The organism is Streptomyces sp. NPDC050658 (assembly GCF_044457025.1).
In the GTDB taxonomy this organism is placed as follows: Bacteria; Actinomycetota; Actinomycetes; order Streptomycetales; family Streptomycetaceae; genus Streptomyces.
Genome location: NZ_JBITGM010000002.1, coordinates 458,836 through 515,633, shown reverse-complemented (window position 1 = coordinate 515,633; position 56,798 = coordinate 458,836). Strand labels below are relative to the sequence as shown.

At 70.3% G+C, this 56,798-nt stretch carries 49 protein-coding genes, 1 tRNA gene and 1 pseudogene (2 of these 51 only partly in view); 24 read left to right on the top strand and 27 right to left on the bottom strand.

Going from position 1 to position 56,798, the window contains the following annotated elements; genetic code table 11:
• The 5 genes from ACIBKX_RS09215 to ACIBKX_RS09195 all read left to right on the top strand — a co-directional run.
• Positions 1-1,010, top strand: the 3' portion of a protein-coding gene (locus ACIBKX_RS09215) for a right-handed parallel beta-helix repeat-containing protein (RefSeq protein WP_399375714.1). It extends 1,249 nt beyond the left edge of the window; only the last 1,010 of its 2,259 coding nucleotides appear in the window; the start codon falls outside the window, past its left edge; its stop codon occupies positions 1,008-1,010.
• Between the two features lie 44 nt (positions 1,011-1,054).
• A complete protein-coding gene (locus ACIBKX_RS09210) occupies positions 1,055-2,239 on the top strand; it encodes a Gfo/Idh/MocA family oxidoreductase (RefSeq protein ID WP_363271235.1) in 1,185 nt (394 codons plus the stop codon).
• A gap of 193 nt (positions 2,240-2,432) precedes the next feature.
• Positions 2,433-3,461 (top strand): L-threonine 3-dehydrogenase, encoded by a 1,029-nt coding sequence (tdh, locus tag ACIBKX_RS09205; RefSeq protein ID WP_363271453.1) that lies wholly within the window; start codon positions 2,433-2,435, stop codon positions 3,459-3,461.
• Between the two features lie 53 nt (positions 3,462-3,514).
• On the top strand, positions 3,515-4,723 hold the full coding sequence (locus tag ACIBKX_RS09200) for a glycine C-acetyltransferase (protein WP_363271234.1): 1,209 nt from the start codon (positions 3,515-3,517) through the stop codon (positions 4,721-4,723).
• A 57-nt stretch (positions 4,724-4,780) separates the two neighbouring features.
• Entirely contained in the window at positions 4,781-5,680 is a 900-nt protein-coding gene (locus ACIBKX_RS09195) for a LysR family transcriptional regulator (RefSeq protein WP_363271233.1), read from the top strand.
• Positions 5,681-5,725: 45 nt separating this feature from the next.
• Here the strand turns inward: ACIBKX_RS09195 and ACIBKX_RS09190 are convergent, their stop codons facing one another.
• A complete protein-coding gene (locus tag ACIBKX_RS09190; RefSeq protein WP_363271232.1) occupies positions 5,726-6,064 on the bottom strand; it encodes a hypothetical protein in 339 nt (112 codons plus the stop codon).
• 87 nt (positions 6,065-6,151) lie between these two features.
• On the opposite strand from ACIBKX_RS09190, the gene ACIBKX_RS09185 reads away from it, so the two are divergent.
• Together ACIBKX_RS09185 and ACIBKX_RS09180 are read left to right on the top strand one after the other, a co-directional pair.
• Positions 6,152-6,784 carry an RNA polymerase sigma factor gene (locus tag ACIBKX_RS09185; protein ID WP_363271231.1) on the top strand — a complete coding sequence of 211 codons (633 nt, stop codon included), beginning with the start codon at positions 6,152-6,154 and terminating at the stop codon, positions 6,782-6,784.
• Positions 6,777-7,760, top strand: a complete 984-nt coding sequence (locus ACIBKX_RS09180) for a CU044_5270 family protein (protein WP_363271230.1) — start codon at positions 6,777-6,779, stop codon at positions 7,758-7,760. Before ACIBKX_RS09185 ends, ACIBKX_RS09180 begins: the two co-directional genes overlap by 8 nt.
• Before the next feature lie 10 nt (positions 7,761-7,770).
• Here ACIBKX_RS09180 and ACIBKX_RS09175 read toward each other — a convergent pair.
• The 3 genes and pseudogenes from ACIBKX_RS09175 to ACIBKX_RS09165 form a co-directional block, all read right to left on the bottom strand.
• Positions 7,771-7,872 (bottom strand): annotated as a pseudogene (locus ACIBKX_RS09175) (endonuclease); the annotation flags it as partial.
• A gap of 24 nt (positions 7,873-7,896) precedes the next feature.
• Complete coding sequence (locus ACIBKX_RS09170) at positions 7,897-8,415, bottom strand: hypothetical protein (RefSeq protein ID WP_363271229.1); 519 nt, start codon at positions 8,413-8,415, stop codon at positions 7,897-7,899.
• Between the two features lie 13 nt (positions 8,416-8,428).
• Entirely contained in the window at positions 8,429-9,190 is a 762-nt protein-coding gene (locus ACIBKX_RS09165; protein ID WP_363271228.1) for a sulfite exporter TauE/SafE family protein, read from the bottom strand.
• Positions 9,191-9,291: 101 nt separating this feature from the next.
• On the opposite strand from ACIBKX_RS09165, the gene ACIBKX_RS09160 reads away from it, so the two are divergent.
• The gene (locus tag ACIBKX_RS09160) at positions 9,292-10,188 is read left to right on the top strand and encodes a LysR family transcriptional regulator (RefSeq protein WP_363271227.1); all 897 of its coding nucleotides are present in this window, start codon (positions 9,292-9,294) and stop codon (positions 10,186-10,188) included.
• Between the two features lie 11 nt (positions 10,189-10,199).
• Here ACIBKX_RS09160 and ACIBKX_RS09155 read toward each other — a convergent pair whose 3' ends face one another.
• Positions 10,200-11,306: a LacI family DNA-binding transcriptional regulator gene (locus ACIBKX_RS09155; RefSeq protein WP_363271226.1), complete on the bottom strand. Its 1,107-nt coding sequence runs from the start codon at positions 11,304-11,306 to the stop codon at positions 10,200-10,202.
• A gap of 179 nt (positions 11,307-11,485) precedes the next feature.
• On the opposite strand from ACIBKX_RS09155, the gene ACIBKX_RS09150 reads away from it, so the two are divergent.
• From ACIBKX_RS09150 to ACIBKX_RS09130, 5 genes are read left to right on the top strand one after another with little or no spacing between them, the layout of a single operon-like run.
• Positions 11,486-12,364, top strand: coding sequence for an ABC transporter permease (locus ACIBKX_RS09150; RefSeq protein ID WP_399375713.1), 879 nt, complete (start codon positions 11,486-11,488; stop codon positions 12,362-12,364).
• Positions 12,365-12,417: 53 nt separating this feature from the next.
• Complete coding sequence (locus tag ACIBKX_RS09145) at positions 12,418-13,446, top strand: ABC transporter substrate-binding protein (protein ID WP_363271224.1); 1,029 nt, start codon at positions 12,418-12,420, stop codon at positions 13,444-13,446.
• A gap of 38 nt (positions 13,447-13,484) precedes the next feature.
• Complete coding sequence (locus ACIBKX_RS09140) at positions 13,485-14,348, top strand: ABC transporter ATP-binding protein (RefSeq protein WP_363271223.1); 864 nt, start codon at positions 13,485-13,487, stop codon at positions 14,346-14,348.
• Positions 14,349-14,399: 51 nt separating this feature from the next.
• A complete protein-coding gene (locus tag ACIBKX_RS09135) occupies positions 14,400-14,963 on the top strand; it encodes an XRE family transcriptional regulator (RefSeq protein WP_363271222.1) in 564 nt (187 codons plus the stop codon).
• Positions 14,960-15,493, top strand: coding sequence for a GNAT family N-acetyltransferase (locus ACIBKX_RS09130; protein ID WP_363271221.1), 534 nt, complete (start codon positions 14,960-14,962; stop codon positions 15,491-15,493). The genes ACIBKX_RS09135 and ACIBKX_RS09130 overlap by 4 nt, the downstream gene beginning before the upstream one ends.
• A 103-nt stretch (positions 15,494-15,596) precedes the next feature.
• Here the strand turns inward: ACIBKX_RS09130 and ACIBKX_RS09125 are convergent, their stop codons facing one another.
• Both ACIBKX_RS09125 and ACIBKX_RS09120 read right to left on the bottom strand, forming a co-directional pair.
• Complete coding sequence (locus ACIBKX_RS09125) at positions 15,597-16,541, bottom strand: sugar phosphate isomerase/epimerase (RefSeq protein ID WP_363271220.1); 945 nt, start codon at positions 16,539-16,541, stop codon at positions 15,597-15,599.
• Between the two features lie 10 nt (positions 16,542-16,551).
• Complete coding sequence (locus ACIBKX_RS09120) at positions 16,552-20,136, bottom strand: ThuA domain-containing protein (RefSeq protein WP_363271219.1); 3,585 nt, start codon at positions 20,134-20,136, stop codon at positions 16,552-16,554.
• 433 nt (positions 20,137-20,569) lie between these two features.
• Between ACIBKX_RS09120 and ACIBKX_RS09115 the strand changes: the two genes are divergently transcribed.
• The gene (locus ACIBKX_RS09115; RefSeq protein WP_363271452.1) at positions 20,570-21,481 is read left to right on the top strand and encodes an alpha/beta hydrolase; all 912 of its coding nucleotides are present in this window, start codon (positions 20,570-20,572) and stop codon (positions 21,479-21,481) included.
• Positions 21,482-21,553: 72 nt separating this feature from the next.
• Positions 21,554-21,934 (top strand): MmcQ/YjbR family DNA-binding protein, encoded by a 381-nt coding sequence (locus ACIBKX_RS09110; protein ID WP_363271218.1) that lies wholly within the window; start codon positions 21,554-21,556, stop codon positions 21,932-21,934.
• A gap of 33 nt (positions 21,935-21,967) precedes the next feature.
• Here ACIBKX_RS09110 and ACIBKX_RS09105 read toward each other — a convergent pair whose 3' ends face one another.
• Positions 21,968-22,888 (bottom strand): transketolase C-terminal domain-containing protein, encoded by a 921-nt coding sequence (locus ACIBKX_RS09105; RefSeq protein WP_363271217.1) that lies wholly within the window; start codon positions 22,886-22,888, stop codon positions 21,968-21,970.
• A gap of 58 nt (positions 22,889-22,946) precedes the next feature.
• Positions 22,947-23,675, bottom strand: coding sequence for a transketolase (locus ACIBKX_RS09100; protein WP_363271216.1), 729 nt, complete (start codon positions 23,673-23,675; stop codon positions 22,947-22,949).
• Positions 23,676-23,805: 130 nt separating this feature from the next.
• Between ACIBKX_RS09100 and ACIBKX_RS09095 the strand changes: the two genes are divergently transcribed.
• The 3 genes from ACIBKX_RS09095 to ACIBKX_RS09085 all read left to right on the top strand — a co-directional run bounded on the left by ACIBKX_RS09095 (position 23,806) and on the right by ACIBKX_RS09085 (position 28,389).
• A tRNA-Pro gene (locus tag ACIBKX_RS09095) sits at positions 23,806-23,879 on the top strand.
• A gap of 1,603 nt (positions 23,880-25,482) precedes the next feature.
• Entirely contained in the window at positions 25,483-26,280 is a 798-nt protein-coding gene (locus tag ACIBKX_RS09090; RefSeq protein ID WP_363271215.1) for a VOC family protein, read from the top strand.
• A gap of 549 nt (positions 26,281-26,829) precedes the next feature.
• Entirely contained in the window at positions 26,830-28,389 is a 1,560-nt protein-coding gene (locus tag ACIBKX_RS09085; RefSeq protein WP_363271214.1) for an amidase, read from the top strand.
• A gap of 1,797 nt (positions 28,390-30,186) precedes the next feature.
• Here ACIBKX_RS09085 and ACIBKX_RS09080 read toward each other — a convergent pair.
• Complete coding sequence (locus ACIBKX_RS09080) at positions 30,187-31,170, bottom strand: ArsR/SmtB family transcription factor (protein ID WP_399375710.1); 984 nt, start codon at positions 31,168-31,170, stop codon at positions 30,187-30,189.
• Positions 31,171-31,371: 201 nt separating this feature from the next.
• Here ACIBKX_RS09080 and ACIBKX_RS09075 point away from each other — a divergent pair, with 201 nt between their 5' ends.
• Positions 31,372-31,824: a hypothetical protein gene (locus tag ACIBKX_RS09075; RefSeq protein ID WP_363271212.1), complete on the top strand. Its 453-nt coding sequence runs from the start codon at positions 31,372-31,374 to the stop codon at positions 31,822-31,824.
• 1,373 nt (positions 31,825-33,197) lie between these two features.
• On the opposite strand, the gene ACIBKX_RS09070 is transcribed toward ACIBKX_RS09075, so the two are convergent.
• Complete coding sequence (locus ACIBKX_RS09070; protein WP_363271211.1) at positions 33,198-34,796, bottom strand: hypothetical protein; 1,599 nt, start codon at positions 34,794-34,796, stop codon at positions 33,198-33,200.
• Positions 34,797-35,594: 798 nt separating this feature from the next.
• Here ACIBKX_RS09070 and ACIBKX_RS09065 point away from each other — a divergent pair.
• On the top strand, positions 35,595-35,906 hold the full coding sequence (locus tag ACIBKX_RS09065; RefSeq protein WP_363271210.1) for a hypothetical protein: 312 nt from the start codon (positions 35,595-35,597) through the stop codon (positions 35,904-35,906).
• Positions 35,907-35,944: 38 nt separating this feature from the next.
• Here ACIBKX_RS09065 and ACIBKX_RS09060 read toward each other — a convergent pair whose 3' ends face one another.
• From ACIBKX_RS09060 to ACIBKX_RS09035, 6 genes are all read right to left on the bottom strand, one after another.
• Positions 35,945-36,751: a DUF1295 domain-containing protein gene (locus ACIBKX_RS09060; protein ID WP_363271209.1), complete on the bottom strand. Its 807-nt coding sequence runs from the start codon at positions 36,749-36,751 to the stop codon at positions 35,945-35,947.
• On the bottom strand, positions 36,748-38,037 hold the full coding sequence (locus ACIBKX_RS09055) for a cyclopropane-fatty-acyl-phospholipid synthase family protein (protein WP_363271208.1): 1,290 nt from the start codon (positions 38,035-38,037) through the stop codon (positions 36,748-36,750). Before ACIBKX_RS09055 ends, ACIBKX_RS09060 begins: the two co-directional genes overlap by 4 nt.
• Positions 38,034-39,335: a class I SAM-dependent methyltransferase gene (locus ACIBKX_RS09050; RefSeq protein WP_399375707.1), complete on the bottom strand. Its 1,302-nt coding sequence runs from the start codon at positions 39,333-39,335 to the stop codon at positions 38,034-38,036. The genes ACIBKX_RS09055 and ACIBKX_RS09050 overlap by 4 nt, the downstream gene beginning before the upstream one ends.
• Entirely contained in the window at positions 39,332-40,081 is a 750-nt protein-coding gene (locus ACIBKX_RS09045; protein ID WP_363271207.1) for a DUF1365 domain-containing protein, read from the bottom strand. Before ACIBKX_RS09045 ends, ACIBKX_RS09050 begins: the two co-directional genes overlap by 4 nt.
• Positions 40,078-41,376, bottom strand: coding sequence for an FAD-dependent oxidoreductase (locus ACIBKX_RS09040; RefSeq protein ID WP_363271206.1), 1,299 nt, complete (start codon positions 41,374-41,376; stop codon positions 40,078-40,080). The genes ACIBKX_RS09045 and ACIBKX_RS09040 overlap by 4 nt, the downstream gene beginning before the upstream one ends.
• Before the next feature lie 108 nt (positions 41,377-41,484).
• Positions 41,485-42,525, bottom strand: coding sequence for a MerR family transcriptional regulator (locus tag ACIBKX_RS09035; RefSeq protein ID WP_399375705.1), 1,041 nt, complete (start codon positions 42,523-42,525; stop codon positions 41,485-41,487).
• A 339-nt stretch (positions 42,526-42,864) separates the two neighbouring features.
• On the opposite strand from ACIBKX_RS09035, the gene ACIBKX_RS09030 reads away from it, so the two are divergent.
• Entirely contained in the window at positions 42,865-43,503 is a 639-nt protein-coding gene (locus tag ACIBKX_RS09030; RefSeq protein ID WP_363271205.1) for a sigma-70 family RNA polymerase sigma factor, read from the top strand.
• A gap of 248 nt (positions 43,504-43,751) precedes the next feature.
• The gene (locus ACIBKX_RS09025; RefSeq protein WP_363271204.1) at positions 43,752-44,330 is read left to right on the top strand and encodes a fasciclin domain-containing protein; all 579 of its coding nucleotides are present in this window, start codon (positions 43,752-43,754) and stop codon (positions 44,328-44,330) included.
• Positions 44,331-44,399: 69 nt separating this feature from the next.
• Here the strand turns inward: ACIBKX_RS09025 and ACIBKX_RS09020 are convergent, their stop codons facing one another.
• From ACIBKX_RS09020 to ACIBKX_RS08980, 9 genes are all read right to left on the bottom strand, one after another.
• Positions 44,400-45,782 carry a deoxyribodipyrimidine photo-lyase gene (locus ACIBKX_RS09020; protein ID WP_363271203.1) on the bottom strand — a complete coding sequence of 461 codons (1,383 nt, stop codon included), beginning with the start codon at positions 45,780-45,782 and terminating at the stop codon, positions 44,400-44,402.
• Positions 45,783-45,821: 39 nt separating this feature from the next.
• Positions 45,822-47,408: an SDR family oxidoreductase gene (locus ACIBKX_RS09015; protein ID WP_363271202.1), complete on the bottom strand. Its 1,587-nt coding sequence runs from the start codon at positions 47,406-47,408 to the stop codon at positions 45,822-45,824.
• Positions 47,409-47,454: 46 nt separating this feature from the next.
• Complete coding sequence (locus ACIBKX_RS09010; protein ID WP_363271201.1) at positions 47,455-47,604, bottom strand: hypothetical protein; 150 nt, start codon at positions 47,602-47,604, stop codon at positions 47,455-47,457.
• A gap of 645 nt (positions 47,605-48,249) precedes the next feature.
• Entirely contained in the window at positions 48,250-48,750 is a 501-nt protein-coding gene (locus ACIBKX_RS09005) for a DUF3093 domain-containing protein (protein ID WP_399375702.1), read from the bottom strand.
• Between the two features lie 108 nt (positions 48,751-48,858).
• Positions 48,859-49,527 carry a thioredoxin domain-containing protein gene (locus tag ACIBKX_RS09000; protein ID WP_363271199.1) on the bottom strand — a complete coding sequence of 223 codons (669 nt, stop codon included), beginning with the start codon at positions 49,525-49,527 and terminating at the stop codon, positions 48,859-48,861.
• Positions 49,524-51,602, bottom strand: a complete 2,079-nt coding sequence (locus ACIBKX_RS08995) for a cytochrome c oxidase assembly protein (RefSeq protein WP_363271198.1) — start codon at positions 51,600-51,602, stop codon at positions 49,524-49,526. Before ACIBKX_RS08995 ends, ACIBKX_RS09000 begins: the two co-directional genes overlap by 4 nt.
• Positions 51,592-52,185 (bottom strand): copper resistance CopC family protein, encoded by a 594-nt coding sequence (locus ACIBKX_RS08990; RefSeq protein ID WP_363271197.1) that lies wholly within the window; start codon positions 52,183-52,185, stop codon positions 51,592-51,594. The genes ACIBKX_RS08995 and ACIBKX_RS08990 overlap by 11 nt, the downstream gene beginning before the upstream one ends.
• An 86-nt stretch (positions 52,186-52,271) precedes the next feature.
• Positions 52,272-52,946: a hypothetical protein gene (locus ACIBKX_RS08985; protein ID WP_363271196.1), complete on the bottom strand. Its 675-nt coding sequence runs from the start codon at positions 52,944-52,946 to the stop codon at positions 52,272-52,274.
• A gap of 61 nt (positions 52,947-53,007) precedes the next feature.
• The gene (locus ACIBKX_RS08980; RefSeq protein ID WP_399375701.1) at positions 53,008-53,310 is read right to left on the bottom strand and encodes a DUF3105 domain-containing protein; all 303 of its coding nucleotides are present in this window, start codon (positions 53,308-53,310) and stop codon (positions 53,008-53,010) included.
• 302 nt (positions 53,311-53,612) lie between these two features.
• Here ACIBKX_RS08980 and ACIBKX_RS08975 point away from each other — a divergent pair, with 302 nt between their 5' ends.
• Both ACIBKX_RS08975 and ACIBKX_RS08970 read left to right on the top strand, forming a co-directional pair.
• On the top strand, positions 53,613-54,422 hold the full coding sequence (locus ACIBKX_RS08975; protein ID WP_363271449.1) for a MerR family transcriptional regulator: 810 nt from the start codon (positions 53,613-53,615) through the stop codon (positions 54,420-54,422).
• Between the two features lie 86 nt (positions 54,423-54,508).
• Positions 54,509-55,456 (top strand): bile acid:sodium symporter, encoded by a 948-nt coding sequence (locus ACIBKX_RS08970; RefSeq protein WP_363271448.1) that lies wholly within the window; start codon positions 54,509-54,511, stop codon positions 55,454-55,456.
• A 461-nt stretch (positions 55,457-55,917) separates the two neighbouring features.
• Here ACIBKX_RS08970 and ACIBKX_RS08965 read toward each other — a convergent pair whose 3' ends face one another.
• Positions 55,918-56,798, bottom strand: partial view of a bile acid:sodium symporter family protein gene (locus ACIBKX_RS08965; RefSeq protein WP_363271195.1) — the 3' portion only. It continues 142 nt past the right edge of the window; the window shows 881 of its 1,023 coding nt (coding positions 143-1,023); the start codon falls outside the window, past its right edge — the gene reads right to left on this strand; the stop codon is at positions 55,918-55,920.

The window sequence follows — 56,798 nt, the reverse complement described above, 5'->3', positions numbered from 1 at the left end:
TCGCGGGCGAGCGGAACACCGTCGCGTACAACACGATCCGCCGCGTCGGCGTCGAGTACACGGACGCCGTGGGCATCTGGGCCGGCTACGAGGCCGGTCTTACCGTCGACCACAACACCCTCCAGGACCTGCCCTACTCCGGAATCTCCGTCGGCTGGGGCTGGAACCAGCCCGAGGCCCAGAAGTCCGTCCTGCGCGACAACCGGATCACGGACAACCGGATCACCGACGTGATGCGCGTCGAGCACGCCCAGCATGACGGCGGCGCCATCTACACCCAGGGCGCCCAGCCCGGCACGGTCGTCTCCGGCAACTACATCAACCGCTCCGCCTACGGGAACACCGAGCGCGACGGCAACGGCATCTACCTCGACGAGCAGTCCTCGCACATCAGGGTCGAGGGCAACGTCATCACGCGCATCGGCTACAAGTGGGTCTCCAACTGGGCCGATTACGGCATCCAGAACCTCGCCACCGGCAACTGGACCGACACCGACGCCCCGGCCCTCACCGGCACAGGTTCGACGATGAAGGACAACCACACGAAGCTCGACCGGCTGCCCGCCGAAGCACTCGCAGTGGCCGCCCGCGCGGGCGCGAACGGGGCCCCCGCCGAACAGCTCCGCCCCGACCTCGCGCGCACCGGCACCGCCTCCCAGTCCTCCACGGACGGCACGGCCCAGGCGGCGTACGCGACCGACGGCGACACCTCCACCGACACCCGCACGCTCGCCGAGGCGGGCGCCTGGTGGCAGGTCGACCTCGGTGACGTACGGCGCGTCGGGCAGGTCGAGGTCTGGAACAACACCTCCATGACCACGGCCGACTTCGACGTCCAGCTCTCCAGGACGGCCGACTTCGCCGACGCCAGGACCCTCCACGTCGACGGTCGGGCCTTGCGGCCCACACTCCTCGACACGGAAGCGGAAGCCAGATACATAAGGATCAAGCTCACCGGCACGGGACGCGTGGCGCTCGCGCACGTACTCGTGCACCCTGCACGTACATAGGCAACACCCGCACCCGCACAGGTATTTGTACGGAAAGGCACACCATGACCGACCTCCGTCTCGGCGTCCTCGGATACGGCTTGCGCGGTTCGCTCGCCCGCACCGCCCACCGGCCAGGAGCGGGCTCCCGCGTCACCGCGCTCGCGGACCACGACGACACCGCACGGACGGAGGCGGCCGTGGCCTTCCCGGACGCCCGGATATCCACCGACCACCGCAAGGTCGTCGAGGACCCCGACGTCGACGCGGTCGTCGTCCTCACCCCCGACCACACCCACGCGCAACTCGCCTGCGAAGCCCTGCGCCAGAAGAAGCCCGTCTTCGTGGAGAAGCCCCTGGAGATCGGCATCGAGGCCTGCGACGAGATCCTGCGCACCGCCCACGAGACCGGAACACGCCTCTACGTAGGCCACAACATGCGCCACATGCCGGTCGTCAGGCTGATGCGCGACATCATCGAGCGCGGCGAGATCGGCGAGGTCAAGACGGTCTGGGTACGCCATTTCGTCGCCTACGGAGGCGACTGGTACTTCAAGGACTGGCACGCCGAACGGAGGCACACCACCGGCCTGTTGCTCCAGAAGGCCGCCCACGACATCGACGTACTGCACTGGCTCGCCAGCGGCTACGCCCGCCGGGTGCAGGCGCTCGGCGACCTCATGGTCTACGGAGACAACCCGCACCGCCGCGCGCCGGGCGAGCCGAAGAGCGACGACTGGTACACCAAGGACGGCCACTGGCCGCCGCACACCCAGCGCGACCTCAACCCCGTCATCGACGTCGAGGACGTCTCCCTGGTCAACATGCGCCTGGACAACGGGGTGTTGGCCTCCTACCAGCAGTGCCACTTCACCCCCGACTACTGGCGCAACTACACCGTCATCGGCGACGCGGGCCGCCTGGAGAACTTCGGCGACGGACCCGGCGGCGTGGTGAAGGTCTGGAACTCCCGCCGGTCCGGCTACCGCGGTGAGGCCGACGCCGAGTACCCGGTGCCGGACGCCCAGGACGAGGGCGGCCACGGCGGCTCCGACCCGCTGCTCATCGACGAGTTCGTCCGCTTCGTACGCGAAGGAGGCCGCACCGACACCTCGCCGGTGGCCGCCCGGATGGCCGTCGCGGCGGGTGTGCGCGCCACGCAGTCGCTGCGGGACGGCGGCACACCGCGCGAGGTGCCGCCGCTCGACCCCGAGCTGATCGCCTACTTCGAGCGCGGCCAGGAGCGGTGAGGGGACGGGCCTGCGAGAACGGGACTGAGTGCACGGGCCTGAGTGAACGGGCCTGCGACCTCGGGCCTGGGACCTCGGGCCTGAAGGAAAGCTGCGGCGGCGCTTAAGAAATCCTCGATGGACCAGGGCGCCGCCGTACGGAAGATTCCTGTGTCGTCGGGGGAAGTAGCGACGTACGACAGGAGCCGTGGCGTTGAAGGCGCTGGTCAAGGAGAAGGCGGAGCCGGGACTCCGGCTGATGGACGTACCGGAGCCGGTCATCGGTCACGGCGACGTCCTGATCAAGGTGCTGCGCACCGGGATCTGCGGGACGGATCTGCACATCCGTGACTGGGACGGCTGGGCGCAGGGCGCCGTCACGGCGCCGCTGGTCGTCGGGCACGAGTTCGTCGGCGAGGTCGTCGAGACCGGCCGTGACGTCGTCGACATCAAGGCCGGCGACCTGGTCAGCGGCGAGGGCCACCTGGTCTGCGGAAAGTGCCGCAACTGCCAGGCGGGCCGGCGTCACCTGTGCCGGGCGACGGTCGGACTCGGCGTCGGCAGGGACGGGGCGTTCGCGGAGTACGTCGCGCTGCCCGCGAGCAATGTGTGGGTGCACCGCGTCCCCGTCGACCTCGACGTCGCGGCGATCTTCGACCCGTTCGGCAACGCGGTGCACACCGCGCTGTCCTTCCCGCTGGTCGGCGAGGACGTGCTGATCACCGGCGCGGGCCCGATCGGCCTGATGGCCGCGGCCGTGGCCCGGCACGCGGGCGCCCGCAACGTCGTCATCACCGACGTCAGCGAGGAGCGCCTCGACCTGGCCCGCAAGGTCGGCGCGAGCCTGGCCCTGAACGTCTCCGAGGCCACCATCGCCGACGGCCAGCGCGAACTCGGCCTGCGCGAGGGCTTCGACGTCGGCCTGGAGATGTCCGGCAACCCCGTCGCGATGCGCGACATGCTCGCCAACATGACGCACGGCGGGAAGATCGCCATGCTCGGTCTGCCGTCCGACGAGTTCGCCGTCGACTGGTCCCGGATCGTCACCTCGATGATCACGATCAAGGGCATCTACGGCCGGGAGATGTTCGAGACCTGGTACTCCATGTCGGTGCTGCTCGAAGGCGGCCTCGACCTGGCCCCCGTGATCACGGGACGCTACGGACACCGCGACTTCGAGGCGGCCTTCGACGACGCGGCGAGCGGCCGCGGCGGCAAGGTCATCCTCGACTGGACCTCCTGAACCGACGTCCTGCCCCGACCTCCTGACCGACCTCTTCTTTAAAGGAAGTCACCATGTTCGACTCCGTACGCGACGATCTCCAGGCCACCCTCGACGAGATCGCCGCCGCGGGACTGCACAAGCCCGAGCGCGTCATCGGCACCCCGCAGTCCGCCACCGTCGCCGTCACGGCGGGGGGCCGCCCCGGTGACGTACTGAACTTCTGCGCGAACAACTACCTCGGTCTCGCCGACCACCCCGAGGTCGTCGCCGCCGCCCACCAGGCGCTCGACCGCTGGGGCTACGGCATGGCCTCGGTCCGCTTCATCTGCGGCACGCAGGAGGTGCACAAGGAGCTGGAGGGGCGCCTCTCCGCGTTCCTCGGCCAGGAGGACACGATCCTCTACTCCTCCTGCTTCGACGCGAACGGCGGCGTCTTCGAGACGCTGCTCGGCGCGGAGGACGCGGTCATCTCCGACGCGCTCAACCACGCGTCGATCATCGACGGCATCCGGCTGTCGAAGGCCCGCCGCTTCCGGTACGCCAACCGTGACATGGCCGACCTGGAGCAGCAGCTGAAGGAGGCCGCCGGAGGCGGCGCCCGCCGCAAGCTCATCGTCACCGACGGCGTCTTCTCCATGGACGGGTACGTCGCCCCGCTCCGGGAGATCTGCGACCTCGCCGAGCGCTACGACGCGATGGTGATGGTCGACGACTCGCACGCCGTCGGCTTCGTCGGCCCCGGCGGCCGCGGCACCCCCGAACTGCACGGCGTCATGGACCGCGTCGACATCATCACGGGTACGTTGGGCAAGGCGCTCGGCGGTGCCTCGGGCGGCTACGTCGCGGCCCGCGCGGAGATCGTCGCGCTGCTGCGCCAGCGCTCGCGCCCGTACCTCTTCTCGAACACGCTCGCCCCGGTGATCGCCGCGGCCTCCCTGAAGGTCCTCGACCTCCTGGAGTCCGCGGGCGACCTGCGCGAGCGGCTCGCCGAGAACACCGCGCTGTTCCGCTCCCGGATGACCGAGGAGGGCTTCGACATCCTCCCGGGCGACCACGCGATCGCCCCGGTCATGATCGGCGACGCCTCGGTGGCGGGCCGGATGGCCGAGCTGCTCCTGGAGCGCGGCGTGTACGTGATCGGCTTCTCCTACCCGGTGGTGCCGCAGGGCGCGGCCCGTATCCGCGTGCAGCTGTCGGCCGCGCACTCCACACAGGACGTGAACCGCGCGGTGGACGCGTTCGTGGCGGCCCGCGCGGAGCTGGACGCCGCGGGTGCCTAGGGCCGCCAGCGGGGCCCTTGGTGTCACAGGGGCGGCCGGTTTGGGAGAATTGGCCGCATGATCGAAGCGCGGCGGCTGCACATCCTCCGTGCGGTGGCCGACCACCGCACCGTGACGGCCGCTGCCGCCGCGCTCTACCTCACCCCGTCCGCGGTCTCCCAGCAGCTGACCGCCCTGGAGCAGGAGACGGGTCACCGCCTCGTCGAGCGGGGCGCGCGCGGGGTGAGCCTCACGCCCGCCGGCGAGATCCTGCTCGCCCACACGAACGCGGTCCTCGCCCAGCTGGAGCGGGCCGAGGCGGAGCTCGCCGCGTACAGCTCGGGAGCGGCGGGCACGGTGACCGTGGCGTCCTTCGCCACCGGCATCGGCCTGGTCGTCGGCCCCGCCCTCGCCCGCCTCGCCACGTCGGCGCCCGGCATAAGGGTGCGGGTCCAGGACGCCGAGGGCGACGCGAGCCTGCCGATGGTGCTCGACCGGCAGGTGGATGTCGCGGTGGCCGTCGAGTACCGCGGCGCACCCGGCGCCGACGACCCCCGGCTCACCCGCGTCCCCCTCTACGCCGAGCCCTTCGACGCGGTGCTCCCGGTGACGCACCGCCTCGCGGACGCCGAGCGGGTGCCGCTCGCGGAGCTGGCCAAGGACGCGTGGATCGGCCCCTTCGCCGGGAACCCCTGCCATGACGTGGTGATCCTCGCCTGCGAGGCGGCGGGCTTCCAGCCGCTCCTCGAACACTGGTCGGACGACTTCCGCGCGGTCGTCGCCCTCGCCTCGGCGGGCGTGGGCGTCGCCCTCGTGCCGCGCTCCGCGCTGCGGGGCATGGACCTCTCCGGCGTCGTGATCCGCCCGGTGGACGGCGTGGCCCCCACCCGCCGGGTCTTCGCGGCGGTGCGGTGCGGGGCGGAGGAGCATCCGCTGATCCGTCCGGTCCTTGACGCCTTGGGGGAGGCGGCGGGGTAGGACCTGGTCGGTGCCTGCCCTCTTGGAGTATCGGCAAGCGCTCTGTCACCGATCCCGCCGGCTTGTGCCGTGCGGGTCCGTGACGAACCGGGCGACTCGTTCGCGCACGCCGAGTTCGCCGAGGCCTGGAGCCTCGAGGCCTGGAGCCGGATAATCCCGTGTTCGATGCCCTGGAGCTGTCCGGGTTCCGCACGCGCCTGGTCGGTCGAGCGCCTCGATGACTGATGGAACGGCCACCCGCTCGACCGCACCCGTGTCAGCCACCTTGCCCGACTCGACGGCTTCGACGGCCTCGACGGCTTCGACGGCTTCGACGGCTTCGACGGCCTCAACGGCTTCGACGGCGAAGCGCGTGGTGTGGAGTTCGACGCCGGGGCCCGGCAAGGAGAGGGAACCGCTTCGGCGCGATCGGCGAAGGACAGGTGAAAGCCCAAGTATTCGAGCATCGTCCCCTGGACGAGAGGAGCCCCGATGACCGTCGGACCAGGCGTCGGCATCGACACCGCGCGTGCCGATGCGGAGAGCGACGCCTCAGTGATCGCGCGGTCCCGGGATGAGCCAGAGGCGTTCGCCGCGCTCTTCGACCGGCACGCCGACGCCGTGCACCGCTATGTGGCCCGCCGCCTCGGCGGCGAGGTCGCCGATGACCTCGTGGCGGAGACCTTCACCGCCGCATTCCAGCAGCGGCATCGCTACGACCCGGCCCGCGGCGCGGGCACCGACGCCCGGCCCTGGCTGTTCGGCATAGCGACCAACTTGGTCGGCCGGCACCGGCGGGCCGAGGCCCGCCGGTTCAAGGCCATGGCCCGGGTCCCGGCCCCCGCCGACCACGACGAGCCGCTGGCCGACCGGGCCGCGGACCGGGTGGTGGCGGGGGCCGTACGCCGCGAGCTGGCGGCGGCGCTGGCCGCGCTGCCCGCTCGGCACCGGGACGTGCTGCTGCTGGTGGCCTGGGGGGATCTCGGCTACGGGGAGGCGGCCCAGGCCCTCGGTATCCCCGTGGGCACGGTCAGATCACGGCTGCACCGAGCTCGCAGCAAGCTGCGCGAAGCACTGGGCGGATCCAATCCGACGGCACTGCGAGAGGTATCCGACCATGAGTGACGAACTCGAACTCTTGAGGGAGTGGGACGCGGACGCGGCCCCGCTCACCGGTCCGGCCCGGGACCGGGCCCGGCACCGGCTGCTCAACGCGATGGCCCACGAGGACCAGCGCACCGGTACCGGCACCGGCCCCAGCCGCCGCCATGCACTGCGCCTCGCGGCGGCCGCAGCGGTCGCCACGGCGGTCACGGGGACGGCGGTGCTGATCGGCACGGACGGCTCCGGCGAGGGCGGCACACCGGGCACGAGCACCCCGCGGGTGGAGAACGCCGCCGCGACGGTGCTGAACGGGGCGGCGGAGTGGGAGCGCGAGCAGGAGAAGGAGCCGGTGGCGCCGCGCGACGACCAGTTCATCTACTCGAAGCGGATCATCAAGGAGACGGAGCAGAAGACCGGCAAGGTCAAGAGCTACACCGACGAGATGTGGGACTCGGTGGACGTCTCCAAGCGCTCCTTGTCCATGGAACTGGGCCGCGAGATGTGGGAGGAGCCCGCGGGGAAGGGCGGCGGGGTGTGGCCGCCCCGGAAGTGGAGCGAGCTGAAGAAGCTGCCCCAGGACCCGGAGAAGCTCATCTTGGCCATCCTCTCCTCAGGCTCCCGCAGCGGGTCCGACGACCGGTCGATCAGCGATCTCGACAAGCCCGATCGGTACGAGGCCTACTGGCTGCTCGGCGAGCTCCTGAAGAACCCGGTGCTGCCCCAGGGACTGCGCCCCGCGGCGTACGAGGCGCTGGCCGTCGTGCCCGGCGTCAAGACCATCCCGGGAGTGAAGGACTCCGCCGGGCGGACCGGGGTGGGGATCGCCCATACCGGGCGTGGGTCCTACAAGAGCAAGTACCTGATCTTCGACCCGGAGTCGTATGAATTCCTGGGCTTCCGTGACGAGCGGATCTCGGCTGACGGGAAGAAGAAGTACGTCCAGCTGTCGCACGTAGTGGACTGGGGGATCGTCGACCGGGTGAGGCAGCGCCCGTAGGCCGCCGTCCCGCGGCCGGGACCCGCAGGGCCGCCGACACCGGCAGATGGTCGTCGGCGGCCCTGAGGTCTGCCTCCGGGAGGTCAGTTGGGGTGCCACAGCCGAAGAGCTGGCCACGCGAAGGCCCCGCCGCACGTCAAGACCCCCTCTTCGGGGATCTGCGCGCAAGGCCGCCGGACACCGGCTCGGCGCCGAGGCCGTCTCCGTCGCCGTCCATGTGCCGCAGCACCCAGTCGTCGAGGTCGCGGGCGGCTTCTTGCGGGGCTTCGGCCAGGTACGCCGACCACCAGCTCGCCGCGCCGCGGGCGCAGTCGGAATCCTGCCGGAAGAGATCCTCGGCCGGCGCGAATCGCACACGGGCGCTCTGCGCCGACACGCCCAGGACATCCCCGACGAGCTGCCAGCTCGCGCCGCCGACCCGCTCGAAGACCGCGGCGTCTTCCAGCAACTGCCGGGCGGACCTGAGCAGTTGGGCCGCTTCGGCCAGTACGGCACCGGGGGAGTGGACGGTCCCGTCCGGACACAGCTCGTGCGCGCCGACCGGGACGGCGGTGCGCGCGAGGTCGGCCAACTCGTAGGCCGCGTACGCCGCAACGAGCCGGGCCCGAGCCGTGCGGGCGTACGAAGCGGCGGATCCGGATGCGTCTTCCCTCATGTTCGCTCCGCCCTCAGCCGCGCAGGAAATACAGGACCGTCATCGTCACGGCGACGGTCAGGATGATGCCCCGCAGCAGCCGCGCGGAGAGCCGGCGTGCGAGGTGGGCGCCGGTGAAGCCGCCGGCCACCGCGCCCACCAGCATGGCCGTGAGCACCAGCGGGGCGTTCAGCGCGTCCGAGGCGACCAGGAACAGCGCCGTCGCGCTGAGATTGATCGCCGCGATCTGCGCGACCCGCATCGGATTGCCGGTCGCCGTGTCGAGTCCGAGGCCGATGCTCCACACGGCCAGCATCACGATGCCTACGGCTCCGCCGAAGTATCCGCCGTACAGCGCGAGCAGGAACTGGCCGATCAGGACGGCGCGGGAGCCCATGCCCACCGGGCGGCCGAGCGCGCTGGTCAGCGCCCGCGACAAGGGCCGCCCGAAGGCGAGGACCAGCGTGGCGAAGGCCAGCAGCCAGGGCACCGCCGCGTCGAACGAGGCCGCGGGCAGGGTCAGCAGCAGGACGGCGCCGAGCGCGCCGCCCACCGCGCTGACAGTGGTCAGGGCACGCGTCGACGCCGGGCCCACCGGGGCCATTTCGCGCCGGTAGACCCATCCGCTGACCACGGCGCCGGGGACCAGGGCGATGGTCGACGACGCGTTCGCCGTGACCGGGGGCAGGCCGACGGCGACCAGGGCGGGCAGCGCCACGAAAGTGCCGCCGCCACCGACGGAGTTCAGCGCTCCGGCGGCGACACCGGCTGCGAGGACGAGCAGTATCTCGGACATCCGGACGAGCATCGCCCGGTGACGGCCCGCTCCACAATGCGTAATCGGTGTACCCAGCCTAAGGCTGGAACAGAGGCTGACCGGCGCCTATGCTGCGCCAGATGCGCTACGACCTCGACGATCTTCGGCTGTTCCTCGCCATCGTGGCCGAGGGTTCGATCACTGCGGGCGCCCGCCGGACGCATCTGAGCCTGCCGTCGGCCAGCGCCCGCGTCCGCTCGCTGGAGCACCAGGCAGGCGTGGAGCTGCTGATCCGGGGCCGCCGCGGCGTGCGGCCCACCCCGGCGGGCACGACGCTGGCCCGCCATGCGCGCGAGGTCATCGCCCAGACCGTGCGTCTGGAGAGCGCCGTCGCGGGTTACACCACGCCGCCGACGGCTCCGCTGACTTTGCTGGCCGGCGGTTCCGCGATGCACCGGCTTGTGCCGCGGGCGCTGATCTCGTTCCTCAGGGCGCACCCGGACGTCGACGTCGAGGTCTCCGAGCGGCGCACCCCGCAGACGGTGCGTAAGCTCGCGAACGGCGAGGCGGAGCTGGGGGTCGTGGTCGACGACGAGGCGCGCGACCGGGGCCTGGAGATGGAACCGCTCGGCGACGACTCCCTCGTCGTCATCGGCCAGGCAGGCGGGGTCCTCGCCGGGCGGACCGCGCTCACCTACAGCGAGGCCGCCGAGCACCCGCTGGTCGGCGTCGACGCCGACTCCTCGCTGGGGCGCTGGATCGAGAAGCACCTTCCGGCGCACGCACCGGTCGCCCGGCACCGCACCAGCGTCGCCCACCTCAACGTGGTCGTCTCCCTCGCGGCGGCCGGAGTCGGCCTCGCGGTCGTACCCCGCCGCGCGATCGACCCCAGCCAGCCCCTGGACGTATGCGAACTCCAGGACCCCTGGGCCCGCCGCCAACTCCTGCTGGCCTGGGGCGTGAAGGACGGTCCGGCGTCGGCGGCGGCGCAGGCGATGGCCGAGCATCTGCGGGCGGCGGCGGGGGAATGGGGGTGAGACGGACCGTCTCATGCGCGGGTGCGTGGTGGCTGTTCGCGCCCCCGCGGCGGAGCCGCGGATGCCGCAGCCCCGTGCCCCTTCGGGGCGCTGCCCGTACTGGCCCGCAACACCACCTCCCCCCGCACCCGCTCCACCCGCGACCGAACCCCCCGCTCCCGCAACGCCAGCGCCATCACGTCCCGCCCCATCCGCGTCAGCGGCAGCGCCACCGTGGTGAGCGGCGGGGCCAGTTCCGCGACCAGGGGGATGTCGTCGAAGCCCGCGAGGGAGATGTCCTCGGGGACCCGCAGGCCCCGCTCGCGCAGTGCGCCGAGCGCCCCCACCGCCATCACGTCGGTCACCGCGAAGACGCACGTCGGGCGCTGCCCGCCGGCCAGCAGTTCGACCGCCGCCGCGTGACCGCCCGCCCGGGTGAACGCGCCCTCCACGACCCGCTCGGGCGGTAGCCCGACCCCCGCTTCGGCCAGCGCGTCGCGGAACCCGGCAAGGCGGTCCGCGACCGTGGTGAGCCGCTCGGGACCGGTCAGTACGGCGAACTCCCGGTGGCCCAGCGAGAGCAGCGCCCGCGCGAGGTCCGCCGCGCCCTCCCGGTTCTCCGGCTGCACCGTGTCGACACGCAGCCCCCGGTGCCGGCTGACGACGGCGACCCGGCCGCCGTCCCGCATATAGGGGGCAAGCTCCGACTCCAACGACCGCTCCCAGGAAGGGTCCTGGAAGCCGGAGCCGATCAGCAGGATCGCGCGGGCCCGCTGCGCCCGCAGCATCGACACGTACGCGATCTCCTGGGCCGGGGCGCGGAACGTGCTGGCGAGCATCACCAGGATCCCCTGCTCGGCGGCGGCCGCCATCACTCCGCTCGCGATCGCCGCGAAGTAGGGGTCGCCGACGTCGTGGCAGATCACGCCGACCGTGTTGTTGGAGGCGCTGGCGAGCGCCTGCGCATGGGCGTTGGGGATGTAGCCCAGCTGCTCCGCCGCGTCGAGCACCCGGCGCCGCAGGTCGTCGCGCACCCGCGTCGTGCCGTTCAGGGCGCGTGACGCGGTGGCGGGCGAGACCCCCGCGGTGCGGGCCACCGCGTGCAGGGTGACATGGACTCCGTGTTCCCGATCGCGCACCGCGCCCCCTCGCCTCGCACCGCGAAACTTCGAGCCGACCTCTTGACCCTGCGCCGAGCCAGTCATTAGCGTGGCTGACACCTTATCAGAAAGCGCTTTCTGAAAGCGTTTTCCGCACCATCGGACCGGCCGATCGCAGCGCCGTCCGAAGCTCCGCGACTGCCTCCGAAGTTCGCCGAATGCCAGGGGAGTTCACCGTGAGCCAGAGCGCACTGCAGGCAACGCCCGCCAAGGCGGCGGGCGTTGCCGAGCGCAGCCGCCCCACGCTTCGGCAGCGCACCGCCGAGGCCGCCGAGAAGAGCTGGCGCCCGCTCGCCCTGCTGCTCGTCTGCTTCGGCGTCTGGTGGTTCATCGCCGCCACCGCGATGGTCGAGGCCTACCTCGTACCCTCGCCGGGCGCCACGCTCGACGTCCTCGTCGACAAGGGCGACTATCTCTGGCAGCACACCTGGGTCACCACGTACGAGACCCTGCTCGGTTTCGCCATCGCCGTCGGAGTCGGCATCCTCTCCGCCGTCGTCATGGTCTACTCGACGACCGTCGAGAAGACCCTCTATCCGATCCTGCTCTTCGCCCAGGTCGTGCCGAAGATCGCGATCGCCCCGCTGTTCGTGGTCTGGCTGGGCTTCGGCATCGCCCCGAAGATCCTGATCGCCGTGCTCATCGCCTTCTTCCCCGTCGTCATCTCGATGGTGACCGGACTCAAGGCCGTCGACCCGGAGATGCTCCAGCTCTCCGCCACCATGGGCGCCCGGCCCTGGCAGACCTTCCTCAAGATCCGCTTCCCGGCGTCGCTGCCGCATCTGTTCTCGGGCCTGAAGGTGGCCGTCACGCTCGCCGTCACCGGAGCCGTCGTCGGCGAGTTCGTCGGCGCCAACGAAGGCCTCGGCTATGTGATCCTCCAGGCCAACGGCAACCTCGACACCCCGATGCTCTTCGCGGGCCTCCTCGTCATGTCACTGATCGGCGTCGTCCTCTTCGTGCTCGTCGAGATCGCCGAGAAGCTGCTGCTCCCGTGGCACGCGAGCCGCAGGGACGTGGCCGCCACCACGTACTGACGGCAACACCTCCCCCCCCAGCCATGATCCCCGTACGCGAGAAGGGCCGTCCCATGCACGCGCGCAGACTGCTCACCGGCCTCGTCCCCCTGGCGCTCGTCGCGGTGACCGCGACGGCCTGCGGCGGTGACGACGACAAGACGAGCACCAGTGACTCCGGCAAGAAGCTCGACAAGGTGACGCTGACCCTCAACTGGTATCCGTACGGCGAACACGCGCCGTTCTACTACGGCGCGAAGCAGAAGATCTTCGAGAAGCACGGCATCGACCTGGAGATCAGGGCGGGCCAGGGCTCACAGAAGACCGTGCAGGCCACCGGCGCGGGGCAGACCGACTTCGGCTGGGCCGACACCCCCGCCGTGCTCGCGGGCGTCGACCAGGGCGTGAAGGTGAAGAGCCTCGGGGTCTTCCTGCAGACCACTCCTGCCTCCGTGCAGTCCTTCGCGGCGCAGGGCGTCAAGTCGCCCGCCGACCTCAAGGGCAAGACCATCGCGGGCACGGCCGGCGACGCGCTCACCAAGACCTTCCCGATCTTCCTGCAGAAGAACGGCATGGAGGTCTCCGACGTCAAGGTCCAGAACACCGACCCGGCGGGCAAGATCGCCGCCGTGATCTCCGGCAAGACGGACGCGCTGCTCGGCTACGCCAGCGACCAGGGGCCCACCATGCAGAACAAGGCGAAGAAGGACGTCTCGTATCTGCGCTTCTCCGAGAACGGCCTGAACTTCTACTCCAACGGCCTGATCGCCGGCGCCAAGGTCCTTGAGGGCAGGGGCGATCTGGCCAAGCGCATGACCGCCGCCGTCAGCGAGTCGTGGGCCGCCGCCGAGAAGAACCCGGAGCCCGCGGTCGCCGCCATGGAGGGCGCCTCCGAGCAACTGCCCCCGGAATCCGTGCTGTCCGAGCAGTTCAAGACCACGCTGACACTGCTGCACACCGACGCCACAGAGGGGAAGGCGCCGGGAGCCAACACCGAGAAGGACTGGCAGCAGACCATCGACGTCTTCGCGGAGGCCGGCATGGTCAAGGACGCCAAGCCCGTCGCGGAGTACTGGGACGCGGCCAAGGGGATCAAGGGCTGAGGGGCGGCAGGGGAATGGCGAAGGAAGCGACTCTCGGAATGAGCGAGACGAGCGACGGGACACGCGCGGCGGGCGACGGGACACGCGCGGCGAGCGACGGGACACAAGCGGCGACGCGGGACGCGGGAGCGGCGTCCGCCGTACGCCTCGACGACGTCGCCGTCCGCTTCCGTACGAAGAAGAAGGACGTCACCGCGCTGCACGAGGTCTCCCTCGATGTCGCGGCGGGCGAGTTCGTGGCGATCGTCGGCCCTTCGGGCTGCGGAAAGTCCACCCTCCTCAAGCTCGTCGCCGGACTGCTCGGGCCCTCGTCGGGGGACGTGCTCCTCGGCGGTGAACGGGTGCGGGGCCCACGCCGGGACATCGGATACGTCTTCCAGCGTGCCGCCCTGCTCGACTGGCGCTCCGCGCGGCGCAACATCCTGCTCCAGGCGGAGATGCGCAGGATCCCCGCGGTACAGGCACGCGCGCGTGCCGACGATCTGATCCGGATGACGGGACTCGACGGCTTCGAGGACGCCTATCCGCACGAACTCTCCGGCGGCATGCAGCAGCGCGTCGCCCTCTGCCGCGCGCTCCTCCACGAGCCGCCCGTGCTGCTCATGGACGAGCCCTTCGGAGCGCTCGACGCGCTCACGCGCGAGCAGATGAACGTGGAGCTGAACCGGATCTGGCGCGAGACCGGCACCACGGTCCTCCTGGTCACCCACTCGATCGCCGAGGCCGTCTATCTCGCGGACCGCGTCGTCGTGATGAGCCCGCGCCCCGGCACTGTCACGGAGATCATCGACGTCGGTCTGCCGCCGGAGCGTTCATACGCGACGACGCTGGCGACGGCCGAGTTCAGCGAGGCCACGGGGCGGATCCGGGATCTCCTGGGGGCCGCGTCGGCGCACGAGTGAGGCCAGGATCATGGTTGCCGTCTGTTTCATATCCGGGATAGCGTGCCGAATATGGAACACGATGACGTCGACGAGCGGCTCGCCGCCCGCCTCGCCGAGCTGCGCGCCGAACGCGGCTGGTCGCTCGGCGACGTGGCGGACCGCAGCGGGGTGAGCCGCTCCACCCTGTCGCGGGCCGAGCGCGCGGAGATCAGCCCCACCGCCGCCCTCCTCAACCGACTGTGCGCCGTCTACGAACGCACCATGTCGCAGCTCCTGAGCGAGGTCGAGGCGGAGCCGGCACAGCTCGTCCGCGCCGCCGAGCAGGGCGTATGGAAGGACGGCGCCTCCGGCTTCGTACGCCGGTCGGTGTCGCCGCCACACGCGGGGCTGCGCGGCGAACTCGTCGAGGGCCGCCTCGAACCGGGCGCCGACGTCGTCTACGACCGCCCACCCGTGCCCGGCCTCGAACAGCACATCTGGGTGCTGGAAGGGTCCCTGGAGGTCACCGTCCAGGACGAGCCGCACCGCCTCGGGACCGGGGACTGCCTGCGCTTCCGGCTGTGGGGGCCGACACGGTTCCGCTGCCCGGAAGAACAGGCCGTGCGGTACGCGCTGGTGGTGGTCGCACGATGACGGCTCCGACCCGCTCCACCGTCGCGCGCCTCTCCGCCACCGAACTCCACGCCGCCGCCGACGAGTTGGCCGACCTCTTCGCCGACGTCGTGAACGGCGGCGCCTCCCTCGGCTTCCTCGCGCCGTTCGACCGCGAGGCCGCCGCCGACTGGTGGCGGAGCCTGGCCCCGGCGGTGGCGGAGAACCGCCTCGCCGTCTGGGCCGCACGCTCCCCGGAGGGAATCACGGGCACCATCAGCCTCGGCTTCACGGACAAGCCCAACGGCAGACACCGTGCCGAGATCCTCAAGCTGATGGTCCACCGCTCGGCACGCGGACAGGGCCTCGCCCGCACGCTCCTGGCCACCGCGGAGCGTGCCGCCACCGACGCGGACGTGACCCTCCTGATCCTCGACACCGAGACCGGCAGCCCCGCCGAATCCCTCTACCGCGCCGAGGGATGGACGGAGGCCGGAGTGATCCCGGACTTCGCGGCGGACCCGACCGGGGAACTGCACCCGACGACGCTCTTCTTCAAGAAGGTGGCGTGACGCGGCTCTTCTTTAAGAAGGCAGTGCTCAACAAAGTGGCCGCTGCCCGACGCGCCTGCGGCTGGGCCCCGACAACGAGAGCCCAGCCGCCCGCACGGCACCCTCAATACCGCAACGCCGCCAGATACGCGTAACTGTTGCGCGCCGTGGCGAACGGATCGGCCGGGCTGTCGTGCTCCACCAGCCACTGCCTGACGCCGCCCACATGCGCGGGACGGAACATCGCCGCGAAGTCCAGCGTCCCGGAGCCGACATCAGCGAAACCGCCGTCCGGCGCCATGTCCTTCACATGGAGCGCGGGAAAACGACGCGGATGACGTACGAAGTACGTCGCCGGATCAGCACCGCCCTTCGCCGCCCAGTACACGTCCAGCTCGAAGCCGACCAGCTCCGGGTCGGTCTCCGTGACGAGGATGTCGTACAGGCTCGTCCCGTCCACGACCGCATGGTCCGTGCCGTGGTTGTGGAACAGCAGCCGCCCGAGCCCCGCGTCGCGCGACGCCTGCCCGATCCGGTTGAACTCCCTTGCCGCCTCCCGGAATCCGGCCGGCGTGTGCAGCGCGCCGGGCAGGCTCGGCACCACCGGCCACTTCGCGCCCAGCGTGTGCAGATCCGCGAGGGCCTGAGACAGCCCGCCGCCCCTGAGCGTGTCGTACGAGACATGCTCCAGGACCGCCCGCAGCTCCACCGCGTCGAGCATCCGCCGGATGTCCGCCGCACCGTGCCCGTGCCGGCCGCTCACGCCGACCGTCGCGTACCCGATCTCGGCGAGCCGCTCCAGGGTGCCCGCGAAGTCCTTCGCGAGGACATCGCGCATCGTGTACAGGTGCATGCCGATGCCGCCGCGCGGGATGCGCCGCCGGCGCCCGGAGGCGTCGTCCGCGCGCGCGGGCAGGGCGGTGGCGGCGGCTGCCGCGAGCCCCAGTGACGCACCCAGAAAGGCCCGCCTGGTTCCGTACGGACCACGCTTCAAACCACTGCTCTTCAGACCGCCACTCTTCAGACCGCCACTCTTCAGACCGCCACTCTTCAGGCCACTGCTCTTCATGGCTGACCCCTCACTTCGCCGTGATCCGGACCGCGCCGGTCGTCGTGTCGCCCTTGTCGTCGGTGACCGTCAGATGCGCCGTGTACGACCCCGCGCGCGCGTACGCGTGCTCGGCGCTGCCGCTCTCCGTACCGCTGGGCCTGGAGTTGTCGCCGAAGTCCCAGTGGTACGAGGCCGCCGTGCGGCCCTCGGAGAGCTTCACCGTGCTCGTGAGCTTCACCGTGAGCGGCGCCGTGCCGCTGTCCGGGTCCGCCTTGACCGTCACCTTCGCGCCGGTGTTCTTCTCGACTCCGGGGCCGTTGAAGTGCAGCCAGTCGAGCGTCAGGAGATCGGCCTTCTCGGGCGACCACTCCGGGTTGGTGAAGACGGCGTACAGCTTCGTCGTCCCGTCGTGGTCGGCCAGTTCGGCGGTCGGCGAGACGAAGTTGCCCCAGCCGCCCGTGTTCGGCACGCTCACCTTGCCGAGCAGCTCACCCGTGGGCGACCCCGCGCGGAACTCGATGTCGCCGCCGAGCCCGCCCGAAGCCGCGCCCACCGTCACGGAGTCGACACCCTTGAGGTGCACCGGGTCGAACGAGACCCAGTCGCCGTCCTCGATCTCGATGAGCCGCTTGCCGCCGGACGCGTCCGCGCGGTCACCGATGACGGCACCCTCATGCGCGCCGCCGGTCGCGGTGCGGTGCTCGGCCTCACGGAAGGAGGTCCGCAGCGTCAGGGAGGCGGAACCGGTCAGGGCGGGGACACCGTCGGCGCCCTTGTCCTCGTACTGGGCGGTGATCCCGTAGTACAGGTTCTGGCCGGGACCGTGGCTGTCACCGGCGTCCGTCACGATCTCGCCCGTGCAGCCGGTGTAGTTGTCCAGCGGATGCAGATGCGTGTCGTGCCCGAGCTGCGACTGGACGACGACCCGTTTGCAGTCGATCGGCCCGTCCTCCTTGTCGGTCACCTTCACCGTGAACGGAATCGTGTCCCCGAAGCTGAACGTCCCGCCGTTCGGCGGCTGTTGGACCGTCACCTCCGGCCGGGTGTTCCCGACGGTGATCTCCTGCACCGCGAGACCGCTCAGCTCGCCCGGCCCGGTCACCTTGAGCCGCGCGCTGAACTGCCCCTTCTCGGTGTACGTGTGCGTCGGGTTCGCCTCGGTCGAGTCGGTCGTGCCGTCACCGTCGAAGTCCCACGCGTACGTCACGGGCTTGCCGTCCGGCAGCCCCGACCCCTTGCTGGAGAACTGGACTTCGAGCGGCGTCTTCCCGTTGTCCGGAGTGGCCGTGACGCGGGCGTCCGGCAGCCGCTTGTCGGCCACGTAGTCGATGCGGTAGATGCCCGCACCCTCATTGCTGCCGCCCCGGCCCGTACCGCTGCCGAGCCCGAAGTCGATGACGTACATCGCACCGTCCGGACCGAAGTCGGCATCGAAGGGCTGGTTCCATTTCATGTCCGGGAAAATGGAGTTGATCGACTGGAGATCACCGGACTTGGCCGGCTGGAAGCGCGGATCGGTGAACGTCTGGTCCTTCTCCTGCATCGAGAAGACCTTGAACCACTGCCGCGTCAGCTCGTAGTTGAACCACTTTCCCTCGAAGTACTCGGGGAACTTGGTCTTGTACGTGTTCGCCGCGTCGAAGTCGTAGACGGGACCGCTCATCGGACCACCGCCCCCCGTACCGAGTTCCGGGAACTCCTTGGAGGCGGAGTACGCGTACCAGACCTTCGCGGGCTGCGCGGGCGGCAGGTCCCTGAGGCCCGTATTGTTCGGCGAGTCGTTGACGAGCTTTCCACAGTCGAACTTCGCACCCGACGTCTTCGTCGCGAAGTCGTAGTCATTGAACGGGGTGTTGTCGCCGATGCAGTAAGGCCAGCCGTAATTGCCTGCCTGGGTGATGCGGTTGTACTCGACGGTGCCCTCGGGGCCGCGGTTCGCGACGGCGGCCTTCGCGTCGGGACCGTAGTCCGCCATCAACAGGGCGCCGCTCAGCGGATCGGTGGTGATGCGGAAGGGATTGCGCAGCCCCATCACATAGATCTCGGAACGCGTCTTGTCCGTTCCGGGCGCGAAGAGATTGCCTTCCGGCACGGAATACGTCCCGTCGTCCTTCGGCGTGATCCGCAGGACCTTTCCACGCAGGTCGTTCGTATTGCCCGAAGTGCCCTGAGCATCCCAGGCCCGGCGGCCCTCACGCTCGTCGATGGGAGAGAACCCGTCCGAGGCGAACGGGTCGGTGTTGTCACCCGTGGCGACGTACAGATCGCCCTTCTTGTCGAAGGCGATGGAGCCCGCCATATGCGAGTTCGCCCGGCCCTCGCCGCGCCACGTGGGAATGGTCAACAGGCGCTTCTCGGTGGCGGGATCGACCTTGCCGCCCGATTCGGTGAACCGGGACAGATTGATGCGTTTCTCGGTCTTGTCGGAGTTCAGGAGATAGAGCCAGTGGTTGTCCTTGAACTTCGGGTCGAGCGCGAGACCGAGCAGCCCGTCCGACTGGCTCGTCATCTCCGGGGTGTAGTCGAAGTCGAGCGCCGTGGAGACCTTCAGCGTCTCCTGGTCGATGATCTTGACCTTGCCGGTGCGCTGGATGAAGAACACCCGGCGGTCGGGGGCGACGGCCAGCTCGAAGGGATCCGCCAGATCGTTCGTGGCGAGCGGGGTGCGCTGGAAGGCACCGGTCTTGGTGGCGGTGCAGTCACCCGGCTTGGTGCCCGCGGCCCACTCGATGCCGCCGAGGAGATGCCTGAGGAAACCCTCTTCCTGGAACGCCGACTTGGCGTGGCCGCCGGCCGTGTACCAGGAACGGCCCCCGTCATAGTTCTGGCACCAGGACCACGGCTGGTCGACGCCCTCGTCGAGCCCGCTGACACCGTCGCGCACCTTCACCTGGGCGAGCGTGTGCACCTTCCCCGTGGGATTGGTGCGCCAGTTGTACCACTCCTCCGTACGCTCCCAGAGCTCGGGAAGACCCTTGGTGGAAGGGTGCGCGTGATCCAGGACCTTGATCCGGCCGGTCTGCACCTCAGGGTGCTTGTCGAAGATCGCGCCGACCAGACCCTCGTACCAACTCCAGTCGCGCTCACTGGCCGACGCCGCGTGCAGACCGACCCAGCCGCCGCCTGCGCGCACGTACTTCTGGAAGGCGGCGCGCTGCTCGGCGTCGAGCAGATCGCCCTTCTCGGGCGTGGAGTTGGTGTTGTTGAAGACGATCGCCTGGAAGCGGGCGAGATTGGCGTCGGTGAAGGCGGCGGCGTCGTCGGTGGCCTCGACCTCGAAGCCGTGCTCGCTGCCGAGCTTCTTGATCGCTTCGATGCCCGCGGGGATCGAGTCATGGGCGAAGTTCGTGACCTTGGAGAAGACGAGGACACGGAATGGGGCGGCCACGGGCGCCGGCTCCACCTGCGCCGCCGCGCGGGGCGGGGCGGTGAGGCAGAGACCGATGACGAGGGCGAGGAGGGCGGTGACGGCGAGGAGAGGTCTGGACGCGAGCAGGGGTCCGAGTGCGGCGGGACGCGTGCCCGCTCTGGTTCTGGTTCCCCTTCTGGTTCTCGTTCTCGGCACGGTGGGACTCGTGGAACTCGTGGAACTCGTGGAACTCGTGGGACTCATGGCGCTCCCTGGGCTGGGCGGGTGGACGGCTGCCGGTAGCCGGGTGTGCGGTGAGTGCGAGTTGCGGTGCGCGGAGTGTGACGTAGGCGTACGTGCTAGAAAGCGCTTTCTCGTGCGCGTTGCTCAGCGTAGGAGCCGCTCTGACGGAGGGTCAATGGGTCGGCGGGGACTGGCGTGGGACGTGTGAGGCTCTGAGGGTGGGGGGAGGGTGGGACTACTGGGGAGTCGTGAGCCGTGAGCCGTGCGACCGCGCTGTGACGGCTGACAGATGACAGATGACAGATGACAGATTTCAGACGACAGATTTCAGATGACGTCGGAAGTGACGTCGCGTGCCGCAACCGAAGCCGTCCACGGGAGCCAGCCCATGCCTGACAACGTCGAAGCGCCCGCCCCCGCCACGTACACCCCCGCCACGTACACCTCCGGAGTCATGAACGCGGCCGACGGCGTGCCCGTCGCCACCTACACCTGGCTGCCGGACGGCGGCAGGCCGCGCGCCTTCGTGCAGATCGCGCACGGCGCGGGCGAACACGCCCTGCGCTACGACCGGTTCGCCCGCCACCTGACGGCGCACGGCTACGGAGTCATCGCCTCCGACCACCGCGGCCACGGCGCCACCGCCCAGGCGACCGGCGGCTACGGAGTGACCGGACCGTCCTCCGAGGACAGTTGGCGCGCCATCGTGGACGACCTCCGGGCGATCGGCGACCAGGTGCGCGCGCTGTATCCGGCGACCCCGTTCTTCCTGCTCGGCCACAGCCTCGGCTCGCATCTGGCCAGGGACTACGCACAGGAGTACGCCGACGGCCTCGCGGGCCTGATCCTCTCCGGGACCTTCCGCTCGCTGCCCGGAGTCGAGACCGAGGAGTCGATCATCCGCCTGGAGCGCGAGATCGCCGACACCGGCCGTACGGCCCTCTCCGCCTACCTCCCCGAGCTGTTCGCGTCCTTCAACGACCCGTATCCGCACCGCACCGGCTTCGAGTGGCTCTCGCGCGACGAGGCGGAGGTCGACGTGTATGTCGCGGACGAGCGCTGCGGCTTCCCGTTCGCCGCCGGGCTCTGCCTGGACTGGGTGCGTGCCGTGCGCAAGATCAACGATCCGCGGAACCTGGCCAGGATCCCGGCGGACCTGCCGGTCCACATCGCGGTCGGCACCGCCGACCCCTGCAACCAGGGCATGACGCTGGTCCATGAACTCCTCGAGGATTTCCGGTACGTGGGCGTGCGCGACCTCACTTGGAAGGGGTACGAGGAGGCGCGCCACGAGATTCTCAACGAGACGAACCGGGATGAGGTTCAGGAGGATCTGCGGGCCTGGCTCGACAAGCGGGTGCCGTGAAGCGCGGGCGGTGGCTGAGCTGCCCGGGCGTTCGGCGGGCTGTTGTCAGTGGCGTTGGTTACGGTTCTTGGCATGTCTCGAGCTCATGCGAAAGCCCATGTCACAGGCGACGACGTACGCCGGATCGCGCTGGCCCTGCCGGATACGACGGAGAAGATCGCCTGGAGCATGCCCACCTTCAGGGTGGCGGGAAAGATGTTCGCCACGCTGCCGGAGGACGAGACGTCCATCGCCGTGCGGTGCCCGAAGGAGGAGCGTGACGAACTGGTCCTCGCCGAGCCCGAGAAGTTCTGGATCGCGGACCACGAGGCGATGTTCGCGTGGGTGCGGGCCCGCCTGTCGGCGCTGGACGCGGCGGAGCTGAAGGACATCCTGGCGGACTCCTGGCGCCAGGCGGCACCCACGCGACTCCTGGACGCCTACCCGGAGTTGGGGGTGCCGCCGACGGAGTAGACGACGCGGATGGGGGCGGAGGGCTGGGGGGTGCTAGCTCGCAGGCACGAGCGCCCGCGCCCCCAAGAACTTGCTGATCCGCTCACGCAGCGAGCGCGCGTCGAGGCCGTGCGCGGCCATGTGCTCGTCGATCTGCCCGTAGCGGCGCAGCTCGGCCCGTCCGACACCGAGGCCGAGCACCCGGTGCGGGATGTCGGCGAGTACGTCGTTCGCGGCGGCGGTGGAGGTCCCGGCCAGGTACGGCTCGACGATCACTACATCGGCGGTGGCCGCCGCGACGGCCTCCCGGAGCACGTCGGCGTCGAAGGGCCGCACTGTGGTCGCGTACAGAACGGTGAGATCGAGCCCGTCGGTCGCGGCGAGTACATGGTCGAGCATGGGCCCGACGGCGACGACGACCCCGCCACGTCCTTCCCGCACCTGCCGGAATCGGACACCGTCGACATCGAGGCCGCGCGCGTTGGACTGCACGGAGAGCCGGACGTACACCTTGTCGTCCCCGGCGGCGACGGCGTGCCGCAGCAGCGTCTCCGCCTCGTCCGGGTGCCCCGGCACATGCACGGTCCAGCCGTCCAGGGTGTCGAGCAGTGCGATATCGCCCGGCGACATGTGCGTGAAGCCACCGGCGGGCCAGTCGAACGAGGCGGCGGCGCTGACCAGCACTCCGCCCACTCCCTGATGCCCGAAGTCCAGCTTGAGCTGCTCGAAGGGCCGCTCCACCAGGAAGCTGGCGAAGGTGTGCACCACCGGACGCATCCCGGCGAGAGCGAGCCCGGCGCCGGCCCCGACGAGCAGCTGCTCCCGGATGCCGACGTTGATCACCCGGTCGGGGTGCTTGCGCTGGGTGTCCTTGAACCCGTCCGCCCCGATCTCGGCGAGGACGACGGCGACACGGGGGTCTTCGTCGAGCAGCCGGGAGACGACGGGGGCGAATCGATCACGCATGGTGTCCATGGGGGAGGTACCTCCGAGAGAAAGCGGGCGGTGCGGGAACGGGCGAGGGGGAGTGGGGTCAGGCGACCTTGGGCTCGCTCACCTGGCCCTTCGGCTCGACCCGGGCCACGACCACGCGCGGCCGGCCCGGATGCGGGGCGGTGAAGGCGGCGTACAGTGCATCGTGATCACGCCCGTCGACGGTTGCGGCGGACCATCCGGCGGCCTCGAAGCGGGCGGCGATGCCGCCGGGCCTGGCGTGCCGGGCGGAGGCGTTGTCGATCACGACGGTGTGCAGCTGCTCGAGCCCGGAGGGCCCGGCGAAGGCGATGGCCTCGTGATTGCTGCCCTCGTCGAGCTCCGCGTCCCCCACGAGCACCCACACCTGTGGGTCGGTGATCCCCTGGGCGCCGAGCCCCAGCGCCGTCCCGACGGCGAGCGGCAGCCCGTGCCCGAGCGACCCGCTCCCGATCTCGACCCCCGGCACGAGCAGCCGGTCGGGGTGGTGCCCCAGCGGGGAGTCATAGCCCCCGAACCCCTCCAGCCAGTCGACGGGCACGAAGCCCTTGGTGGCGAGGACGGCGTAGTAGGCCATGGGCCCGTGCCCCTTGGAGAGCAGGAACCGGTCGCGCTGCGGGTCGTCCACGCGTTCGGGTGTGACCCTGAGCACGCGGTCGTAGAGCACCCAGAGGACATCGAGGGTGGAGGTGGCGGCGGGCCCGTGCTTCTCGTCCCCGGTCATCAGCCCCATGAGCCCCGCCAGATCCGCGTATCCACGGCTGTACGCACGTTCCGTTGTCGTCGTCATGCCACCGAGCGTGCAACCTCAAGCCCGCTTGAGGTCAACAGCCCGGGAAAGGCGTGAGCGATCACCGGCTGGAGTGCGGTATTGTTTCGGTGCGCGCTCGGCCGGGGGAAACCCCAGGTCAAACGGGCAACGGGACGTGGCGCAGCTTGGTAGCGCACTTGACTGGGGGTCAAGGGGTCGCAGGTTCAAATCCTGTCGTCCCGACTGTTCGAACTTTCGAACGTCGCAGGTGAAGGGCCGTTTTCGAACGGCCCTTTTTCTGTTTTCCGGTCGCTCCCAGGTGGGAGCGGGGAGCGGGAGCACGCTCCCACGTGTCCCCTTACCTGTTTGCTCCCACTCGGGCCGCTGCGCACATGTTCGGTTTCTTGCGCGCGCGTTCACATCGGTGTCCGTTTTGTTACCTGCGGCTCCCCGTCAATCGGGTGGCTTCAGGGGTATGTGCTTGCGCTCTTGCCGCTGGTCGGGCGTGCTCCCACTGGGGGTGGGGTCGGGAGCGGTGGCCCCGTATCCGGCGGCCGGGGTATGGGGCCGTGCGAATCTTTGACCCCATGTCCGATTCCGGTTGGGTGGTATGCCGGTTTTCATCGGTGGTGGTTGTTGGATGTTCGGCGAGAGCGCGGGGAGAGGGCAGATCCTCGATGACCGGACGTGCCTTCGGCCCCATGTCGTGCTCTTCGAGCCGGCTCAGGGCACTGTCGACGGCGCGGGATCGTCGGTCCTCGTCGAGGGCCGGGTGGCGCAGGACACCGGAGAGTACGGAACGGGACTTCATCGAACGGTCGGTGCTCAGACGGTCCAGGGCGATGTCGATGCCGGTGCCCGGTCGAGCCTGTGCAGTGCGATGGCGTCGACGTGGAGGTGTCGGTGGCAAGCACGCCGCTCGCCTGGGCTTTAGAAGCAGCTCGTCGACGACGGGTTCCTGACCTTGCTGGTTCGCCGGGCTCCTACCTCGCCTTCTCCCGGCAGTTGGGGCGGGGCTCGCCTTCGGGCCACACCGGTTTCTTGAACGCGATGCCCTTGGTCTGCGGGTCCAGTTGGGCGATGACGATCGCATGACCAGTACGCCCAGCACCCCTGCAGCCTGCCAGCCCACACCGATCGAGGGTGAGGTTGCCCTAGGCGTGGACACGCATCGGGATGTGCATGTCGCCGCCGCGCTCTCCTCGCCGGGGGGATAGCCACCGCGGCCCACCCGACCACTGCGGCTGGCTACTGCCAATCGCTTGACGGGACCTGTCGGGTTTGGCCGAGCCGCGGTGGAGGGACCGGCACCTTCGGTGCGGATTTCGTTCGGGCACGCGCTGCTGCGTCTGGCGTCCGTAGGTTCGTTCCGGAGGGGCTGTTGTGCTGGCGCTTGTGATCCCGGCTGTCATCGGGTCTCCCAGGGGCAGCGCAGGGAGGGCGGGTAGCCCAGTCAGCGGCTATCAGGACACTGCCCGGCTTCCGTGGCACGGGCGCCGGGGCTACGTGGATGCCACATCGGACTTGACGCCGCCGGGCGGCCGGTCACGCCACAGGGCAGCCTCCAACGTGGCCAGTTGCTGACGGTGAACTCGTCCTCGGTGTCGACACGCACCGGGACGTCCATGCGGCTCCCGTGCTCTCCGCGCTGAGGGCGGTCTTGGGCACCCGGTCCCTTCCCGTCACGGCGGTGGGTTATCGCGAACTCTGGGAGACGCTGGTCGGCCACGCAGCCCCTGGCCCTCGTCGGTACGTCCACCACAGGTGCATGACCGGGCGATCGACGCGCGACTGTCAGTGCCGAGTGCCAGGCTGGTGCCACACAGGATCTGCGAAGGGAATCGCCGTGATCACTACTGACCTCGCTCCCGGCTCCCCCTGTTGGCTCGACCTCGGTGCCCCGGACGTCCGGGCCGCCGCGGCCTTCTACGGCGCGGTGCTCGGCTGGGAGTACGAGTCCATGGGCGAGACGGACGACATGGACGGCGGGATGTTCAAGAAGGACGGCAAGACCGTCGCCGGGCTCGGCAAGCTCACCGAGGAGGGAGCGCGCTCGGCTTGGATGATCTATTACACCGTCACCGACGCGGACGCCACGACGCTGGCCGTGGAGCGCGCGGGCGGCACGGTGCGGGTGGCGCCGCGGGACCTCGACGACTGGGGTCGGATGGCGCAGTACAGCGACCCGCTGGGGAGCCAGTTCGCCGTCTGGCAGCCGGGGAAGAACTCGGGCTTCGAGCTGGCGGACGAGCCGGGCTCGCTGACCTGGACCGAGCTGTACACGAGCGACGCCGCGGCCTCCCAGGAGTTCTACGGCGGAGTGTTCGGCTGGCAGTTCAGCGACATGGAGCTGCCGGGCGGCGGTGGCACGTACACCCTCATCACCCCCGCCGGGCTACCCGCTGAGCGCATGCAGGGCGGCCTCATGCAGCTCCGTACAGAGGATCTTGCGCTGGTGAACGGGCGGCCCTACTGGCACCCGGTCTTCGCCGTCGCCGACTGTGACGCGGCGGTCGCGAAGGTTACCGAGAACGGAGGCAGCGTGCAGATGGGGCCGGAGGACGCAGAGGGCGTCGGCCGCTTGGCCGTCTGTCTCGACCCGTCGAACGCGGACTTCGTGGTGCTCACCCCGGCCCAGAGCTGAGCCGACTGTCCGCCGAGCGGCGGCTGGGGCATCAACCGGTCCAGGTCCAGTTGGCGACCTCCGGGAGGCCGGTGCCGTGGGCGCGGATGCAGACGTGGTGGCGGGGGGCGATCACCCCGGACGTCCTCGCCGGGCAGAGGTACCACCGGCACCCGGCATCCCACCGGTGTCCAGTCGGCAGAGCGTAGAGAGGGCGCAGGACCGGCGCGATGTCGCTGCGTTCGGGGCGGCACGCAGACGGCACGCAGACTGGCCACCGACGCGATGGTCATCAGTGGCAGGTCACCCACGTCAGCGTGGGATTGGCCGGCGGGTTGGCGGCTGGGATCGGGGACCTGAAGTCGGTACGTGGGCCCTGAAATCCGCACCCTGTCCAACAAGGTGCCGCTCGCCGCATGGGGATTGACCGGGGCGATTCTCGGCGCCCTGGGCACGGTTGTCGCTCTGGGGCGGAGGTGTCACCTGAGTGGCCCAACCCGGCGGGTGCCGCGATCTGTGGAAGCCCCGCACCCTTGCGCCGGACGCGGCTCGTGTAGTCCGCTGACCCGCATGAGGAAGAAGAGCATGGCCGCACTGACCGCCGCCCTCGTCGTGGGGTCGCTTCTGACGGGCGTACCGAACACCGGTGCACAAGCTGTCGAGGGCCGCGGCGTCGATCTGGACCTGGACACCGTGACGATTCCGGAGTTACAGGCACGCATGGCGGACGGTTCGCTGACCTCGGCGGCGCTTACCCGGGCCTACCTGCGGCGGATCGCGGACGTCGATCGCAAGATTCACTCGGTGCTGCGCACCAGCCCGACAGCGCTGCGCCAGGCGGCCGCCAGCGACGCCAGGCACCGGCGCGGCAAGACCCTGGGGCCGCTGGACGGTATCCCCGTGCTGGTCAAGGACAACGTGAACACCCGTGACATGCCGACGACCGCCGGATCGCTCGCGCTCGCCGGGAGCCCGCCCGGCACCGATGCCACGCTGGTGACCCGGCTGCGGAAGGCGGGAGCGGTGATCCTCGGCAAGACCAATCTGTCCGAGTGGGCCAACTTCCGCTCCGCCAAGCCGACTTCGGGGTGGTCGGCGGTGGGCGGGCAGACCAATAATCCATACGTCCTCGACCGGAACCCGTGCGGATCGTCGTCCGGCTCCGCCGCCGCGCTCGCCGCGTCGTTGTCACAGGTCGCCATCGGCACCGAGACGGACGGCTCCATCGTGTGCCCGGCAGGGATGAACGGCGTCGTCGGCCACAAGCCCAGCCTCGGCCTGGTCAGCCAGTCGGGCGTCGTCCCGATCTCAGCCGAGCAGGACACGGCCGGGCCCATGGCGCGCAATGTGGTCGACGCCGAGCTCACGCTGTCCGTGCTGAGTGAGGGCAAGGGCTCGTACGGTGACGCCGCCCGAACCAGCCTTGCCCGCACCAGCCTTCGCGGCAAGCGGATCGGGCTGTGGCGCCTGCCCTCGCTCGGAGACGACGTGGACGCCGTGATGACCCGTACGGCGAAGAAGCTGCGCAAGGCCGGAGCAGTCGTCGTCGAGGTGACGCCCCCCTACCAGGCGCGGCTCGCCGAACTCGAATTCCCCGCGCTGCTCAGCGAGTTCCACCGGGACATCGACGCCTACCTCGGTACGCGCAAGGGCCCCCAGAGCCTCGCCGAGCTGATCGAGTTCAACCGTGCCCACCCCGAGGAACAGACCTGTTTCGCCGGTCAGGAGCTGTTCGAGCAGGCACTCGCCGCGCCGCCCACCACCGACCCCAAGTACCGTGCCATGCGCGCCGAGTTGAAGGACCTCTCCCGGCGCTCCCTCGACGAGACCATGGCCACCCATCGCCTGGACGCCATCGCGGCGCCCACGAACCCGCCCGCCTGGACGACCGACTGCGCGCGCGGCGACAACGACGTCATCCCTTCGTCCACGCCGGCGGCCGTCGCCGGATATCCGTCTCTCTCGGTGCCCGCCGGGTCTGTGGGCGAACTGCCGGTCGGCCTGCTCCTGATGGCCGGTGACCACCAGGACGCCGAGCTCCTGTCTCTGGGGGCCGCGGTGGAGCAGCGGCTGAAGGCTTGGCGCGCGCCGCGCTATCTGCCGACAGCCGGGGCCGACGCGTCACGGTGAACGGCGCGGCCGAGGTCATCGGCCGCGCGTAACAGGCCGCGCGCAACAGTGCGCCTGCCGAAAACCCCATCCTTGCAGCTCAGGCTGCGTGTCGGTATTCGTGCAGGATTCTGCCGAGGCGGACTCTTCGGCGTACGTCAAGGTGGCGATCTGTGCGCGGGTGAGCGGTTCGGGGACGGCGCAGCGGGGCTGCCTGATCAGTCGTTTGGTGGGGACGATGGAGGTTGTAGTGCAGCTCGAACCGGCGCAGCGCGAAGTGCGTATGACGTTCCGCCCAATAGGGGTGCGGATAGGAGTTCCTGGCGGAGGTCTGGACCCAGCGCCCCAAGATGGCGTTCATGCGCGGGATGCGGATGCCGGTGAGGACGACATGGATGCCGAGCTCGCTCGGCATCTCGTCGAAGGGGGCGGGGTACTTCGTGTCCCGGTCTCGGATCAGGTACGTGACAGTGGTTTTGGTGTCCGTTAGGCCCATGGCCAGGTCGCGGGCGGCTTGGGTGACCCAGGTCGCGGTGGGGTGTGCGGTGGTGCCGAGGATTCGGGTGCGGCGGGTGGCGTGTTCGATGACGGTGAGGATGTATTGGCGGCGCCGCCCTGCGATTGCTGTCGATGTCGACCGCGACTAGGACGCGGAGATCCTCGCCCTGCGCCACCAGCTCACCGTCTTTGAGCGCCAACTCAATGCGGAGCGGATCAAGTTCTTCCCGGTGGACCGCGCGCTGCCAGCCGCTCTGCTGGCACCCCCGCCCCGCCAGGTTCTGTGCCGACTCCGGGCCGACCACCCACAGTCCGCTCGATCCGCGTGCTGATCCTGCGTCTGTTCCGCGAGAACGCCCATGGGGCTACCGCAGAGTGGAACAGGTTGGTGACGGTCAGGTAGGCGAGACGGTGCAGCACGTGTGCCCATCCTGCCGCACCGTCGAAGAGGCTACTGAGTGCATGGACGACATTTTCGGCAGGCGCAGTGTCGGCCACGGCCGCTCGGAGATCCGCCGGATCAAGGTCGCCACCGTGAACAACCTCTTCTTCCCCGGCGCCCGTCAGGCCGTCCAGATCAAACGCCGCCGCACCGACCCGCAAGACCGGAAAAGCCACGATCACGACCGTTTACGCAGTCGCCAGCCTGACCGCCGGGCAGACCACCCCGGCCCAGCTCGCCCGACTCGTCCGCGACCACTGGCAGATCGAGGCCCTACACCATGTCCGCGACATCACCTTCGCCGAGGATGCCTCACAGATGCGGACCGGCAGCGCGTCCCGCGTGATGGCCATCTGTCGCAAGCTCGCCATCGGAGTCCTCTGAACGTCCGGAGCGAAGAATGTCGCGGCCGCCCTCCGCCACAATGCCCGCGACCCCCGTCGCTCCCTCGCGCTCCTCGGCCTGGGATGAGCACAAACCCCGCGACACACAACTACGCCGAAGCCCTGGGCCCGAGCCCTTCTTCATCTCTCGCCGCCACAAGGCCATCTCCAGGGCATCGAGCCGGAGATCGGTGCGCATGTGTGTGGCGAGCTGCCGTCCGACGACTATCCGGGAGCACACGTCCAGGACGAATGCGACGTAGGCCTAGGGCCTGTCCGGCGGATCTTGCCCGGGACGCGCTGGCCTGGCACGCACGTCTGCGGCGTTGTCGTCAGTCACCATCGCTGTCGTCCATCACCATCGCTCCGCGATGCCTCGATCCGCCGCCTTGCAGCTGCACGCACCAGACCACCGCTCACCGGCACAGACAAGACACCGCCCACAAGAGCCGGCCAGATCCGCCGGACAGACCCCAGGCCGACCAGGTGCGGATGTTAGCCGCGGGCTTCTTCCAGCAGACCCGCCGCATGTGCGGTCCGCTGGTACAACACGTAGCGCCCGTCTCTGACCTTGGTGACGAGGCGTGCGCGGTGCAGTGCGCTGAGGTGGTAGGAGACGGTGCCTGGGGTGCATCCGGTCCGGGCGGCGAGTTCCGCGGTGGACCGGGCGGTTTCGAGGTCCGCCAGCAAGGCCGCTCGGGTGCTGCCGACCACTTGCGCGATCCCTCCGGACCTGCGATCCGTGCCGGCTCCGATCCGCTGGGCGGGGTAGTAGAGGACGAACTGCCCGGGGGTGTCGACCTGGATGATGACGTCGGGCCAGTTGAGCACGCCGGGGGCGAGGACCAGGTCCCGGCCGGTGACATCGATTTCGCCGTCCCACGACTTGGCGAGGGTGACCGCGTCGCCTGCCCAGTCCATGTCGGGGTGAAGTGCTCCGAGCGCCCGGCCGACGCCATGGGCGGCGATGTCCGTCGCGCGGTGGGCGATGTCCTGGTTGATGATCGAGCGCAGTTCGGGCCAGCCCTCGGAAAGGGCATCCCGCCAGAACCGGGCGAGACCGTTGGCGAGATGTCGCTGCATCCGCCCCGACTCCGCCATCCGGCGGGTCGTGGCCAGCAGCGGCCTGTTCCAGTGGGTCCGGGTGTAGGTGAAGACCTGGGTTTCGAGGACGTCCTGCGCTGCGGCCTCAATCTGCGCGATCTGCTCGTCGAGCAGGTCACGACGCTGCCCGTCCGTCCCTGGCTGAGGGGTGAGCAGGTCAGGTGTGTAGGTGTCGCCGTTTAGCGGCAACAGGTCCGCGAGCAGGGCAACGTCCGGATGGGCAAGAGACGCGCGGGCGAGTGGTCCGGGATCTCCGAACACCGGATGCCGTCTCGACGCGGCGGTGAGTTTCAGCCATGCCATGGACTCCGACGCAGGGGAAGGGGCCAACCGCGTCCTGGACACTGTGTCGGCGTCTAAACGCAGAGTGAGCACCGCCCCGACGGTAGCAGTCGTCGCGATGGATTTGAACTGGCTCGAATGCTTTCCGGCGCGAGGCCCAGGTCTGGTTGAGTCGTATTGCCGAACAACGGCAGCAACGGTTCACTGCCCGATCTGAGGTGACCCCCTCCGCGCGACGGTCAGGTTGTGCACCTGTTACCCGAGGATTACCCGAAGAACCCAGGAGTGGTTGGCATGGTGAGATTGAAGGACACCTCGAAGGTGAAGGGCCGTACGAGGAAAGTCGGCGCGGCCGTGACCGCAGCCGCGTCGATTGCCGGGATGGTCTTCGCGGCGACACCCGCGACCGCCACCGTCGCCGCCAGCACCTTCTCGGTCAAGTACACGGAGAGCTACTACAACGGCACGGCCACCTGGTCCAACCGGTCGGTCGACGTCAACGGATCGTTTAAGGCCAGCAACTGTCGGCGGGTCTACGTGCGGGCGTTCGCAGGCAGCACCTCGCTGGACTTCAAGAACACCAGCACCTGGTGCAACAGATCCGGGCCGTTGCACTTTCCTCCCCTTGACGCGAATGTTGTCGGTGGGTCCGACAACATCTGGGTCTACATGACCGACGGCGACCAGAATTACCTCGCAGGACAGACCTGCTACCGCAGCGGCTACTGCATCGACGGCCTGCACTAGGTCCTGTCTGGAGTCCGAATCATGAGTTCGGCAGATCGCCATCACACAGGGGCTTGGTCTTAATAGGTCATCCGCCATCAGTCATCAGCCATGGCACGAGGCGACCTCACGGACGAGCACGGGCGAGGCGGGGTGTCTTCCAGCACCTGATGGAGGCGGTGATCGCCGAGGCCGCCCGCAGCCAGACCGATATGGGCCTGGTCGGCGTGGACTCGGCGACTGCCCTGGCCCACCACCACGCAGCCGGGACGGCCCTGTCACCGACCGCTCGGTCCAGAGCGTCGCCATCAAGGCGGGCCATCAGCCGACTGCCGGCGGGCAGGATCCGCCTGGGCCCCGCGTGGATCACATGGGTCCGGTATCTCGGCCCCTCCTCGGAAACGCCCTCGGGGTGCTCGCGGAGCTGGTCAAGGGCAGGCGGGATCAGCGATGCCGCGTCGGCAGGCACGGTCTTTTCGGGCCCCGTCGCTGATCCGGCGGACCAACACCAACCGGGCGTCGCGCGACTACGCCGAAGCCCCTACCTGCGCGCTCGGGCGTTGGCGCGGTCTCCGCTTTGCCGGATGGCGAAGAGGGAACGTGCTGCCTGCCGGGCGCGTCGCTGGACGGCACTGTGCCGACTCCACCGTAGGAGTTGGATCCGGCTGAACGCGTCATATCGAGGAAGTCCATCCTGCGTCGGTTGGGCTTCTGCCACTGGTATTTGAGGCAGAGGTCGAGGGGTTCAGAGGAAAGCCTCTTGGGGGTAAAGACGCTGTACTGCTGACAGCCTCCGGAATCGGCGCCTGACAGTGCGCAACGGCGTGCAGCAGGCGTGAGATCGGCTAACCCTTCAGGGTGTCTCGGACTGGGGCGATAGGTGACGGTCCGCTAGAGGCGCGTATCGAGATCAGTAGCTGGAAATTTCCGTCAGGAGTGCCGAACTGTGAGCCCCGAGTGTGTAGTTCCGTGAACTGCGGTGCGGTCGCCACGAGCAACTCTCAACGTCGCACTGAAGCCTCGAAGGGCTAATGGGGGAGCGCCCCCACCGCTGGGGGTCAAGGGGTCGCAGGTTCGAATCCTGTCGTCCCGACTTTTCGAACATTCGAAAGTCGCAAGTGAGGGGCCGTTCTTCGAGCGGCCCCTCACTGGTTTCCGCGTGCTCCCAGGTGGGAGCGGGGGCGGGGGCACGCTCACCGATTCCGACCACGTGGCCGCTGCCGCGGCTGCCCGCAGGGCGGCGGTCCACTTTTCGCGCGGCGCCGACACATGACGGGCCACCGCAGGTTCTCCTCGGCCCGTGAGCTCTCCGCTCGGCGGACCGCCCGCCTCGATCGCGGCGGGACCCGTTTCTGCCAGTCGCGGTGGCGGAGCCTCGACTGCGTCGGCGAGGCTCAGTTGTTGCCTGCTTCCGTCAACGCCGAGCCGTCCGCCAGCCGGGCTCGCACGGTCACCTTGTCCGCTGTCTTGGCACGTACGGCCAACGTCCGGCCTCGCGTCGTCGTGATGTCTCCGGTGACCGAGATCGACGTGACGTTCCTGCTGCCGGCCGCGAGCAGGTAGGAGTGGCCGTTGTCGGCACGCCAGCGCGTGCTTGCGACAACGTGCTGGCCAAAGCGGCTGCACGCCGCAGTGGACTGGGCTCGTGCCACCACTTTGGCACGCTTCGAGTCCGGTGATGCCGGTGCCCAGTGCACCAGGATGTGTCCCGGTCCGCGCCATGTGGAGGCGCGGGTGCATGACCACACGGCGCGGCCGCCGTTCTCCGGCAGCTCCTGTTCGGCGAAGTCCCAGACGTTGAGCGAGCTGACGGCCGGGCTTCGCAGATCCCGGAGACTGCAGGCGACTCGGGACCAGCTGGCCGCCGCCGCCTCGCTGGTCGCCTCTCGTGGTTGCCGTGATGGTGCGCCGTCGCCCGGCAGGGGGGTGTAGCTGAGGTGTGCGGGTGTCAGGCCGCCCAGGTCTGCGACAACAAAAGCGTGCTTCTCCACGATCTTTGTGGAAGAGCGCAGTTGAAGCGCGGGCCGCTGGTCACAGGAATCCGTACCGGAGGCTACGTCACGAACCGGGGCCGTGATGCTGTCGTCCGAGACCTTCAGGGCCCTGCCTGGAGAATCCGAGCGCGCCAGGTCCAGTTGCCGCACCTCGACGATCCAGGGCGCCGTCAGAAATCGCACCCGTCCGCTGCTGCGGCTGACGACTACGGCCGCGGAAGTGGTGACGTCGGCGTTGTCGACACGCGCGATGTCCAGTGTGGGGCGGTGTGCGCCGGAGACCGACTCGGTGTAGCGGATGAGTCGCTGCCCTTCGTGGAACACGACGACCACGCGGCCATCGACATCGCCCGCGAACAGCAGTTGAGGGTGACCGCCGGGCGGGGCGGCGCGCGTGTTCGGCGAGACATTGACGCGCGTGCCGGGCGCCGGCTGAGCCCAGGAGGCGAGCGCGGTGGTGAGCAGTGCGGCGTCGTCGGTACGTGTGCCGCGGGCGGGCCATGCCGTGAAGTCGACGCGGGACGTGTCGGCCCAGGCCTCGCTCGAAACGCGGATCAGCTGGTCGGCGGAGGCCTTGCTCGTCGATGCCGTGGGCGCAGAGGGCGACGGCTGATCGTGTCGCGTCTCGACTGCGGTGACCAATCCACTGGTCAGGACGGCCATCGCGATCGTGAGCACGGTGAGTCGGCATCGGGTTCTGCGACGCAGTAGGTCCGTCGGACGGGCCTGCACCGAGCAGGCGTCGAACTCCCGGCTGTGCGACGGCATCGCGACCGCAGGACCGGCGCTACGGCCGATGCGGTCGGCGGCGCGCAAGGCGGCGTCCGGTTCGCCGACACCGGCGCCTGCGAGCACCGCGCATGCCGCGGCCGCGGAAAGCCCGTCCAGGCGCTGCAACACAAAGGCGGCTCGGACGCGGGCCGGGACTCCTGACAGGGCATGGCCCAGGGCCTCTTCCTCGGCGTCGCCTGCCCGCGGAAACAGCCGCAGTCCCCACACGATGGGCAGGTGCGGCCGAAGGAGACACGGGGGAGGCAGCCGCCGAGGCCAGGCGCGGGGGCGCCGGCCACAGCTGAGGGATGCCTTCAGGACCTGGCTGCGCACCCACTGTGATCCGGGGTCATCGAGAACCCCGGAGCGCTGCCGCGGTACACGTCGTGTGGCTGTGCCCGAACGCAGTCCTGGCAGGGACCGCTGTACGACCCTGTGCGCGACGACTACACGACGGTGCCGACTCCACTCGGGAGGCAGCGTCAGATAGGCGAGTGCCACGAGGCGGGTGTACTGCTCGACGATCGCTGCCTCGGCTTGCCCGACAGTGACCGAATGGTCAGAGGCCCTGGATTTCTGGTGATGATCAGTGGACATGAGGGTGCGCTTCCCAAGAGGGAGGAAGGAGGGTGCTTCGTTCATCCAAACGATGGATTGCTGGGATGGTCACAACACTGGCCCCGGCCCCGGCGAAGACTCGGTCGCGGCGATGCGCTGGAAGGCGAAGGGGTTTCCTTCCGGGTGCCGCCTCGTTGAGTACGGCATGTCGCCGGATGATGTGATCAACAGCTTGAACGGTGCATGTGGGCGGGTTGTTGTCGGCGGTGCACTCCCCGACCCGTTGCCCGTCCCCGAGGATGTGCGTCTCAAGAGGGCTGACAGGCCGGACTACGGCTGCCCCGCCGAGGACGCGGGATCGTACTTCAACCGCTGGTGCACGGTGGTCTATTGACCGTGGGCCTGTTTCGGCGGTGGCGTGACCCGGCGAGTAGGCGGAGTCGGGCGGGGAACTTCAGCAGCGCGTCCGTGGCGAGGAACGCGGCCCGGTTGCCGCTGTCGGACACCACGACCGTGCCGCTGCCGCCTCCGGAGAGCCTGCCGGTGGCCGCCCTGGCGTCCGGGGCCGAGAACCGCCGCGACAACCGCCGCGAGAACCGCCGCGAGAACCGCCGCGAGATCAGCGGACCGCCGCTGCTCCCGGCGGGCCCGGTCGCGCGCGTCGTCGGCCTGCTGGTGCTGCCGGACGGCCGTACCGCCGAAGGGCGTCGCGGCGGCGAGGCAGGCGGCGAGCGCCCACCGCTTCACCTCGCTGACACTCTCACGACCGGTCACTCATGATTCGTAGTCGGCCGGAGATTCGGATTGGTCCGCGGTCTTCAGGCGCTGCCCCGTGGCGGTCTGGGCAGGAATCCGCTGGTGCGGCGGCGGTAGGCGGCATAGCCGGGCCGGTCGGCCATGTGTCGTTCGAGCAGCGCCTTGCCGCTGCCCAGGGTCAGCAGACAGGTCATCACCAGAGGTCCGACGGCAGTGGCCGCCGCGACCGCGGGCGCCTCGCACGCGATGAGGAAGAGCCCCCACCAGACGCAGAAGTCACCGAAGTAGTTGGGGTGCCGGGTCCACGACCACAGGCCGCGGTCCATGACCAGACCCTGGTGGGCCGGGTCGGCCTTGAACCGGGCGAGCTGAAGGTCCCCGACGGACTCGAAGACCAGGCCGAACAGCCACAGACAACCGCCGAAGGCCGCGAGTACACCCATCGGTCCGGTGATGTAGGAGGCGCCCTGCACGGGCAGCGACACCAGCCACACCAGTGCTCCCTGCAGCAGATAGACCATGCGCAGGGCGTAGGCGTTCCGGCTGCCTGGAGCCTTGGCCAGCAGCCGTTCGTAACGAGCGTCCTCGCCGTGGCCCCGGCCGCGCCAGGCGATGTGCGCCGCGAGCCGCAGCCCCCACACCACCGTCAGCACGGACACCAGCAGGCGTCTGCCGTCGTCGCCGTACCCCGAGGAGAGGACGTACGTGGTGACGGCGACGGCGGCGAAACCGATTCCCCAGGCGACGTCGACGATGCGGTGCAGCCCGCGTCGCAGCGCGACCACGAAGGTGGACAGCAGCACGCCCAGTGCGGCGAGTGCGGCGACGAGGAGATTGAGGCCGAACGCACCCCAGTCGACACTGTTCATGATCGGTTCCCGCGGAGGCACCAGTCCGTCGGTGTGCCGGAGAGCCCCGAGCATCCCAGCTCATCGGTGCGCACGGCGAGAATCTGGTCGACGCCCATCCGGCGCTGCTCAAAGGCGAGCGATCCGCCCACCAGGTACAGCCGCCACATCCTGGCGGTCTCCACACCCATCAGTGACACGCATTCCTGCCAGCGCTTCTCCAGCGTGTCGCGCCAGGCGGTGACGGTACGCACATAGTGCTCGCGCAGCGATTCTGCCGAGCGCACCTCCAGACCCGCCCGCTCCAGCAGACCGATGGTCTCGCCGAGCGGTCGCATGTGCATGTCCGGCGCGATGTACGACTCGATGAACGCACCGCCGCCCGGCGCCGATGCCCCGCGTGACATCTGCTGGACCATGAGGCGCCCCTGCGGCCGAAGGAGACCGTGCAGCTGGGCCGCGAACTCCGGGTACTCGGCTTCGCCGACGTGCTCGCCCATCTCGATCACGCCGATGGCGTCGTAATGGTCCCGCTGGATGGCACGGTAGTGGCGCAGCTGAACGTCGACCCGGTTGCCGAGGCCCCGCTCGAGCACCCGCGCCTGGACGAAGTCCCGTTGCTCGCTGGACAGCGTCACGGCGGTCACCTGCGCCTTGTGCCGCTGCGCCGCGTACAACGCGAGGGAGCCCCAGCCGCAGCCGACGTCGAGCAGCCGGGAGCCGGGCTGAAGCCCCAGTTTCCGGCAGATCAGCTCCAGTTTGGCCCGCTGGGCGTCCGCGAGGCCGTATCCCGGCTCCTCGCTCTCCCAGAAGGCGCAGGAGTACGCCATGGAAGGGTCGAGCAGCAGTCGGTAGAAGTGGTACGAGACGTCGTAGTGGTGGCTGATGGCGGCGCGATCCCGGGCGGTGCCGTGCAGTGGCCCGCGCAGGCGTGCGCGGCCCGCGGGTCCCTTCGGGGGCGGGCCGACGGCACCGAGCCTGAGCGCGGTCGCGGCGGCGGAGGCAAGTTGTGCCACCCCTGGTCCGGCGGGGGAGCGGCGCTGCTCGCGGGCTGCCGCCCACATCGTCCGCAGTCCGTCGCCGAGATCGCCTTCGATGTCCACGTCACCGGTGATGTAGGCCTCGGCGAGGCCGAGTTCGCCCGGCTGCCACAGCAGCCTGCGCAGCGCACGACGTGAGCGGAGCACCACGACCGGGCCGTCCGCCGGTCCGTGCTCACTGCCGTCCCAGGCTCGCAGCCGCAGGGGAACCGGCCCGCCGAGGACGTCGACGAGTAGTCCGTTCAGACGCTCGGCCGTCGAGATCATGAGGGCTCTCCCTGGTCGGTCAGCTGGATCTGGTGCACATCGAGGTAGCGCGAGCGGAAGCCTGCCTCCGAGTAGGCGAGGTAGAAGGTCCACATGCGCCGGAACGTGTCGTCGAACCCAAGGCCTTCGACGGCGTCGGCCTGTTGCGCGAACCGCTCGCGCCACAGCCGCAACGTCTGCGCGTAGTGCTCGCCGAACCCGTCGCAAGCGGTGACCCGGAGCCGGGTGTGTGAGCGCACGTTCTCCTCGATGGCGCGCACGGAGGGGAGCATGCCGCCCGGGAAGATGTACTTCTGCACCCAGGTGTACGTGGAGCGGCTGGCCAGCATCCGGTCGTGCGGCATGGTGATCGCCTGCAGGGCGACCCGGCCGCCCGGCGCCAGCAGCGTGTCCAGGGCCCGGAAGAAGGTGGGCCAGTACTCCGGCCCGACCGCCTCGATCATCTCGACGCTCGCGATCGCGTCGTAACTGCCCCGCACCTGGCGGTAGTCGCACAGATCGACGCGGACGCGGCCTTCGTGGCCCCCCGCACGTACGCGGCGGCGTGCCAGATCGCACTGTTCGGCGGAGAGCGTGACGGAGTGGACGCTCGCGCCCCGGTCCGCCGCACGGATCGCCAGAGTGCCCCAGCCGGTACCGATCTCCAGGAGCCGGGTGCCCGGACCCACACCGCACAGGTCGAGGACCCGGTCGATCTTGCGGTACTGGCCCGGCGTCAGATCGGCCCAAGTGGCGGGTGTCCGGTCGAAGAGCGCGGAGGAATAGCTGAGGGAGGGGTCGAGGAAGAGCGCGAACAGCTCGTTCGACAGGTCGTAGTGGTGCTGGATGTTGGTCCGCGCTCCACTGGGCGTGTTTCTCAGCGCTCCCGGCTGCCTGGGGGCCCACAGCGCGCGCAGCCGCTGGAGCGGGGATGGCACCAGCGTGGCGGCGTGGCCGGCGAGCACGGTGAGCGCCCCGACCAGGTCGTCGGCGTCCCATTCGTACGCCATGTACGACTCGCCGAATCCGATGAGTCCGTTGGTCGCGATACGGCGCAGAAAGGTGTCGGGGTCGCGGACCTCCAGCAACGGCCCGCCTTCGCCCAGCTGTTCACCGGCGCCCAGCGACACCCGCAGCGGCAGACCGTTCAGAGCGTGCCGCACCACACGGCGGGCGACCGCTGTCCGGGCGGCGGAGCAGGCGGGAACCGCCGCGACATCGGGCCACCGGCCGGTGTCGGCGGTTCTCGCGGGGCCGGCGGCGAGAGACGTGTCGGGCGCGCCGGACACACCGGGCGCGTCGGGAGCGGACGTACTCACTTCAAGCCCTCCTGGGGGAGACGACGTGGGCGTATGTGCACCGGCAGGCCGCGCAGCCACAGCACGATGCCGTGCCGCCGGATCGCGGCCGACACGGCGACCGTGGACCAGGGACGGCGGGCCACCGCTCGCAGCAGTGCTGCGGCGGTCGCCGCCCTGCGCTCGCCGTGCACCGTCGCCGTGAACTTGCGGATGCCGCCCTGGTCCAGGCGGACGGTGAGGCCGAGATGTTCAGCGGGCAGGGGCAGCCGCATGCGGTAGTCACCCTCGACGGAGAAGAAGGGGGACACGTACAACTCCTTCGGCACCTCCGCGCCCCGGACGGCGTCAGGGCGCAGCAGATAGCAGTGCCGTTCGCCGTAGGTGTTGTGCACCTCGGCGACGACGCAGCGCAGTTCGCCGTCAGGTCCGTGGCACCAGAACACGGAGAGCGGATTGAAGACGTACCCCAGCACTCGGGCATGGGCGAGCATCAGGACGCGTCCGCCGTCCAGGGCGACTCCGCGCCGGGAGAGGAAGTGCTCGAGCCCCGACCTGATGTCGGTGGTCCGGCCGCCGAAGTGGTCGCGGCCCTCGAAGCGGGCCAAGGGCCGTAGCGCGAACGGCAGCCTGGGAGGCCGATCGACGTCGATCAGCCACAGGTAGGTGCGGTGTGTGAGTCCGGAGTGGAGCGGATGCGTACGGACATGGGTCACGACGCTCTGATAGAGCGCGGGTACGGCGACGTCGGCATGCTCGGTGTTCACCAGCGCACCCCCAGGGTCCGGGCCGCGTCGACCCCCGAACGGCAGCCGTCCTCGTGGAAGCCCCAGCCCTGGTAGGCGCCCGCGAACGCCGTGACGGGCCCGCTCAGTGAGGCGAGCCGCTCCTGTGCCCCGACCGACTCCGCCGTGTAGACGGGATGCTCGTACGCCATCCGTGCCAGCACCCGGTCCGGCCGGATCCGGTCTTCCCCGCCGAGAGTCACCACGTACGTCTCGGAGGAGTCGAGTCCCTGGAGCCGGTTCATGTCGTAACTGACCCGCACGTGGTCCGTGGTGACACGGCATGACGGGAGAAGACAGTTCCAGGAGGCGCGTGCACCGGGGCTGCGTGGCAGCACGGCGGTGTCGGTGTGCAGCACCGCGGGGTTGGGGGAGTAGCGGAAAGCGCCGAGGACCTCACGTTCCGCGCCGGACGGATCGGCGAGCAGCCGCAGCGCCTGGTCGGCGTGGACGGCGATCACCACGGAGTCGAAGGCGTCGGCCGTCCCGTCCTCGGTGGTGACGCACACTCCGGCGCCGTCCCGGCGTACGGACCGCACGGGTGTGGAAGTGCGGACGTCCTGGAGTTCCTTGCCGATCCGTGTCACGTACTCCCGTGAACCACCGTCCACAGTACGCCAGTTGGGAGATCCGCTCACCGAGAGCATGCCGTGGTGGTCGAGGAACCGGAAGAGATGGCGGGCCGGGTAGCGCAGGGCGGTGCCCGGAGGGCAGGACCACACGGCCGACACGAGGGGAACCGCGAAGTGCCGCACGAAGTAGGTGGGGAATCGGTGCTGGGCGAGGAACTCGCCGAGAGTGATGCCGACTTCCCCGGCGCCCGCTTCCTGCGCCAGATACTCGGATCCCTGCGCCAGATACTCCGACGCCCGGCGATGAAAGCGGGGAACGTCGCGGAGCATCCTCAGGTAGGGGCGGCGCAGAGCGTTGCGGGGCCGGGCGAACAGCCCGCGCGGCCCGCGTGCGCCCGCGTACTCCAGTCCGCAGCCTTCGCAGCGCACGGACATGCTCATCTCCGTCGGACGTGTGGCGACTCCCAGCTCGTGGAACAGACGCAGCAGGTGGGGATAGGTACGGTCGTTGTGCACGATGAAACCCGAGTCCACCCCGCGTATCCGACCGTCCGGCGCCGCCACGTCATGGGTGTGGGCATGCCCCCCGAGCCGGTCGTCGGCTTCGTAGAGGACGACGCGGTGCGCGGACCGCAGGATGTACGCGGCCGTGAGGCCCGCAACACCGGAGCCCACCACCGCGGTGCGCCTTCGCTGATCTCTCATACCGTCCCTTCAGCCCGTCCGGCGGAACTGGACGCGCTCTGAAGGTGATTCGTGGCCGAGGGGCGGAGCGGCTTGGTGGCAGGCGAGACGGGAGTGGTGTGGTGAGGCTCAGGTGCGGCGGGCAGCGCCCGGCCCAGGTGCGGTGGGTGGTTCCGTGATGGGGCGGAACAGGGATTCCAGTACGGCCAGGCCGGACGCCAGTCCCGTGAGACGGCTCGCTCCCGGCTCGGACGGCGTGCCGGCCCATCCTGGTCCCGCGAGCATGGCCAGCGGGTGGCTCCGGGCGCCGCGCACCCCCCATTCCAGGGTGAGAAGGGCGCGGACAACGGCGAGATCGGCGGTGTGCCGGGACTGGGACCACAGGACGACGGCGCAGGGGCCGATGCGCCGGACAGCCGATTCCAGTGCTTCCTTCGGTACGGCGGCTCCGAACATGCGGGTGGGCAGTCCCCGCTCGACCAGCGCCGCCCACAGGGCTTCGATCGGAAGACTGTGCTGCTCCGTCGGCATACAGGCCAGCACTACGGGGGGCGATTCGCCCGCCGGTGCGGTGACCGCCGCGCGAAGGGTGCTGGAGACATGCCAGGAAAGCAGGTGCTCCACCTCCACGTAGGACTCGTCGGAGGTGGCCCATTTGCGGCCGACGGCGTGCAAGGTCGGGGCGATGATCTGTTCCCAGGCCACGACGACGCCGTACGTGTCCACCACCGACCGGAGCTGTGCTTGTACCGCCGACGCGTCGAGCCGGACGGCAGCGCGTGCCAGACCTCGGCTCTCCGGCCAGACCTGGCCCAGCGGCAGGTCGCGGAAGCCACCGGGGTTGCGCGGCGGCTCGCAGGTCGTCGGGCGATCCGTCGACCGGCCCGTGGCCGACAAGGCCAGTCGGGCCGCTTCCGAGGGCGTGATGCCCTGCGCGGTCAGATGGCACATGTGCTCCAGCCTGGCCACGTCTTCGGGGGACCAGCGACGGTGACGGCCGTGGGCACGGTGGCCGGGGCCGATGCCGTAACGGCGCTCCCAGGTGCGCAGCGTCGTCGGCGCGACACCGAGCCTGCGGGCGAGCGCCCCGGTGGTCAGGGAGGCCTCGCCCCCACCTGTCTGCTCCGTTGACCGCGTCGCGGACCGGGGCGTCTCCGGATGACGTGTCACAGCGATCCCGCGACAACGATCACGTCATGGTGACCCCGCTTGCTCCTCATACGCCGCTCCTTCTTGCCACCGTGTCCGAGTTCCGCGACCCCTTCCCGGGAAGGACGTCGGCTCTTCCCGCTGGGGCTGCTCTTCGGATGCACGCTCGCGCCGAACGGCACCCTCGCTGCACCACTCTTCGGCGGACGGCGACGCCGTGGTTGCACTCTACGCAAAACGACTCACAAACGATTCATCTTGTGCGCCGTTTTCACTCTCGATCACGCTGGCCGCAGGCGCGACGGGGCGTCACCCGGCGGGTGTGCCGGGCCCGGTTCAGGTGTCCGAGGAGTGTTCAAGATGACCACGTCACAGACGGTGCGCCACGGGCCTGACAGGGAGGCGGACGGTGGCCGGTCCGCCGGCTCCACGGAACCAGCCGACGGTGAAGGACTCCGGGGCGATGAGTTGATCGCCGACGCGTTTCTGCGGGGTGACGACGAGGGATTCAGGCAGCTGTACGAGCGTTGGGCCGCGCTCGTCCATGCTGTAGCGCGCCGCGCGCTCGGCGACTGCTGCGATGCAGAGGACGTCACTCAGCAGGTCTTCATCGCCGCCTGGCGCAACCGTCGCGGCTTCCGCCCCGAGCGTGGCGCGGCCGGATCATGGCTGGTCGGCATCACCCGGCACAAGGTCGCGGACGCCCTCGCGGCGCGTGCCCGCCGTGCCCGAATCGCCGCCGCAGTGGAAACGGCCCTCGACGCCGATCACCGCCCGCCGGACGAGCACCTGGCTCAGCGGGCCGTGGACCACGTCGTGATCCAGTACGAGTTGAACCAGCTTCCGCCGGCGCAGCAGAACGTCCTGCGGCTGGCCTTCTACTCGGATCTCCCGCAGTCCCAGATCGCCGCGTACACAGGTCTCCCGCTCGGCACGGTGAAGAGTCATGCACGCCGGGGCCTGCGCACCCTGCGGCGTCGCATGGAGCAGAGCGCGTGATGACCGGCAGGGGATCAGCAGGGGAGCACCGGTCGCAGAACCCGGGGCGCTGAACCCGCGGCCCACTTCCGCCTCATGGCGCACCAGTTCCACTCCACCCGCATCCGAACCAGATCCCCCGGCAGAAACAGAGATGTGGCAGAAGGGCGACGGGGTCCGGTCCCGGATCTCAGTCCAGACGACCTTCATGGGCGGCTGCTGGGATCCGCCCCAAGGCCCCCGCGCTCCCGATCCAGGAGGAACGAGCCATGAAAACCTCAGCTCTCCGTCGCTGTGCTGCCTGCGCGAGCGCGCTTGCTCTGCCCGTGGCCCTCGGCCTCACCGCACCGGCGGCCCTCGCCGCGCAGCCCGCAGAACCGTTCGGCCCGGCCTGCTCATCGCTCCCCGCCTCGGGTGCGGGCAGCTCGGAAGGCATGGCCGACGATCCGGTCGCGACAGCGGCATCGAACAACCCTGAGCTGTCGACCCTCACCGGCGCCGTCCAGAAGGCCGGGCTCGTCGACACGCTGAACAACGCCGAGAACGTCACGGTGTTCGCGCCGACCAACGACGCGTTCGCCAAGGTCCCGAAGGCGGACCTCGACAAACTGCTGGCAGACAAGGAGCAGCTGACGAAGGTGCTGACCTACCACGTGGTGGGGGAGAAGGTCGGCAAGGAGCAGCTCGCCGACGGCACGTACAAGACCCTGGAGGGCGGCGAGCTCACCACAGCCGGTTCCGGAGACGCGTACAAGGTGAACGACAGTGCCTCCGTGGTCTGCGGAGACGTAGCCACCAAGAACGCCACCGTGCACGTCATCGACACCGTCCTGATGCCGAAGACCTGATGCCGGAGATGTGACATCTGAGCCGCGGCGCCGTGTCCGGCGCCGCGGCAACACTTGTCCGCGGCAAGCTCAGCCGCGGCCGCGGGCGTCTTTGAACCGGGCAAGCCCGTCGGCGAGGTCAAGCAGCGGTTGCGGGTACTCGATTCCGGCCCGCGCCTCTCGTGGGAGGCGCCAGGGCTCGTGGACCAGACGGTCCTCGACGTCGCCCAACTCGGGCACCCACCTGCGGACGAAGGTCCCCCGGGGGTCGAAGCGTCTGCCCTGGATCACCGGGTTGAGCACGCGATGCGGGCGCGTGTCCGTGCCGGTGCCCGCGACCCACTGCCAGTTGAGCTGGTTGTTGGCGACGTCACCGTCGACGAGCAGCTCCAGGAAGTACCGGGCGCCGATCCGCCAGTCCACGTACAGGGTCTTGGTCAGGAAGCTCGCCACCAGCAGCCGGGCGCGGTTGTGCATCCAGCCCTCGTGGCGCAGCTGGCGCATTCCGGCGTCCACGACCGGGTAGCCGGTACGGCCTTCCCGCCATGCCGCGATGTCGTCGGCCGCGTCCTTCTCGCCGCGCCAACGGTCGTTCCGGGTGCGGTAGTCCACGACGGACGTGTCCGGCCGCGACGCGAGCACCTGGCGGTGGAAGTCGCGCCAGCACATCTGCCGCACGAACGCCTCCGCTCCGGCGCCCCCGTGCGCGCGGGCCCGCCCGACGAGTTCGACCGGCGAGAGCGCCCCGAAGTGGAGGAAGGGCGAAAGCCGGGAAGTGGCGTCGCCCGCCAGGTCGTCGTGCCGCTCCTCGTACCGGGACAGGTCACCGCCCGACCACCACCGCGAGCACCGTGTCCGGCCGGCCGTCTCTCCGCCCTTCGCGAGTCCCGGTGAGGTGCCGTCGACGTCCGTGGCCGACGACGGCGATTCGCCCCGCACCGCGTCCGGGACACGCACCGCGCGCGGGGGAGCCAACGGCTCCCGCAGCGACACCTGCGACCAGACGCGGAAGTAGGGGGTGAACACGGCGTAGTGGTCGTGAGCGGTCCCGGACGGCGTCACGGCCCCGGGGGCGACGGCGGTCGTCACGGAGTCGTGCACATGCAGGGTCACTCCCATCGCGCCCAGTTCCGCGTGCAGCCGCCGCTCCCGCCGCTGCGCGTACGAGCTGACATCCGCGGCCATGTGCACCTCTGTCGCCCCGCATTCCGAGGCGACGGCACAGACCTCGCGGGCGACCGGACCGGTCCGCACGACCAGTCGGCCGCCCCGGCGCTGCAGCCGGTCGTCGAGGTCGGTCAGGCAGTCGGCCAGGAACGCCCGGCGGTTGGGCGCGTCGAACCCGGCCGCGTGCACACCCGGATCGTGTACGAACAGGGGGACCACCTCGTCCGCCGCGCGCGACGCGGCGTGCAGCGGCGGATGGTCGTGCAGACGCAGGTCAGCGGTGAACAGGACGACCGCGACGGTCATGTCGTCACTCCAGGGTGCGGTGGTGCGAGAGGGTGCAGGTCACTGCCGAGTTCTTCGCCGCCCGACCGCGCGCCGGATGCGCTCCGTCGGCGACGTTCGGGCTCGCGGGCCGCCTGCCGCGGCGTGGGCGATGTTGCGCGCCATGCCCCCGAAGACGACGAGGTGGAAGGGGGACACCGACCACCAGTAGGCGTGGCCGAGCAGCCCACGCGGATGGAACAGGGCACGCTGCCGGTAGCGCGTCCGCCCCTGGTCGTCCGTCTCGACGTACATCTCCAGCCAGGCGAGACCCGGCAGCCGCATCTCGGCCCGCAGGCGCAGCAGACGCACGGGATCGATCTCCTCGACGCGCCAGAAGTCCAGGGAGTCCCCGACCCGCAGCCGTGCGGCGTCGCGCCGCCCGCGGCGCAGCCCGACGCCGCCGACGAACCGGTCGAGCCAGCCGCGCACGGCCCAGGCGAGCGGGAAGGAGTACCAGCCGTTGTCGCCGCCGATCCCCTCGATCACCTTCCACAGGGCCTTGGGTGAGGCGTCGACCGGGAGGCCACGTTCGTCTTCGTAGAGGCTGCCGCCGGCCCAGTCCGGATCGGTGGGCAGCGGATCGCTCGGGGCGCCCGGCAGAGCGGCGGAGGACCAGCGGGTGGCGACCTGGGCCTCGCGTACTCGCCGCAGCGCGAGGGCCAGCGCGTCGTCGAACGGCAGGGGCAGTCCGGGCAGGTCGGGGACGTACCGGGCGATGTCGTGCTCGTGGCAGATGACCTCGTGCCGCAGCGACTCGGTGAGCGGGCGGGCGATGGCGGCCGGCACGGGGGTCACGAGGCCGACCCAGTGGCTGGACAGCCGCGGAGTGAGGATCGGTACGGGGACGATGATCCGCCGCCGCAGTCCGGCGACGGCGGCGTAGCGGCGCATCATCTCCCGGTACGTGAGAACGTCCGGTCCGCCGATGTCGAACGCCCGGTCGACGTCGCCGGGCATGCCTGCCGCGCCCACGAGGTATCGCAGTACGTCGCGGATCCCGATGGGCTGCGTACGCGTGTGCACCCAGCTCGGTGTGACCATGACCGGCAGCCGTTCGGTCAGATAGCGCAGCATTTCGAATGACGCCGACCCCGATCCGATCACCACGGCGGCCCGCAGCACGGTGGCCGGGACGGGTGCGTCGAGAAAGATCCGTCCCACCTCCGCCCGGGACCGCAGGTGGGGCGAGAGGGAGCGTTCGGGAACGCCGTGGGGGGTGAGCCCACCGAGGTAGACGATCCGCCGTACCCCGGCGGCGTGCGCCTGCTCCGCGAAGATCCGTGCCGCACGCCGGTCGGTCTCCTCGAAGCCCGGTCCGGCCGTCAGCGCGTGCACGAGGTAGTAGGCGACATCGACTCCGCGCAGTGCGGCCCCGACGGACTCGGCGTCCGTGACGTCCCCACGAACGGATTCCACCCGAGGAGCCCAGGGGTGGTCGCGCAGCTTGCTGGGAGTGCGTACCAGACACCTGACCTGGTGGCCGGCGTCGAGCAGCTCCGGAACGAGCCGCCCGCCGACGTATCCGGACGCCCCGGTGACCAGGCAGCGCAGGGCCTGCGGCTGTCGCCGTACGTCGTCCGGCTTGCCGTCCGCGCTTACGCTCATCGCTCTCTCCTCACCGGTTGGCGCTGCTCCCTGGGCGGACACCCGCTCACGGCGGCAGGAGCATCACCGAACCAGTGCCGACGGCACGCCGGGCGGTCGTGACGAGGAAGCGGGAACCCGCAGCCTCGGTGCTCACCTCGATCGTGGCACCCCGCGACGGAACGGGCCCCCGCGTCTCGGCGGACAGTCCGGCCACCGCTCCGCCGTCCTGCCCGATTGCAGCAGTGCGGCCTGGCGCCCGGCCCGCTGGACGGCGGGCAGGGGCAGCCGGTCGGGCCTCCCCGGCAGCGGCACCGGATGAGCGGGATCGCGAGGCAGGAGCACCATGCGCCCTTGAGCAGCCCGCGGCGGCATGACGTCGCCGTCGGCGTGGGCGGTTGCTCCGCCGGGGACGAGGAGGCGCAGGGCATCCCGCCGGATTCGTCGTGCGTCCACAGCGACATCGTCCATACGAGCCACATCGTCCATCCGCTGATACCGCCAATGGGTACGTGCATATCGCTCAGAACATCTCTATGGCTGGTTCGCGGGGATCAGAGTGCGCGGATGCACTCTGCGGTCATCGCCTGCCCCGGGTCGCGACCGGCGTCACCGCACCTGTCGCGACGAGGCGGCGGCACCCGCCTCGCGCGCCCGTCCGTAAGCGGGCGGCCCGTAAGCGGGCGGCCCGTAAGCGCGGCGCCGCTTGCGCCGGTGGGCTCCCTGGGGGTGCCGTGTCTGCACCGCGCGGTCAGTGGACGGGCCAGGGGCACCGCCGGACTCCGGCTGGGGGCGGGGGCGGCACCCGATACGGATCGAACCCCGGGCCACCGGCATTCGCCCCGGTCCGCTGCCCAGTTGGTCAGCCCTCGGCGCCAAGCGCCTGCGCGAGCCGCTCGGGCGTACGGGAGGAGAGATAGACGTAGGGCGTGGGGTCGTCCGGGTCGAGCACCTCGACGCGCACGGCTGAGGGGAGGTAGCTGCGCATGGCCATGAACGCCCGCAGATCCGCCTTGTGCGTCCGCCAGGCCCTGGCCTCCTCGTCATGGAGCACCTCAGGCTCGCCGAGCGCGTTCAGGGGGATGCGGGCGTCGTCGACGACCAGCGCGTCGGCCGTAACCCTGATGCGTGTGGAGCCCTGGGCGCTGACCCAGCAGCCGGCCAGGCAACTGCCCGCCATCAGCGCGATGACGGCGGCGGTCAGCCCGAAGGGCAGGAAGACCAGGGCCATGGAGATGCCGAAGAGGGCGGCGATGAACCGCCAGGCCCGGGGGGCCGTGAGGCGTTCGTCGTAGGCGAGAGCCTGGGGAGTGGTCACTGTGTTCACCTTGTCGTGTACGGCACTGGGGGCCGAGTCGTTCATGGGCGGCCGCGTCACAGCGGGAGGAAGGAGTCGGAGAGCGGTGGTAATGGAGCATCGCGCCGGTCTCCATGTCGTCGGGTACTGCCTGACTGGGGCTCCCTCGCACCGTCAGTCGGCCAGCCGGTCGTCGATGAGCTTCTTGAACGCTTCGTACGAGCCGGGCATGGAGATCTTGGTGCCGTCCAAGAAGAAGGTCGGGGTCCCCTGGACTTCCAGTCCCAGGCCGTCACCCTGATCGGCCCGGACGCGCTCGGCCGTCGCCGGAGCCTTGAGATCGGCATCGAACTTCCGCATGTCCAGGCCGAGTTGATCGGCGTAGCCGCGGAATTCGGCTTCCTTGGATTCCTGCGCCTCGCCCCACTGCTTCTGCGTGGTGAACAGCTTGTTGTACATCTCCTCGAACTTGCCCTGCCGGGCGGCGGCTTCGGCCGTGCGGGCGGCGAGTTCGCCGTTGCGGTGTCCGGGCACGGGGAAGTAGCGGGCGACGAACGTGACGCGGTCGCCGTACTCCTCGCGGAGCTTCTCCACGATCGGGTACATCGCGCCGCACCCCTCGCACTCGAAGTCCAGGAACTCCACGATGGTCAGTTCGCTCTTCTCCGGGTCGGTGAGGCGATGGCTGCCGTCGCGTACGGGCATGGCCTTGGCGGCCGGTTTGACGTCCACGCCGTCGCTGCCCCGGCCGTCCGGGGAGAACAGCAGGAAGGAGCCGTAGGCGGCGGCGAGGGACGCCACGATCACCGCGGCGACGATCAGTTGTCTCTTCAGGTTCGTCATGATTCCTCAGTGGGGGTGGGGTTGATTTCGGGCTTGGTCGGACGGGTGGCCGTGAGCAGGTCGCGGGCGTGCAGCCCGGCCAGGTAGGCGTTGTAGGCGGCGAGCGGGTCGCCCGTGCCGCCGCGGTCGATCCGCCGGTCGATCCGGCGTGCCTCGCGAGCGTCGGACCGGATCCATTGCACGGCGAGAACGAGCGTCGTGATCAGTACGGGAATGTCGCCGGTGGCCCAGGCGATGGCTCCCGCGTCGTACTGGTCGGCCAAGGCGTCGGCGACCCAGGGGCGGTCGAGCAGCGACCACCAGCCCTCGCCGATCAAGGCGGTGGAGCTCATCAGAGAGATGCTGAACCAGGAGTGGAAGGGCATCGTCAGGATGAGCATGATGAGCCGCCCCAGGTGGGGCGGGCGGCGCGGGCCGGGGTCGATGCCGATGATCACCCAGAAGAACAGCAGCCCCACGGCGAGAAAGTGCACCAGCATGACCATGTGCCCCAGATGACTGCTCATCAGGGTCTGGAACAGCGAGGTGTAGTAGACCGCGAAGGCGCTGCCGACGAACAGCACGCCCGCCACCACGGGGTGCGAGATCACCTTGACGTAGCGGCTGTGCAGGAGCTTCAGCAGCATGTCCCGCGGTCCGTCCGGCTCACCCCTGGGTGCGGCGGGGAGGGCGCGCAGGGCCAGGGTGGCGGGTGCTCCCAGGACGAGCAGGATCGGCACTGTCATCGCGAGGATCATGTGCTGGCCCATGTGCACGCTGAACAGGACCTTGCCGTAGACGGCCAGGCCGCTCATGGTCGCCAGCGCGGTCACCGCCAGGCCGAGCAGCCACGCGACGGTGCGCCCGACGGGCCACTTGTCGCCCCTGGCGCGCAGCTTGCGTACGCCCGCCAGGTACAGCAGTGCCGCTGCCGCCGTGCCGAACGCGAACAGCGGGTCGAAGTGCCACCGGGTGAACAGCGGCGTCCAGGGAAAATCGCCGAGTGGGGGCGGCATGGCGAAGCCGAGCAGTTCCTCGGCCGGTGAGAGCGAGGCGGCATCGGCGCCGGGGGCCGGGGTGCGCGACAGGCCCACCGCGAGGCCGACCGCCGCCGCCATCAGCAGCACTTCGCCGGTGGCCAGCCGGACGAAGCCGCCTCGCTCGCCGTCCTTGAGGGCGGGCAGCGTGCGGCGGCGGTGCCAGTATCCGATTCCGCCCAGCGCGGCGAGCGCCACCGCCTTGCCGACGAGCATCAGCCCGTACCGGCTGCCGAACACCTCGCCCACGGACGGGAGCCGGACCGCGGCGTTGACGATGCCGCTGGCGGCGACCGCGAGCAGCGCCCAGGCGGCCAGCGGGCTGAAGCGCCGGGCCGCGTCCACCGCCTGCTCCTCACGGCGGGCGGCCACGACGAGGACGAAGACGAGCCCGCCGACCCACACCGCGACGCCGACCAGATGCAGGGCGAGGCTGGTGACGGCCGCGTCGTGGTTGCCCGCGGCCGAGGAGTGCCCGGTGAACACGGGCGGCAACAGCCCTGCCAGCGCGAGGACCAGTGCAAGCCGGGCCCAGCGGGCGGTTCCGATCCCCAGGCACAGAGTGGCGATCACCGCCGCGACCGCGGCCATCAGGGCGGACGAGCGTCCCTGGGCGTCGGTGCCGATGAAGTCCGCCACGACGGCGGGCGACAGCACATCCCCGACCGGCTTGGCGAAGAGGTCGGACAGGGTGAACACCAATGCCGCCGCCGACGCGACGAACCACAGTGCCGCCGCGCACACGGCCCAGTTCAGATAGCGCAGTTGCGCCGGGCCGAGCCGCTTGCCGCCCGGCAGCAGAACCACCACAAGGAGCAGCGCCCCGACCGTCGCCACGGCCGCGGCGTCCGTCGCGGTCCTGGCGACCGGCAGCCCCCACGCCGTCACGGCCCCGGCGTCAGGAATGCCGGGGATCGCGGCGCGCGTACTGCCACCGGCCCACACGGCGGCAACCGCCACGGCGACGCACATGAGCGCCGAGGTGACCAGGACGACGGGCAGCCGCGGCATGCGCGCCGCGCGCCTGATGCCGCCATTCGCTTCGGTGTCAGCCGCCATGACCGGTCCGCCTCCGCCGCGCCGAGTGGACGCCCAGGACGACCCCGGTCAACGCCACGGCGCCGACTCCGGTGAGGACCACGGCTGTGGTGCCGGAGGTTCCTTCGTCGTCCTTGTCCGCCGCGGGCGCCGGGGGCGTGGAGACCGAGCCCCTCGCCGTCGGGCCAGGGCTGCGCTCCTTCGCGTCCTTCGCGTCCTTCACAGTGAAGGTGTAAGAGCCGGAAACCGGGTGTCCGTCGGCGGACACCACCCGGTATCCGACGGTGTAACGACCCGACGGCACCGCGCTCTTGAGCGCGAGCGTGACTGTCTTGCCGGTGACGCGTGGCCCGCCTTCGGCGGCCGACGCCCCGCCCGGTCCGGTGACGGCCACCTTGGCGTACTTCTGGTCCATCGCGTCGCTGAAGGTCAGCATGACCTTCGCGGGCGGCCCGGCGAGTGCCGCGCCGGTGCCGGGGCTGCTGGAGTCGAGATCGGTATGGGCCGCGGCCTGCGGAGCGGCAAGGGCGAGCACCGCCAGGGCTGCGGGTACGACGAGGGCGCGTGCCGCCGTGCGGGCGGTACGCAACTGAGGGAGGTGCATGAAGCGGGACTCTCTATGTCCCCCGGCGAGCCATGCCGCCGGGACGGGAGGGCCGGCCCCACCGGGCGGCCCTCACGCAGAGCCCGTCAGAGCAGGCAGGGGCCGCCCACCGGCAGGGGCCGGAAAAGGGCGAGGGGAGCGCGCTCGGGGCGCGGCGGCGCCCGGCCCTCGTGCAGCCGCGCGAGCACGGCGGACTTCAGCGGCGAGCTGCTCTCGCGCACCGTCCGCTGCGGCCCGGTGCCGCCATGGGCGCCGCCGAGCAGCGGCCATACGAGGACCAGCAGGCGGCTCACCGCCGCGAGGAGCGGTCGGCTCTGCCACAGCAGTGCCTCGGTGACGCCGAGGCACTGGGCGGCGAGAAGCAGCGTCACCAGGTGCCCGGCCACCAGCACCCCTGAGGGCGGCCCGACGGCGGAGCCGTGCGCCATGAATGAAGGAAGATCACCGAACGACTCGCCGCGCGCCGTCACCGCAGCGCACGCTTCCGGCAGCGAGTAGGCCAGGTGGTGGGCAAGCTGTGCCGCTGCGAGCGCACCGAGCAGTTGGGCGTCCGTCAATCGGTGCCGCGTCAGGACGACCGCACCCGGCACGGCCACCATGGCGACGGCGGCCACGATGACCTTGCACGGTGCCTGGCCCTGCGACGCGACATGCCCCGCCAGCGGCAGCAGCACGCACAGCACCGCCAGCGCGCCGGCCCGCATCCCGCGCAGCGCGCCGGACGCCGGGGAGGCGGTTCTTGTCAGACAGAGCGGTCGCATCGAGGGGGCTTTCGACAGTCCAGAGCGGGGGCGGACAGGGCGGCGGGGGTGAAGACGGGGCTTACAACCCGAATGCCTTGCGCAGCGTACTCACCAGGTGGCGACGGATTCCGGCCGGGTGGCACGCGTGGGCGCTGACATCGTCGTCCGCGGCCTTGTCGCTGTACGTGACCCAGACCGCCCCGCGCCCAAGGGAGCGGACCGCGTTGGTGTCACCGACCTTCTTGCCGCACACGTCACCGTCGCGGTTCGTCCAGGCGGGATTGTGGTCACCCCCGACGGGCGGCGACATCTTGTAGTCGACCGGGGCGGTGGCGGCGGCTTCCTCCTGCCGGGTTTCCTGGACGACGTACCAACCCGGCACGGCGCAGTTCCGCAATCTTCGCGCGGCGAGCGGTGCCCTGCGCTTTGGCTCCGACCACCGTCGTCCCGGGCGACGGCGCCGACGGAGAGGCAGTGGTGCTCGCGGGAGTGCCAGACGGCGTACGGCAGTGCGTGTCACCGGAGTTGTGCCCCACCTCCTCGGGGTGATCGAGCGCCTTGCCGCGGTCAAGGCCGGCGGAAAGGGGCCCTGACGGTGCCGCTGGCGTGGCCGGTCGCGGTGCCCGGCCTTCCGGCTTGACCTTCCAGCCGGGTCGAAGGTTTACCGTCGATGACGTGAGCACAATGCGGATCTCCCGGCTGGCCGAACGTACCGGCGTTCCGGCCACCACGCTGCGGTTCTACGAGAGTGCGGGGCTGCTGCCGGCCGACCGCACCCCGGCCGGCCATCGGACGTACGGCGAGGACGCGGTCGAGCGCCTCGCCTTCATCGGTGCCGCCAAGCACTTCGGGCTGCCGCTGGAGGAAATCGCCGAGCTTCTCGTCGTATGGGAGTCGGGGGCGTGCGCGGACGTCAAGACGGATCTGCGGCCGAGGATCGCCGCGCGGCGGGCGCAGGCAAAGAAGCGGATCGCTGAACTTCGCGCGTTCACCGCAGAGCTGACCCGCGCCCTCGACCATCTGGACGCACTGCCCGACCGCAGCGGGCGGTGCGATCCCGAGTGCGGCTTCCTGACTCCGGCGGTGGGGCGTGGCGGTGGTCCGGTACCGGTGCCGTTGTCCGCACGCCCGGACGACGCCGGTCAAGAGCCGCGCCCGGTGTCCCCGGTGTCCCCGGTGTCCCCGGAGTCCCCGGTATCCCCGGCGCCCGTGGCCTGTTCACTCGACGGAGGCGGCCTGGCCGAACGGGGCGCGCAGTGGCGGCAGGCGACGGCCGGCGCCGGGTGCGAGATCATCGACGGCGGTGTCCGGCTGAGCCTGCCCGCCGACCGGATGGCGGCGGTGGCCGCGCTCGTCACCGCTGAGGCGTCCTGCTGCCCGTTCTTCGACTTCCGGCTCCACCTCGCCCCGCCCGCCCTGCGCCTGGAGGTCCGGGCTCCCGCCGAGGGCGCCGCCCTGCTCGCCGAGTTGTTCCCCGTCGTGGCCACGGCTTGAACACCCTTACGCCTGCGCCCTCGTACCACCCGCAAGGAGCACGACCGTTGTCCGAGCAGCCGTCGCCGTCCGGCCTGGCCGACACCATGGAGCGCCACCAGGTCGCCGTCTACATCGGCGCCATCGCCGCCGGCGGCCTCGCGGGATGGGCGGCTCCCGCCGCGGGCCCCGCCCTGGAGCACGCCATCAACCCTGTCCTGGCGGCGCTCCTGTACGTCACGTTCCTCCAGGTGCCCGCCGCCCAACTGCTGCGCTCGCTGCGCGCGGGCCGCTTCCTGGCCGCCGCCCTGGCGGTCAACTTCCTCGTCGTTCCGCTGGTGGTCGCGGCGATGCTCCCCTTCCTTCCCGATGACCAGGCGGTGCGCCTCGGCGTCCTCCTGGTACTCCTCGCCCCGTGTGTCGACTACGTGATCGTTTTCAGCGGTCTCGCCGGGGCCGACAGCCGGCGTCTGCTCGCGGCCACACCTCTGCTGCTGATCGCGCAGATGATGCTGCTGCCACTGTTCTTGTGGCTGTTCATGGGCGCCGACCTGGCGGACGTCGTCGAGCCCGGACCATTTCTGGAGGCGTTCGTCGTCCTCATCGTCATCCCGCTTGCCCTGGCCTGGCTGACGCAAGCGTGGGCGGCCCGGCGTCCCGTCGGCGCGAAGGCCGCCGACGCGATGGGTACGACGATGGTGCCGCTCATGGCCGTGACCCTGTTCACCGTGGTTGCCTCCCAGGTGCCCAAGCTCCACGACAACGTCGCCGACGTTGTCGGCGTCGTTCCCTTCTATGTGCTGTTCCTGCTGGTGATGGCGTTCGCCGGGCTCGCCGTGGCCCGCGTCTTCCGCCTGGGCGCGGGCGACGGGCGGGCGATCGTGTTCACCGGCGCGACCCGCAACTCCCTGGTGGTGCTGCCTCTCGCGCTTGCCCTGCCGGACCGGCTCGCGATCGCCGCGGTGGTGGTCGTCGCGCAGACCCTGGTGGAAGTGGTCGGCATGATCGTCTACGTCCGCGCCGTGCCGCGGCTGCTGCCCGCGGCAGGCACGTGAACATCGTGTCGCGTCTGTGGCGGTCCAGCCCCCACCAGGCGACCGGCCTGCTGAGATGGTCGCGGTTGCGGTACCCGGCGGCAGCGGAGAGGGGCTGACGTGGACGGATGGCCGCTGCTGGGCGGGCTTGCCGTCGGCCTGCTGATCGCGATGCTGACCGCTCCGGTGGGTGTGTCGGGCGCGGTCGGGCCAGGCCGTGCCGCGGGTGGGACAACTGCTGATGCCGTTGGTGAAGGCGACAGTGGTGTTCTGATCCGCGACGTGCCGTTCACGGCATTCCCCGTGAACGGCTCCGGGGATCAGACGGAGCCGCGGCGATCTTCGCGAGCACGTCGCGCTCCGCCACGCGGTCGACCGACCTCAACTCCTGGGCGTATGCCCCTCGTCGCGGCCCGCTCCTCGGCCTCCGTGGTCACCCCCGGGTTCTGGGTCACGTTGTCGCACCGGGCCCGATCGCTGGGTCAGGGCCTCTCCCGGCCGGGTGCGAACCGCCTGCGTGGCCACCGCGTGTCCACCCGCTTGCTCCGCGTCCGGCTCTCGGAGGCGGACGTCGGAGGTGTTCCCCCGTCGGCGGCGGCAGTCTCGGCCGGGGCGATGCGGCGCAACAGGAAGCCGGCGGTCAGGGCCATGACGAACATCGTCACCGCGTACACCGCCGAGGGGATGGCCATCCGGGTGCTGTCAAGGAGCGAGGGGCTGAGGGCGATGGCCATCGACAGTGTGGTGTTGTGCATGCCGATCTCGAAGCAGGTGGCGACGGACTGCCGGTGGTCGCCGCGGGCCAGCCGGGTCGCGCCGTAGCCGATGGTCAGGGAGATCGCACCGAAGAGGAACACGACAAGGCCGACGTCGGCGAGATAGCCGAGCACGTTCTCCCGCTCGGCGGCGAGCGCGGCGATGATGATGCCGACGAGCGCGGCGACCGCCGTCGCCTTGACCATCCGCGTGGAGCGCTCCGCGAAGTCTGGACGGCGGTGCCGGACCAGCATTCCCGCCGCGACCGGCACCAGCACGACGAGGAAGACCTGCAGTGTCTTGTCGAAGCGCAGTCCGAGCGCCTCGTCCGTGCCGGCCATGAAGTGGTCGAGGGAGAGATTCACGACGACCGGCAGCGTGACGACGGCGATGACCGAATTGATGGCGGTCAGCGTGATGTTGAGGGCGACGTCGCCGCCGAAGAGATGGCTGAAGATATTGGCCATCGTGCCGCCGGGGGAGGCCGCGAGCAGCATCATGCCGACGGCCAGCGAGGGACTCAGGTCGAAGGCCACGACCAGGCCCAGACAGGCTGCGGGCAGCAGCACCAGCTGGCAGACGAGGGCGACGGCCACCGGCCGCGGAT

Excerpts from the sequence above, each read along its gene's own strand:
- ACIBKX_RS09210 (WP_363271235.1), top strand. The coding sequence starts at position 1,055 with ATGACCGACCTCCGTCTCGGCGTCCTCGGATACGGCTTGCGCGGTTCG.
- ACIBKX_RS09200 (WP_363271234.1), top strand. The coding sequence starts at position 3,515 with ATGTTCGACTCCGTACGCGACGATCTCCAGGCCACCCTCGACGAGATC.
- ACIBKX_RS09195 (WP_363271233.1), top strand. The coding sequence starts at position 4,781 with ATGATCGAAGCGCGGCGGCTGCACATCCTCCGTGCGGTGGCCGACCAC.
- ACIBKX_RS09185 (WP_363271231.1), top strand. The coding sequence starts at position 6,152 with ATGACCGTCGGACCAGGCGTCGGCATCGACACCGCGCGTGCCGATGCG.
- ACIBKX_RS09180 (WP_363271230.1), top strand. The coding sequence starts at position 6,777 with ATGAGTGACGAACTCGAACTCTTGAGGGAGTGGGACGCGGACGCGGCC.
- ACIBKX_RS09170 (WP_363271229.1), bottom strand. The coding sequence starts at position 8,415 with ATGAGGGAAGACGCATCCGGATCCGCCGCTTCGTACGCCCGCACGGCT.
- ACIBKX_RS09165 (WP_363271228.1), bottom strand. The coding sequence starts at position 9,190 with ATGTCCGAGATACTGCTCGTCCTCGCAGCCGGTGTCGCCGCCGGAGCG.
- ACIBKX_RS09160 (WP_363271227.1), top strand. The coding sequence starts at position 9,292 with ATGCGCTACGACCTCGACGATCTTCGGCTGTTCCTCGCCATCGTGGCC.
- ACIBKX_RS09150 (WP_399375713.1), top strand. The coding sequence starts at position 11,486 with ATGCCAGGGGAGTTCACCGTGAGCCAGAGCGCACTGCAGGCAACGCCC.
- ACIBKX_RS09145 (WP_363271224.1), top strand. The coding sequence starts at position 12,418 with ATGCACGCGCGCAGACTGCTCACCGGCCTCGTCCCCCTGGCGCTCGTC.
- ACIBKX_RS09140 (WP_363271223.1), top strand. The coding sequence starts at position 13,485 with ATGAGCGAGACGAGCGACGGGACACGCGCGGCGGGCGACGGGACACGC.
- ACIBKX_RS09135 (WP_363271222.1), top strand. The coding sequence starts at position 14,400 with ATGGAACACGATGACGTCGACGAGCGGCTCGCCGCCCGCCTCGCCGAG.
- ACIBKX_RS09130 (WP_363271221.1), top strand. The coding sequence starts at position 14,960 with ATGACGGCTCCGACCCGCTCCACCGTCGCGCGCCTCTCCGCCACCGAA.
- ACIBKX_RS09125 (WP_363271220.1), bottom strand. The coding sequence starts at position 16,541 with ATGAAGAGCAGTGGCCTGAAGAGTGGCGGTCTGAAGAGTGGCGGTCTG.
- ACIBKX_RS09120 (WP_363271219.1), bottom strand. The coding sequence starts at position 20,136 with ATGAGTCCCACGAGTTCCACGAGTTCCACGAGTTCCACGAGTCCCACC.
- ACIBKX_RS09115 (WP_363271452.1), top strand. The coding sequence starts at position 20,570 with ATGAACGCGGCCGACGGCGTGCCCGTCGCCACCTACACCTGGCTGCCG.
- ACIBKX_RS09110 (WP_363271218.1), top strand. The coding sequence starts at position 21,554 with ATGTCTCGAGCTCATGCGAAAGCCCATGTCACAGGCGACGACGTACGC.
- ACIBKX_RS09105 (WP_363271217.1), bottom strand. The coding sequence starts at position 22,888 with ATGGACACCATGCGTGATCGATTCGCCCCCGTCGTCTCCCGGCTGCTC.
- ACIBKX_RS09100 (WP_363271216.1), bottom strand. The coding sequence starts at position 23,675 with ATGACGACGACAACGGAACGTGCGTACAGCCGTGGATACGCGGATCTG.
- ACIBKX_RS09085 (WP_363271214.1), top strand. The coding sequence starts at position 26,830 with ATGAGGAAGAAGAGCATGGCCGCACTGACCGCCGCCCTCGTCGTGGGG.
- ACIBKX_RS09075 (WP_363271212.1), top strand. The coding sequence starts at position 31,372 with ATGGTGAGATTGAAGGACACCTCGAAGGTGAAGGGCCGTACGAGGAAA.
- ACIBKX_RS09060 (WP_363271209.1), bottom strand. The coding sequence starts at position 36,751 with ATGAACAGTGTCGACTGGGGTGCGTTCGGCCTCAATCTCCTCGTCGCC.
- ACIBKX_RS09055 (WP_363271208.1), bottom strand. The coding sequence starts at position 38,037 with ATGATCTCGACGGCCGAGCGTCTGAACGGACTACTCGTCGACGTCCTC.
- ACIBKX_RS09040 (WP_363271206.1), bottom strand. The coding sequence starts at position 41,376 with ATGAGAGATCAGCGAAGGCGCACCGCGGTGGTGGGCTCCGGTGTTGCG.
- ACIBKX_RS09030 (WP_363271205.1), top strand. The coding sequence starts at position 42,865 with ATGACCACGTCACAGACGGTGCGCCACGGGCCTGACAGGGAGGCGGAC.
- ACIBKX_RS09025 (WP_363271204.1), top strand. The coding sequence starts at position 43,752 with ATGAAAACCTCAGCTCTCCGTCGCTGTGCTGCCTGCGCGAGCGCGCTT.
- ACIBKX_RS09020 (WP_363271203.1), bottom strand. The coding sequence starts at position 45,782 with ATGACCGTCGCGGTCGTCCTGTTCACCGCTGACCTGCGTCTGCACGAC.
- ACIBKX_RS09015 (WP_363271202.1), bottom strand. The coding sequence starts at position 47,408 with ATGAGCGTAAGCGCGGACGGCAAGCCGGACGACGTACGGCGACAGCCG.
- ACIBKX_RS09005 (WP_399375702.1), bottom strand. The coding sequence starts at position 48,750 with ATGAACGACTCGGCCCCCAGTGCCGTACACGACAAGGTGAACACAGTG.
- ACIBKX_RS09000 (WP_363271199.1), bottom strand. The coding sequence starts at position 49,527 with ATGACGAACCTGAAGAGACAACTGATCGTCGCCGCGGTGATCGTGGCG.
- ACIBKX_RS08995 (WP_363271198.1), bottom strand. The coding sequence starts at position 51,602 with ATGGCGGCTGACACCGAAGCGAATGGCGGCATCAGGCGCGCGGCGCGC.
- ACIBKX_RS08990 (WP_363271197.1), bottom strand. The coding sequence starts at position 52,185 with ATGCACCTCCCTCAGTTGCGTACCGCCCGCACGGCGGCACGCGCCCTC.
- ACIBKX_RS08985 (WP_363271196.1), bottom strand. The coding sequence starts at position 52,946 with ATGCGACCGCTCTGTCTGACAAGAACCGCCTCCCCGGCGTCCGGCGCG.
- ACIBKX_RS08975 (WP_363271449.1), top strand. The coding sequence starts at position 53,613 with ATGCGGATCTCCCGGCTGGCCGAACGTACCGGCGTTCCGGCCACCACG.
- ACIBKX_RS08970 (WP_363271448.1), top strand. The coding sequence starts at position 54,509 with ATGGAGCGCCACCAGGTCGCCGTCTACATCGGCGCCATCGCCGCCGGC.